The following is a 57,671-nucleotide window of genomic DNA, read 5'->3' on the forward strand; positions in this document are numbered from 1 at the left end:
TCCCCCTACTGTGGCCCAGGGAGGCGCGGCGCGGAGGGGGGGGACGGAGCCGGGGGGGGGGGGGGGGCCGCCCCCCCCGCCAGGGGGTCCGGGGTCCGGGGGCTCCGCCCCCGGGAAACCCACCTCCACCCCCACCCACCCCCGGAGGGTTTAGGCGAAGGGGCGGGGTGGGGCAAAACCCCTTACCCCCGAGCCCGCGCGGCCCGAGCCACAGCCACAACCGCCTTCTCCAGGGCGTACTCGGGATCGTCCCCCCCGCCCTTCACCCCCGCATCCGCCTCAGCCACAGCCCGCAGGGCGAAAGCGACACCGTCCGGCGTCCACCCCCGCATCTGCTGCCGCACCCGGTCGATCTTCCACGGCGGCATCCCCAGCTCCCGAGCGAGATCGGCGGGCCGCCCGCCCCGGGCCGACGACAGCTTCCCGATCGCCCGTACCCCCTGAGCCAGCGCACTCGTGATCAGCACCGGCGCCACCCCGGTCGACAGCGACCACCGCAGCGCCTCCAGCGCCTCCGCCGCCCGGCCCTCCACCGCCCGGTCCGCGACCGTGAAGCTCGACGCCTCCGCCCGCCCGGTGTAGTAGCGCCCGACGACCGCCTCGTCGATCGTCCCCTCCACGTCCGCGCACAGCTGCGACGCCGCAGAGGCGAGCTCCCGCAGATCGCTGCCGATCGAGTCGACCAGCGCCTGGCACGCCTCGGGCGTGGCCGAACGCCCCAGCGCCCGGAACTCCGACCGCACGAACGTCAGCCGCTCCGCCGGCTTCGTCGTCTTGGGGCACGCCACCTCCCGCGCCCCCGCCTTGCGCGCCGCGTCGAGCAGCCCCTTGCCCTTGGCGCCGCCCGCGTGCAGCAGTACGAGCGTGATCTCCTCGGCGGGCGCATCGAGATACGCCTTCACGTCCTTGATCGTGTCCGCCGACAGATCCTGCGCGTTCCGTACGACCACGACCTTGCGCTCGGCGAACAGCGAAGGGCTGGTCAGCTCGGCCAGCGTGCCGGGCTGGAGCTGGTCGGAGGCGAGGTCGCGCACATCGGTGTCGGCGTCGGCGGCCCGTGCGGCCGCCACCACCTGCTGCACGGCGCGGTCGAGCAGCAGGTCCTCCTGGCCCACGGCGAGCGTGAGGGGAGCGAGCGGATCGTCGGTGGAATTCTTCCTGGTGGCCATCGCCATCCAGCATCCCACGCGCCACTGACAGCGCCCCCACGGAAAGCATCCCCGGCAGCCCCCGGCGGCCGTTCCCCTTCACCCCTCCCCGTACCGGAGAATGTCCAGGTGAGCGATGTGACCCGACACGTACTGGTACTGCCCGACCGCGACGCCGCCGACGAGGTGGCCGAGGAACTCCCCGCCCGCTTCGGCCTTGCCGAAGAGCCCCAGCTCGTACGCGACGCCCTGGCCGGCGAGGACGACGCCGAGGACGCCCAGTGGCTGGTCGTGATCGAGGACCCGCGCCACCGCCTCGACCCGGCGGCGCTGCACGAACTCGCGGAGGAGTACGAGGGCTGGCTGGAGGCGCCGTAGCCCGGGCCGGAGCGCTGTGCTCCGCGTCCCGCGAGCACGACCGGGCCTCACCCGGCTTGGGCGCGCCGCCCCACAGCTCACCCGGCCTTCGGCACGACCCCCGGCTGTCGGCTGTCGGCTGTCGGCTGTCGGCTGTCGGCTGTCGGCTGTCGGCTGTCGGCTGTCGGCTGTCGGCTGTCGGCGGAACGGTAACCGCCGCGAGAGGGCCGCTCCGGCCCGTACGGGCCGTACGGGAAGAGTCGGTCGAACAACTGCCGGTCCAGAGGCTGAGCACGGTGCGCACACCCCCGTGCGAGAAGGAACTTCCGGACCACGCACGGCCAGGACAGTCTCGTCACGGCAGCACTAGCGGCCCTTGACGAAGATACATTCGATCACTATTGGCCGTTCGCGACAAACAGTGCCCATGTGATGTGTTGGGCAACATTGTCCGGAGAGGCCCGAATTGCTACCCCCAGTTACATCGGACGGGCGACCACGGGGGCATCAAGATCCGAGGGGCGCCAAGGACTGCCATGCGATGGGGCTGCCCGCGCCGGGTTACGTGGGCCGGGTTGCGCGAGTCGGGTTACGCGTGCCGACTTACGCCCCGCCGCGTTGCTCCCGGGCCTCCCGCCGCGTGGCCCGGGGCCCCGCCCGCCCTCATGGGCTACGCCCCAGCGGCACCGCCGTCAGCCCACTCCCCGCCCCGCTCCCCCTCCCGGTCACCGCGATCGCGCCGTCCGTGTCCGTACGCAGCACCCGCGCCCCGGAGTCGGCGAGCAGGGACACCGTGGCGGGCGCCGGGTGGCCGTACGGGTTGCCCCTCCCCGCCGAGATCAGCGCCAGACGGGGCCGGATCGCGCGCAGCAGGGCCGGGGCCTGGTGGGCCGAGCCGTGGTGGGCGACCTTGAGGACGTCCACCGGCGGCAGCTCGGGGTGCGCCCGCAACAGGGCCTGCTGGGCGGGTGGTTCGAGGTCGCCGGGGAGGAGCAGGGTCAGCCCTCCGGCCCGGACGAGCAGCGTGACGCTGGCGTCGTTCGGCCCGTCCGGCGTGACCGTCGGCGGAGGCAGCGGCCACAGCGCCTCCCAGGTGAGGCCGCCCACCGCACGCCGCTCCCCCGGCTCCACCGGGACGACCGGCACCCCCGCCTCGGCGGCGGTCCTTCGCACGAACCGGGCCTGGTCCGGCGGCTCTTCGAACGTCGCCGTCTCGATCACCCCCACGGCCCGGCCGCGCAACACCCCGGCAAGACCGGCCACGTGGTCGGCGTGGAAGTGGGTGAGCAGGAGCAGCGGAATCCTGGTGACGCCCAGGGCTCTGAGGCACCGGTCGGCCGGAACGGGGTCGGGCCCCGCGTCGACCACCACCGCCGTGCCCTCCCCCGCCGCCAGCACGGTGGCGTCGCCCTGCCCGACATCGCACATCGCGAACGCCCAGCCCGGCGGCGGCCACCCGGTGACGATCCTGGTGAGCGGGGCGGGCCGCACCACGGCGAGCAGCAGGAGCAGCGCGCACCCGGCGGCCACCCACGGATGGCGGGGCAGCCGTCTGCCCAGGAACACCGCGCCGACGGTGACCCCGGCGAGCAGGGCCCCACCGCCCCAGCCGCCCGGCCACCCCGTCTGCGCCCCTGGCAGCGCCGCCCCGGTCCGGGCGATGTCGGCGATCCACCCCGTCGGCCAGCCCGCGCACCGGGCCAGCAGCTCGGCGGCCGGCATCGCGACCGGCGCCACGGCCAGGGCCGCGAACCCCAGCACCGTGGCAGGGGCCACCGCCAGTTCCGCCAGCAGGTTGCACGGGACGGCCACCAGACTCACCCGCGCCGCGAACACCGCCACCACCGGCGCGCACACCGCCTGCGCCGCACCCGCCGCCGCCAGCACCTCCGCGAGCCTGCCCGGCACCCCGCGCCGCCGCAGCGCCTCGCTCCACCCCGGGGCGATCGTGAGCAGCGCCCCCGTGGCCAGGACGGAGAGGAGGAACCCGTAACTCCCCGCCAGCTCTGGGGCGTACAGCACCAGGACCAGTACGGCGGCGGCCAGCGCCGGGATCAACGATCGGCGGCGGCCCGTGGCGATGGCGAGCAGCGTGACGAGTCCGCAGGCCGCCGCGCGCAGCACGCTCGGCTCCGGCCGGCACACCACCACGAACGCCACGGTGATCACCCCGCCGAGCAGCGCCGTCGCCCGCAGCGAGATGCCGAGGCGCGGGGCCAGACCGCCCCGCTCGGCCAGCGAGGCCCGGCCGGGCGGTCCGATCAGCAGCACGAGAACGATCACCAGGTTGCTGCCCGACACCGCCATCAGATGCGTGAGGTCGGTCGCCTCGAAGGCGTCCCGCAGCTCGGGCGTGACCCGAGAGGTGTCCCCGACGACCAGCCCCGGCAGCAGCGCCCGGGCATCCGGGCTCAGCCCGTCGGCCGCCTCCCGCAACCCGGCCCGCAGCCCACCCGCCGTACGCTGCAATGCGGTTGGCTCCCCCACGACCTGCGGCGCCGCCCGCTCGGGCACCCGCACCACGGCGGCCACCCACTTGTCACCCGGCCTCGGTGGCGCGAGCCGGGCGGACACGCGCACCCGCGTCGAGGGCAGCAGCCGCTGCCACGGCTCCGGGGCGGTCACCAGGACCGGCGTCCGTACCCGGCTGCCGCCGCCGTCCGGCCCGACGATCCGGGTGACCAGCGCCTGGATCACCACCGACCGCCCGCCCCACGCCGCCCGCGCCCGGACCGGCCTCGGGTCGGAGGTCAGGGTCAACTCGACGGTGGCGTGCGCGTATTGCCGCGCAAGCTCGGGAACCGGACCCCGCCGGTCCTCGGCCACGTGCAGCGCGCTCGCGGTCGCCCCGGCGGCCGCGCACAGAAGTACGGCGGCGACGGCAACCCGGTTCGCCCACCAGGGCCCGGCCCGCTGCGCCGTCGGGACGGGCGGTGCGGGGCCGGCCCCGCCCCATAGGCCAGCCCTGCCTCCCACCCTCCCTCCCCAGCCCCGAATCGTCGGCCCCAGCAGCACCGCCGCCACCACCAGGAACGCCACGATCCCCCAAGTCACCCATCCCACCGGGGCATTGAGCGCCACTGCGGCAGCCACCCAGGCGCCGACCGCCGGCGGGACCAGGCGGAGGTCCGGCGGGCCCTCTCGGTGGGGGTTCGCGGCCCCGAGCGGGTTGCCGGACTCGATGTGGATCACAGGGCGGTTCATGGCCGCACCAGGGGCCGGAGGTCCTCGAACCGGCGGTCACCGATCCCATTGACCTCCCGTAACTCGTCGACGGACCGGAAACCGCCGTGCTGGGCGCGGTAGTCGACGATGTGCTGGGCGAGCACGGGACCCACCCCCGGCAGGGCGTCGAGCTGATCCACCGTGGCGGAGCTCAGACTGACCGGCGCCCCCGCCGCACCCGCCCCGGCGCTCCCCCCACCGCCCGCCACCGGTGCGACCCCGCCCGGTACCGCGCCGGGCACGCCCACGACCACCTGCTCACCGTCCATGAGCACCCGCGCCCGGTTGAGTCCGGTGACATCCACCCCGTCCCGTACCCCGCCCGCCGCAGCCAGCGCGTCCGCGACCCGGGACCCCGGAGGCAGTCGGCGAATCCCCGGTCGCCGCACCTTGCCGCTGACGTCGACCACGATGCCCCCGCCCGGAGACGGCCCGGGTGCCCCACTCACCCCGGTCGCCGTCAGCGGGCTCGGCGTGGGGGCCGGGCCGGTGCCCACCGTCCGAACGGGAGGCGCCGGTCCCCTCACCCTTTCCGGGGCGCGCACGGGCTCGGGCCGCCCCGCCCAGAAGTGCTGCACGGCGAACCCCACGGCCACGATCAGCACCACGCTCAGCGCGGCCAGACTCCTCGGCGTGAGCCCGCACCGCACCTGCACCCACACCGGCAACCGCTCCCGCAGCGCCGCCCAGGCCCGCTCCCGTACGCCTGGAAAGCCAGCTCCAGCGGCCGCAGTTGGCGGCGTCGGGGCAGGGGCGAGGTCAGGAGCAGAGGCAGGGGCAGCGCCAGGAGCAGGAGCAGCAGCAGGTGCAGCAGTGGGGATCGAACCGGAGAACGGGCGCCCGGGCGGTGCCGCCGAGGGCGCGACCGGCGACGATGGGTTGGTCGACGAGGGCGCGACCGGCGACGATGGGGCAGTCGGCGAGGGTGCCGGGAGCAGTGCCTCCGCCCGCCGCCGCGCGGCCGTTCCGGCGGAAGCCCGGGCCTGGGCGCCGTGTGTGCGACGACCGTGACCATGGCGGGCACGGCCGTCCGAACCCGGAGCGCGGCCCGGGCCGCTCGTTGCGATGCGTGGTGATCGGATAGCCATGCCACGACGGTAGGCAGCTCCGGCCGACCCCGCTGAGCAGGACCAATTCCCGTGGATATCCCAGTGGTTGTGGATATCTCCGTCACCCGTACGGGTAACACGCGCCGGTCCGCCGACCCCGACGAGCGGCCCGTCCGGCGGACCACGCGTCCGGCCATCGGCCTCAGCGCGGCGAAACCACCGCCCCCAGCAGCCCGGGCCCCGTGTGCGCCCCGATCACCGCGCCGACCTCGCTGACGTGCAGATCCGCAAGCCCCGGCACCCGCTCCCGCAGCCGGTCCGCGAGCGTCGCCGCGCGCTCGGGCGCGGCGAGGTGGTGCACGGCGATGTCCACCCGGCTCGTACCGGCCCGGTCGACGACGATCTCCTCCAGCCGGGCAATCGCCTTCGAGGCGGTGCGTACCTTCTCCAGCATCTCGATGCGGCCGCCCTCCAGCTGGAGCAGCGGCTTGACCGCGAGCGCCGAGCCGAGGAGTGCCTGCGCCGCCCCGATCCGGCCGCCCCGGCGCAGATAGTCGAGCGTGTCCACGTAGAAGAAGGCGGAGGTGCCCGCCGCGCGCTTCTCGGCCGCGGCCACCGCCTCGTCGAGCGTGCCGGCCGCCTCGGCCACCTCCGCTGCCGCCAGCGCGCAGAAGCCCAGGGCCATCGCGACCATCCCGGTGTCCACCACCCGTACCGGCACCGGCGCACTCTTCGCCGCCAGCACGGCGGCGTCGTAGGTACCCGAGAACTCGGCCGACAGGTGCAGCGAGATGATCCCGGTGGCGCCGGCTTCGGCCGCGGCCCGATAGGCGGCGGCGAACACATCGGGGCTGGGCCGCGAGGTGGTCACGGAGCGGCGTTTCTGCAAGGCCAGAGCGAGGGAGCGGGCCGAGATCTCGGTCCCCTCCTCCAGCGCCTGGTTGCCGAGGACGACGGTCAGCGGCACCGCGGTGATGCCGTGCCGCTCCATCGTCTGCGGCGGCAGGTAGGCCGTTGAATCGGTGACGATCGCGACATGGCGGGACATGAGCGGGAGGTTACCCGCCGGGGCCGCTGCACGGCAGCCCGGCCCCGGTCCAATGATCGGTTCGGACCTGCCTTGACCGGTTCGGACGTGTGTCGACACCCGGGCCGTGCGCCCTCGCCCGGGCGGCAGCGGGCCGCCAGGGAACCCAGGCCCCGTTCCTACGCTTCAGTTCGTCGTCTCCGGCTTGGCCGTCTTCTGCCACGGGTACACGGGCGCGGGCTTCGCCGCACCGATCGCCTGTGGGGCGTCGGACGCCGTCCCGGCCGCCGCGTCGACGACCGTGGCCGACTCGGGCCGGCTCTGCGCCGAGGCCTGCTCTCCGGACGTCTGCGGCCACGAGGCGCGCGCCGCGCCACCCGCCACAGGGGCCGACGAGGCGGAGGCCGGGGCAGTGGGGGCCGATCCGGGTATCCCTCCCGGCACACCCGTGGTCGCCCCCGTGGTCGGCCCCTTCGTCGCCCAGTCCCGCAGCGCCCCCGACTCGACCTCGATCTCCGCGCTCAGTGCCGCCAGGTCGTCGTCGGCGAACTGCTGGGCCCGGTCGCGGGCCGCCCAGCGCAGCGAGTCCGCCGCGTGCGTGATCCGCTCCGTACGCTCGCGCAGCTCCGGCATCCGCTCGCCCACGCGCCGCTTGTCGGGCTCGCGCTCCAGGCGCTTGAGCTCGTCGTCCAGCTCGTGTCCATGGCCGCTCAGCCGCTCGAAGAGACTCAGCGACTCCTTCAGGGACTCGTCCTGCTCCACGCGTGCGTGCAGCGAGTCCCGGGTGGCCCGCATCGAGGTGCGCAGCGAGAGCCGCAGCTGTGCGAGCTCCCCGGCCACACCGACCTGGCCCATGCTCTTGGCCCGGAGCGTCGTGTCCTCGACGGCCTTGCGGGCCTGCGTGACCGTGCGCTCCACTCCTCGCTTGGCGGCGCCGACCGCCTTCACCGCCAGGTACACGCCCAGCACGACGAAGGCGACGAACGTCAGCGCCAGGATCGCGATCGCGGCTTCCATGAACGTCCCCTCGGTGTCGGTCGGCTTCCCTCCACCGTAAACGGAAAGGGCAGGCTGGCGGTTCCCGTGGAACCCCCAACCTGCCCGTAGGGGAAACCCCCATTACCGCTCGCCCGTCACGCGGGAGCTGTCACGCAGGAGCTGTCACCCGTGAACTGTCACGCGGGAACGATGTTCACCAGCTTCGGCGCCCGCACGATGACCTTGCGGATCCCGGCGCCGCCCAGCGCCGCGACGACCGCCTCGTCGGCCAGGGCCAGCTTCTCCAGCTCCTCGTCGGAGATGGTGGGCGGGATCTCCAGGCGCGCCTTGACCTTGCCCTTGATCTGGACGACGCAGGTCACGGTCTCGTCCACGACGTACGCGGGGTCGGCGACCGGGAAGTCCTGGTGGACGATCGAGTCCTGGTGGCCCAGCTTGCGCCACAGTTCCTCGGCGATGTGCGGGGCCAGCGGCGCCACCAGCAGCACCAGCGGCTCCGCGACCGAGCGCGGCAGCGCGCCGCCCGCCTTGGTCAGGTGGTTGTTCAGCTCGGTGATCTTGGCGATGGCGGTGTTGAAGCGCATCTCCGCCAGGTCGCCGCCGGCGCCGTCGATCGCCTTGTGCAGGGCGCGCAGGGTCGCCTCGTCCGGCTCGGCGTCGGTGACGGTGACCTCGCCGGTCGTCTCGTCGACGATGTTGCGCCACAGCCGCTGCAGCAGGCGGTACTGCCCGACCACCGCGCGCGTGTCCCACGGCCGCGACACGTCCAGCGGGCCCATCGCCATCTCGTACAGGCGCAGGGTGTCCGCGCCGTACTCGGCGCAGATCTCGTCCGGAGTGACCGCGTTCTTCAGGGACTTGCCCATCTTGCCCAGCTCGCGCTTGACGGGCTCGCCCTCGAAGAAGAACTTGCCGTCGCGCTCCTCGACCTCGGCGGCCGCGACCGGGAAGCCTCGGCTGTCCCGGTAGACGTACGCCTGGATCATGCCCTGGTTGTACAGCTTGTGGAACGGCTCGACCGACGAGACGTGCCCCAGGTCGAACAGGACCTTGGACCAGAAGCGCGCGTACAGCAGGTGCAGCACGGCGTGCTCGGCGCCGCCGACGTACAGGTCGACACCGCCGTGCGGCTGCCCCTCGCGCGGTCCCATCCAGTACTGCTCGATGGCCGGGTCGACCAGCTTCTCGCTGTTGTGCGGGTCCAGGTAGCGCAGCTCGTACCAGCAGGAACCGGCCCAGTTGGGCATGGTGTTGGTCTCGCGGCGGTACTCCTTGGGGCCGTCGCCCAGGTCCAGGGTGACGTGGACCCAGTCCTCGTTGCGCGACAGCGGCGTCTCCGGCGAGGTGTCCGCGTCGTCCGGGTCGAACGTGCGCGGCGAGTAGTCCTCGACCTCGGGCAGCTCCAGAGGCAGCATCGACTCGGGCAGCGAGTGGGCGACGCCGTCCTCGTCGTAGACGATCGGGAAGGGCTCGCCCCAGTAGCGCTGGCGGCTGAACAGCCAGTCGCGCAGGCGGAAGTTGACGGTGCCCTCGCCGATGCCGCGCTCGGCCAGCCAGTCGGTGATCTTCGCCTTGGCGTCGACGACGCCCAGGCCGTCCAGGGAGATCTCGGCGCCCGTCGAGTTGACCAGCTTGGCGTCGTACGAGGCGAACGCGTCGTCCCAGGTCGAGGCGTCGGTACCGCGGTCGTCCGACGGCTCGACGACACAGCGCATCGGCAGCTCGAAGGCGCGCGCGAAAGCGAAGTCACGGGTGTCGTGCGCCGGGACGGCCATGATCGCGCCGGTGCCGTAGCCCATCAGGACGTAGTCCGCGATGAAGACGGGGACCTGGTCGCCGCTGACTGGGTTGACCGCGTACGCGCCGGTGAAGACGCCGGTCTTCTCCTTGGCGTCGGCCTGGCGCTCCACGTCGGACTTGGAGGCGGCGAAGGCGCGGTACTTGGCGACGGCCTCGGCGGGGGTGGCGTGTCCGCCGGTCCACACCTCGTGGGTGCCCTCGGGCCAGGCGGCCGGGACGATCGCGTCGACCAGCTCGTGCTCGGGCGCCAGCACCATGTAAGTGGCGCCGAACAGGGTGTCCTGGCGGGTGGTGAAGACGGTGATCGCGTCGCCCTCGGAGCCCACCGGGAAGGCCACGCGCGCGCCCTCGGAGCGGCCGATCCAGTTGCGCTGCTGCAGCTTGATGGCGTCCGGCCAGTCCAGCGCGTCCAGGTCGTCCAGCAGGCGGTCCGCGTAGGCGGTGATGCGCATGTTCCACTGGCGCAGCTTCGCCTTGAAGACGGGGAAGTTGCCGCGCTCGGAGCGGCCGTCGGAGGTGACCTCCTCGTTGGCCAGTACGGTGCCCAGGCCCGGGCACCAGTTGACCGGCGCGTCCGAGGCGTACGCCAGGCGGTAGCCGCCCAGGACCTCGGCGCGCTCGGCGGCGCTCAGCTCGCTCCACGCACGCGTAGTGGGAGCCTGACGCTCACCGCTCTCGAACTGGGCGACCAGCTCGGAGATCGGACGGGCCTTCTGGGCTTCGGTGTCGTACCAGGAGTTGAAGATCTGGACGAAGATCCACTGGGTCCACTTGTAGTACTCCGGGTCGATCGTGGCGATCGACCGGCGCTTGTCGTGGCCCAGCCCCAGCCGGCGCAGCTGGCGCTTCATGTTGTCCATGGCGGCCTCGGTCGACACCCGGGGGTGCGTGCCGGTGGCGACCGCGTGCTGCTCGGCCGGCAGGCCGAAGGCGTCGAAGCCCAGCGTGTGCAGCACGTTGTGGCCGGTCATGCGCTGGTGGCGGGCGAAGACGTCCGTGGCGATGTAGCCCAGCGGGTGGCCGACGTGCAGTCCCGCGCCCGAGGGGTAAGGGAACATGTCCATGATGAACTTCTTGGGCCGTGCGACGACGGCCGGGTCCCCGGCCAGGTCACCGCTGGGGTTCGGCGCCGCGTAGGTGCCGTCGGCGTCCCAGAAGTCCTGCCAGCGTGCCTCGATGTCGGCGGCCATGGCGGCCGTGTAGCGGTGCGGCGCTACCGGCTCTGCGGCAGCGGGGTTCGTCTCGCTCATGATCCTTAAAGCTCCATCGATCGTCTCTGCCAGCGGCTGCGATTCACCAAACGAAAAAGCCCCTCGCACAGGAGGGGACGCCGCGCCGATTCCGACCGGCTCTTTCATCGGTCGGGACTGATCAGCGCGGCTCGCTAAGCAGAAGGCGTACGGCACGCATGGCGTCAGGGTACCGCAGGCCCCACACGGCCCGCACTGAGCGTTCACAAGGGCGCACACCGAGCGTTCAGGAGGCGCCCCAACGAGCCCAGCCGACAGAGGTTACTCCGCGTACCGACCTCTTCCGACCTCTTCTGGGGCAACCAATCAAACGCCGTACCGCTTGGTAAGAGGCGACCTAGCATGCGGCCACGGGACCACTTTGCTGAACGTTTCGGAGTTGCCCCATGAACCCTCACAGTCCCCGCTCCACCCCGACACTGAAAATCCCGTCCCTCAAGGGACGGGTGAAGGGAGGATCGTCCGGCGCGCTCCTGGTCGCCTCGACGGTGCTCATACCGGTGCTGGCCGCCACGACCGGCGGCGGTTTCCGTGCCGCGCTGGACTTCACCACCGGTGTCCTCTCGCTGGTCTGCCTGACGTCCTCGGTCGTCTGGGGCCTGCTCGCCACCGACCGGCTGCTGATGACGACGCGCCACCGGCTCGTCGCCCAGGCCGTGCACCGCACAACCGCCGTGTCCTCGATCGGCTTCCTCCTGGTGCACGTCACCGTCAAGATCGCGGTCGGCCATGTGGGCCTGCTCGGCGCCCTGGTGCCCTTCGGGCTCGGCGTCACCGGCTCGGACGGCCTGATCGGCCTCGGCTCGCTCGCCGCCGTCCTCATGGTCGTCACGGCCGCCACCGGCGCTCTGCGCAGCGCCTTCGCCAACCCCGACCGCGTCGCGGGCTACTGGCGCTCGGTGCACATGCTGGCCTACCCGGCCTGGTGCTTCGCGCTGGTCCACGGCCTGTACGCGGGCCGTCAGGCGGCCGGCTGGGTCGTCACGCTCTACAGCCTCTCGCTGGCCGGTGTGGCCGGCGCCCTGGTCGTCCGCTCGCTGCCGCGCCCGGTGCGCCGCCGCATAACCCGGCGGCTGGCGCCGCTCCTCGCGCGCGTGGAGGCAGCCCAGGCGGTCGCCCCGGACGCCTCGACCCCCCAGTCGCACCCGGCGGACCCCACCTCGCCGCGCTATGAGGCGCCCGCGCCGCATCCGTACCCGACGGACGCGTTCGCGACCGACCGCTTCACCGCCGAGCGCGAACCGGCCGACCCGCTCTCGGCCGACCCGTACGAGCCGCAGGAGCTCTACGGGACCGAGCAGCCGCGTTCCGTGCCCGGGCCGGCCCCGGCGCCCGGCATCTCGGCCGCCTACCGTGCGGTCTCCCTGGCCCCCGCACCGCCCCAGTACGCCCCGAGCTGGCCGACGCCCACCCCGCGTCCGCCGGAGAACATGCCGCTCCAGGAGAGCGGCTTCGCGGACCTCGGCGGCACCGACCTCGGCGGCGCGGCCTACAACAGCACGGGCTACAGCGGCACCGACTACAGCGCCGACTTCGGCGGCGCAGGCCTCGGCGGCGCGGACTTCGGCGGCTTCGACGAGACCGCACCACTGCCCACCGTCCCCTACGGGGACAACGGCGCCGCCTTCGAGACCCCGGGACCGCTCCCCGGGACCGGCGCGCCGCAGCCCGAACCCTCCCCCCAGCCCAGCCCGTTCCACCAGCCCGTCGCCGGTGAGCCCTGGCAAACCCCCGCAGGAGACCGCCCGTGAACGCGCCACTGCCCGACGTCCCCGAAGTGCGGGTCGTCGGACTCCCGCAACTGACGGCGGGGTTCGACCTCGTCGAGCGCCTCGGCCTCGACATGCACCTGAAGGTGCACGGGCCGCTGGAGCCGGTGCCCGGCGAGCAGCTGGCCCAGCTCGCCGAGGACATCTCGCTCAACGGGCGCGGCGGCGCCGGGTTCCCGTTCGCCCGCAAACTGCGGGCGGTCGCCAAGTCCGCGATACGCCGGGGGGTGCGCCCGGTCGTCGTGGTCAACGCGAGCGAGGGAGAGCCCGCCTGCCGCAAGGACACGGTCCTGGTGAACCGCGCCCCCCATCTGGTCCTGGACGGCGCTCTGCTGGCCGCTGAGGCCCTCGGCGCCCGCACCCTGGTCGTCGCCGTCACCCGGGACTCCACGGAGGCCTCGATCCGCGCGGCCCTCGCCGAGCGGGGTCTGGCGGACCGGCGCGGGACCGCGCTCCGCGCGCGCGTGGTGCGCACTCCGGAGCGGATGATCTCCGGCGAGGCCTCGTCCGTGATCCGGGCGGCGGGCGGCGGGCCCGCGATGCCGCCGGGGCGCAAGGTGCGCGCCTCGGACACCGGCATCGGGGGCGCGCCGACGCTGCTGTCCAACGCGGAGACGTACGCGCAGCTCGCCTTGGCCGCCCGGGTCGGCCCGCGCAGATACAGCCACTCCGGGCTGCCCACCGAGCCCGGGACGGTCCTGCTGACGCTCTCCGGGGCGGTCGCCCGCCCGATGGTGGTGGAGGTGCCGACGGGCGTACCGCTGCGGTACGTGCTCCAGCTGGCCGGGGCGCCGCCCGTGCCGCAGGGCGTGCTGACCGGCGGCTACCACGGGAGCTGGCTGGACGCGGCCGCCGCGCACGACGCGGTCATCTCGCGGGAGTCGCTCGCCGCGTTCGGCGGCGCGCTCGGCGCGGGCGCGATCCTGCCCATCGGGCCGGAGACCTGTCCGCTGGGCGAGGCGCTGCGGATCGCCAACTGGCTGGCGGCCGAGACGTCGGGCCAGTGCGGCCCGTGCCGGCTCGGTCTGCCGGCCGCCGCGGGCGGCCTCGCGGACGTCATGAACGGCGGTGGCCCGGCCGCCCTGGAGGCGCTGCGCGAGGTGACGGGCGCGGTCAAGGGGCGCGGTGCCTGCAAGCACCCGGACGGCTCGGCCCGCTTCCTGGCGTCCACCATCAACGCGTTCACCGACGATCTGGCGGCGCACGTCCTGGGCGGCGGCTGCGGTCGCCCCACGCTGGGCCTGCTGCCGCTGCCGGGCGACGGCTACCAGGAGGAGGGCATCCCCAGCGGCGAGAAGGTGCTGGTCGACTGGACGCTGTGCGAGGGGCACGGGCTGTGCGCGGATCTCATCCCGGAGCTGATCCGGCTGGGCGCCGACGGCTACCCGGCGGTGGCCGACGCGACCGTCCCGATGCATCTGCAGGGGCGCTCGCAGCGTGCGGTGCGCCGGTGCCCCGCGCTGGCACTGCGGATCGAGGGGGCGCCCGCCGAACTGCCCTCGCTGACCGCCCCGGCCCGCAAGGCCCTGGGAAGCGGCCGCAGTTGACCCGCTGAGCCGTAACGGCAAGAAGGCGGCCACCCGGATCGGGTGGCCGCCTTCTTTATTGTGGAGCTAAGGAGAATTGAACTCCTGACCTCCTGCATGCCATGCAGGCGCTCTACCAACTGAGCTATAGCCCCTTGTTCTGTTTTCCGCCCGGTTTCCCCTGGCGACATCGAGAACATTACACGGTCCCCCCGGCACTCCACCAAATCGGTTGCCGTTCTGTACGGACAGGGCCGGTAACGTCCCCTTTCGTGACCGTGAACGTGCTCGCGCACACCGCCGCCCGTCTCACCCCCGTCCGCCGCCCCGTGGCGCTCGCCGGCGCGGCCTGTCTGCTCTCTTTCGTCACCTTTTGGGTCGCCCAGCGGGCTGCCGGGGTCTCGATGATCGACCTGATGGTCTACCGGGCGGAGGGAGGGGCCGTACGGGCCGGGGCGGACCTGTACGCGATGCGCGCCACGCGCGCGCGGCTGCCCACCACGTACCCGCCGTTCGCCGCGCTGCTGTTCACGCCGCTGACGCTGCTGGGCGTGCCCGAGATGCGTACGCTCGCCACGGCTGCGAACCTCGCCCTCCTTGTCGCGCTCGCCCACCTTTCGCTGCGGCTCGCGGGGCGGGAGCGGCCGGGGGCCGCGCTGTGGGTGGCGGCGCTCACGGTGTGGTGCGAGCCGGTGTGGACGACCCTGCGCTACGGCCAGATCAATCTGCTGCTCGCGGTCGCCGTCCTGTGGGATCTGACCCGGCGGGCCGGCCACCGGGGGGCGGGCGCGGGCATCGGCCTCGCGGCCGCGGTGAAGCTCACACCCGCGCTGTTCGCGCTGTTCCTGCTGCTCACCGGTCTCGTACGCGCGCGTGGAGCGGGCTGGAACCAGTGGCTGCGGCAGGCGGCGACGGCGTTGGCGGTGTTCGCCGGGGCGACCCTGGCGGCCGCCCTCGTGCTGCCCGCCGACTCGCGCCGCTTCTGGACGTCGACGGTGTTCGAGACGAGCCGGGTCGGCCTCGCCGAGGACACCGCCAACCAGTCCCTGCGCGGGGTGCTGGCGCGGCTGCTGCACACCGGCGACTCGGGGTCCTGGTGGACGGCCGCCGCTGCCCTCACGGCGGCGCTGGGGCTTTATGTGACGGTACGGGCCGAGCTGCGCGGGGAGCGGGCCCGGGCGGTGCTGTGCTGCGCGGTCACGGCGCTCCTGGTGAGCCCGGTCTCCTGGTCGCACCACTGGGTGTGGTGCGTGCCGGGGCTCGTGCTGCTCGGGGCCCACCGGATCCGCGTGGCCGTCGCCGCCCTGGTCTTCGGCTCGTACGCCCTGTGGTGGGTGCCCCACGGTGCGGGCCGCCCCGAACTGGCCCAGAACGAGCTGCAGATGGCGCTCTCGGCGCTCTACCCGCTGGCCGGGGCCGCCTTCGTGGCGGCGGTGGCGCTCGGGGCGCGGCGCGGGGCGCCGCTCAGGCCGTGGCGAACGAGTAGAACCTCTTGAGGGTGCAGTGCGCCTCCAGGAGGCGGCCGTAGATCGGCTCCCCCTCCAGCTCCCGGTAGGTCTCGATGGGGTCGCCTTTTATGATCAGCGCCCGCGCGCATTCCTCGCACCAGTACTGGTAGTCGGCGTTGACCGGTTCCATGTCCCGGACGATCGGCGTACCGCTGCCGCACCAGTCGCACTTCCGCCTGTGTGCACCCATCTCAGCTCCAGCTGTGGCCGCAGGCCGTGCACACGTAGGAGACGTCCCCGCTGTCGCCGAGCATCTGGGCGACACGGGAAGAGCCGCAGGAAGGGCAGCTGATCCGGGTCGCTGTCCGCGGCGCACCGGACAGGGCCGGGACGTCTTCGCGGCTCGCAGGCATCGCGGTCTCCCTCCCGTTCGGTCCGTCGTCCCCCTCCGGCCGTCCCGATTCTGCCATGGTCGCGCAAGAGGGTCAGCGGCGTCGTGGTAGGAGACCCGTCAGCGCTCCCACGAGGGCCGCTCCAGCCAGCGCCAGAGAGCACACCCACAGCGCGCCGCCGGAGGTGTGCGCCCCCGCCGTGAGCCGGTTCAGGAAGAGCGTGCCGAAGGCGGCGACCCCGATCAGCTGGCCCAGCTGGTTCACGGTGGCGAGCAGACCGCTGGCGTCCGCCGCGTCCTCGGGCCGTACGCCCGCGAGCGCGCCCGCGAAGGTGGGGCTGAAGGCCAGCGCCAGACCGGCGCCGACACCGGCGTACGTCACGTAGACGGTGAGCCCGCCCGTGCCGCCGCTGCGCTGCAGCAGGCCGGTGGCCAGGGCGGACACCGCGGTCAGCGCGAACCCGCCCGGCACCAGCGCCCGTTGCCAGCGCGCGGGCCAGCGCCGCCAGGTCAGCCCGACCGTGCCGAAGACCACGGCGGTCGGCGCGAAGGTCAGTCCCGCGCGCAGCGCGCTGTAGCCGAGGCCGCCCTGGATGTGCAGGGTGAGGGTGAACAGGAAGCCCGCGTTGATGGCCATCACCACGGCGATCCGGACGACCGCGAGGCCCATGCCGGGCAGACGCAGCACCCTGGGCGCGATCAGCGGGGTGCCCCCGCGCCGGGCGAGGCGCGACTCGTACGCCCAGAACGCGGCGAACAGCAGCGCGCTCGACCCCAGCGACAGCCAGGCCCACAGCGGCCAGTCCTCCTCCTGGCCGAGCACCAGGGGCACCGTGAGCAGCGAGACCGAGGCGCCGAGCAGCACCAGGCCGGGCAGGTCGAGGTCGCGCGCCCAGCGGGCCGCGCCGCGGTGCTCGTGCCGCTCCCCGGGCAGATGGCGCACGCCGAGCGCCAGCAGGACGAGCCCGATGGGCACGTTGACCAGGAACACCGGCCGCCAGCTGGTGCCGAAGAGGTCGGCGCTGACCAGGATGCCGCCCAGGACCTGCCCGGCGGCGGCGCCGGTGGCGAGCACGGCGGAGTAGACCCCGAGGGCACGCACGCGTGCCTCTCCGGTGAAGTTGCGCTGGATGAGGCTGAGCACCTGCGGGATCATCAGCGCCGATCCGGCGCCCTGCACCAGCCGGAAGGCGATCAGCTGGCCGGCCGTCCCGGCCAGGCCGCAGGCAAGGGAGGCGGCCGTGAAGACGGCGAGGCCGGCCAGGTAGAGCCGGCGGTGCCCGAGCAGGTCGCCCAGGCGCGCCCCGGTGATGAGCAGCACGGCGTACGCGATGGTGTAACCGGCGACGACCAGCTGCAACGCGGCGCCGGAGGCGTTCAGTTCGGTACGGATGGTGGGGGCGGCGACGTTGACGATGAAGACGTCGAGGAGCGCCATGAACTGCGCCGCGAGCACGATCGCGAGCAGCAGCGGGGGCCGGTTGTCAGTGGCACGGTCTTTACTGAGCAAGGGACTTGGGCCCGTGGGAAGCGCGGTGGTCATGGCAGCCAGCCTGACCCCGCTCGGATACGGGTAACGAGAGCCCGCTGATGCTGGTACTGACAGCACCTGGCAGCGGCGGGCGACGGGACCGACGATGGGGGACGTGACAACTGTGGCCGCACCGAACGGACGGCGGAGACCGGAACTCGCCGCATTCCTGCGCAGCAGACGCGCGCGGGTCACGCCGGCCGACGTCGGCATGCCGCCCGGCTTGCGGCGGCGCACGCCCGGGCTGCGCAGGGAGGAGGTCGCCCAGCTCTCCGGAGTCGGCGTGACCTGGTACACCTGGCTGGAGCAGGGCCGCCCCATCAACGCCTCCCCGCAGGTCCTGGACGCGGTGGCGCGCACCCTGCGCCTGGACGAGCCCGAGCGCGAGCACCTCTACCACCTGGCGGACGTGCCCTGCGAGCTGGACCGGGAGGCCCTGCCTGCGGAGGTGGGCCCGGAGATCCAGGGCATCATCGACGCCCTGGACCCGCATCCGGCGGTGGTCTACAACGGGCGCTACGACATCCTGGCGACCAACCCCGCCTACCGGGACCTGTTCGACATCCCGGAGATACGGGCGACGGGTGTGCGCAACGTGCTGTGGACGCTGTTCACCGTGCCGGAACCCGCCTGTCCGGTCCTGTTCCGGGAGAAGGAGCTGCCGGTGATGGTGGCGACCCTGCGCTCGGAGTACGGCCGCCATGCCGGGGAGCCCGCCTGGGAGTCGTTCATCGCGAAGCTCTCCGAGGCGAGCCCCTACTTCGCACGGCTGTGGAAGACCGGCGACGTGGTGCCGCCGGGACCGCGCGTGAAGACCTTCCGGCACCCGGCGGTCGGCGAGATACGGATGACCTCGGTGTCGCTGTCCATCAACGGGATGCCGGAGTGCCGGATCGTCACGTACACGCCGAACGATGAGGAGAGCGGCGCGCGCACGGCGACGCTGAGGGAGATGCGGGAGAAGATCTGGGCGTGAGGCGGCCGCGCGGGCACGGGGCTGGGCGGCCGCCTCACACCCGCGCCCACCGGGTCGGGCGGCGGGGGTGCGGGAAGCGGGCGTGCGGTGCCCCGGAAACGCGAAATCCCGCCCGGTCGAACCGACCGGACGGGATCCCGTACCTGTGGAGCTAAGGAGAATTGAACTCCTGACCTCCTGCATGCCATGCAGGCGCTCTACCAACTGAGCTATAGCCCCGCTGTTCGCTGTGTTTCCCGCGCTCCTGCGCCGCGAACAAGAAGAACTTTAGCCTGTGACCTGCCGGAAAGTGAAATCCGGTGGTCGCACCGCCCGGGCGGGCGCCCGGCGCGCCCCGGCGGCCGCACCGGGGGCGACCCGGCGGCTGCCTCAGTCGTCGTCGCCAAGGACCGGCTCGGGGAGCGTCCCGGCGTTGTGCTCCAGCAGGCGCCAGCCGCGCGCGCCCTCACCGAGGACGGACCAGCAGCAGTTGGAGAGCCCGCCCAGGCCCTCCCAGTGGTGCGCCTCAAGACCCAGGAGGCGGCCGATGGTCGTACGGATCGTCCCGCCGTGGCTGACCACGACCAGAGTGCCGTCGTCGGGCAGCTTGTCGGCGTGGGCGAGCACCACCGGGGCGGCCCGGTCGGCCACCTCGGTCTCCAGCTCTCCGCCGCCCCGGCGCACCGGCTCGCCGCGCTTCCACGCCGCGTACTGCTCGCCGTAGCGCCCCACGATCTCCTCGTGGGTCAGGCCCTGCCAGGCGCCCGCGTACGTCTCCCGAAGAGCCGAGTCATGGGTCACCGGCAGCCCGGAGACCGCGGCCAGCTCACCGGCGGTCGCCGCGGCCCGCTGGAGGTCGGAGGCGATGATCGCGTCCGGCTTCAGGGCCGCCAGCAGGCGCGCCGCACGGCGCGCCTGGCCGAGACCGGCCTCGGTCAGCTCGATGTCCGTGGAGCCCTGGAAGCGGCGCTCCAGGTTCCATGCGGTCTGGCCGTGCCGCCACAGGACTACCCGGCGGCCCCGGCCCGGCTTCGCGTCGCTGCTGTTCAGCTCAGCTCACCGTCCTCCGTCCCACCGTGCAGCTGGGCGTGCTCGGCGGCCTTGCCGCGGGTCTTCTTCGCGTCCTCGGGAAGCGGCAGCTCGGGGCAGTCCTTCCAGAGCCGCTCCAGGGCGTAGAAGACACGCTCCTCGCTGTGCTGGACGTGCACGACGATGTCGACGTAGTCGAGCAGGATCCAGCGGGCGTCGCGGTCGCCCTCACGGCGCACCGGCTTGGCGCCGAGCTCCTTGTTCAGGCGCTCCTCGACCTCCTCCGCGATGGACTTGACCTGGCGGTCGTTGGGTGCGGAGGCGAGCAGGAAGGCGTCGGTGATCGACAGCACGTCGCTGACGTCGTACGCGATGATGTCGTGCGCGAGCCGGTCGGCGGCCGCCTGAGCGGCGGCGGTGATGAGCTCGATGGAACGGTCCGTGGCGGTCACATGCTGGCTTTCGTCGGCGGTCAGATCGATTCAGATCGTTCTCCAGGATCTCACGGACCGCCGACAGCCCCGAAAGGATTACTTGATCTTGTAGTCCTTGCCGAGCACCACGGTGACATCCGCGTTCGCCGCGGCCTTGCCCTGCTTGACCGCACCGGCCGGAAGACCCAGCGTCTTGGCGACCTCTTCGGCCTTCGCCTTCTGCGCCGCGTCACCGTAGGTGACGGAGGACGACGCCGCCGTACTCGCGCCGCCCGCGTCGATGAAGGCGTAGCCGCCGTTGACCAGGTCGACCCGGGCCTTGTCGGCCGCCTTCGGGTTGCCGCTGGCGTTGCTGACACCGACGCGGACCGCCGCGCCCTTGTCGGGGGCCGTGACCGAGCCGCCCAGGATGTCCTTGACCACGCTGTCACTGGCCTTCGCGCTGAGCGTGCCGTCCTGCTGGACCGGCAGCACCGCCGTCTTGTAGGCGCCGACCTTGGCGTGCTCGGCGAGCTTGGCCAGCGAGGCGCCGAGGTCGGACTCGGGCAGCGAGGGGTCGAGGATCTGCGCCAGCGTCTGCACGGTGATCGTCGCGGCCTTGGGGTCGTCCGAGATCTTGCGCAGCACCCCGTACATCACCTGCCCGAACCGCTGCAGCTGCTTGGCCTCGGCCTCGCCGGGCCCCTTGTACGTGGCGTACGCCACAGCCATCTGCCCGGTCAGCGTCTGGTCGTCGCCCTTCTTCACCACGGGGGGCGCGCCCGCCTTGGTGCCCGGCACATCGGCATCCGTACTGATGTCGATGTTGCCGACCAGGTCGACCAGGTTCTCCAGGAAAGGCGTGTCCAGACGCCAGGTGCCGGTGATCTTGGTGCCGAGCAGGGTGCCGAGCGCCTCGCGGGTGCCCTGCGAACCGTCGCCGTCGACGGACTTGCCGAGCGTGGTGCGGGTGCCGTCGTCGTTGGAGACGGCGAGGGAGTTGGGCAGCAGGACGGTGGTGCCCTGCTTGGTGGTCGCGTTGTTGACGAGCAGCGCCGTGGAGGTACCGCCCTTCGCGGTGTTGTGCAGATGGACGACGATCACGTCCCGCTTCTGCGCCCCGGCCGCGACCGCCGGCTTCTTGGAGTCCGAGGACGAGGAGACGCCGGGCAGCTTGCCGGCCGACCAGAGGTAGCCGACGCCGCCGATCGCCGCGAGGGCGAGAACGACGACGAGCGCGACCACCCGGTTGCGGCCGCGGCGCCGTGCCTCCTCGCGCCGCTCGGTGCGGCTCTCGGTGAACTTCAGCCAGTCGATGACGTCTTCGGAGTCCTCGTCGGGCTCCTCGATGAACGAGAACTGCTCGGTGCGGTAGTCGCGTTCGTCCTTGCGTTGCTGCGGCAGCACCGGGATCTGCTCGGCCACCGGCTCGGGCTCGGCTTCCCGTACGGGGGCCTGCGCCTGGCCGGACGTCTGGGCGGCCTGCTGGGCCGGGGGCTGTTCGCGGTTCCACTGCTGCGTGGTGTCGTAGCCGTACCCCTGGTTCTGCTGGGGCACGGACGGCTGCGCGGACTGGCCGTACGCGTCATAGCCGTATTCGTACGAGGGCTGCTGCTGGGCGTACGGGTCGTACCCGTAACCACCCTGCTGCTGACCCTGCTGGCCCCGCTGCCCTTGGTGATCCTGCTGGGAGGGCTGGGCCTGGTGGGTCTGCTGCGGCTGGGCCTGGGCGTACGGGTCGTACGAGCCCTGCTGGGGCACCTGTTGGTACACCGGCTGGCCGTACTCGTCATAACCGACAAGTTGCACCTGCGGCGCATAGGGGTCGTACGGGTCCTGTCGGTCGTTCACCGGGTGCCCTTCTCTCACTCGCCGCGGTAGAGCTGGCGCTTGTCGATGTAGCGCACCACGCCGTCCGGAACCAGATACCAGACCGGGTCGCCCTGCGCGACCCTCGCCCGGCAGTCCGTCGACGAGATCGCCAGGGCGGGCACCTCCACCAGCGACACCCCGCCCTCGGGCAGACCGTCGTCCGTCAGTATGTGGCCGGGCCGGGTCACCCCGATGAAGTGGGCGAGCGAGAACAGCTCGTCCACGTCACGCCAGGTGGTGAGGATCTGCGAGAGCGCGTCGGCGCCGGTGATGAAGAACAGGTCCGCGTCGCTGTTGAGGGCGCGCAGGTCCCGCAGCGTGTCCACGGTGTACGTCGCGCCGCCGCGGTCGATGTCGATCCGGCTCACCGAGAACTGCGGGTTGGAAGCGGTCGCGATGACCGTCATCAGATACCGGTCCTCGGGCGCGGAGACGTTTTTGTGGCTCTTCTGCCACGGCTGCCCCGTCGGTACGAACACGACCTCGTCCAGATGGAACTGAGAGGCCACTTCGCTGGCGGCCACCAGGTGTCCGTGGTGGATCGGGTCGAACGTTCCACCCATCACGCCGATGCGCCGCTTGACCGGACCGGTAGGCACTTCCTGCTCTCCCATGCGTGCAGAGCCTACTGGCCCGGTGGAAACGCCCCGACTCAGCGGTCGCGGTTGAAGCGCGTGGTGATCCACAGCAGGAGCAGCAGCGCGAACAGGGCGCCGCCACCGGTGACGTACGGGCTGAGGCTTTCGTGGTTGCCGCCGTGCTCGGTGCCCTCGGCGAGGGTGACCAGGTTGGCGGCGGTGCTGGTGAGGCTCATCGTCAGCAGGACCTATCCGGGAGTCGGAGCGGAGACTTCGGGCTCATCGTATGCGGGCCGCCCGGGCACTCTCACGCCGACTCAGCCGTTCAGTCCTTGACGGCGCTCTCCGCGTCGGGGCTCGCGCCCCGGCTCGCCTCGCCGTCGGGCCCGGCCGCGGCCGCGTCGCCACCGTCGTTCGAGCGGTAGCCGCGCAGCAACAGCCAGGCCAGGCCGCCCGCACCGAGGATCGACACCAGCAGCAGGATCCGCAGTACATTGCCGGGTCCCTGCTGGTCCGAGGCGGCGGCGAGAAGCGTGACGGCATCCGTCATGGCAGGTGTCTCCTTGGTTATCCACAGGCCCCCGCCCCACGGTAGCCCCACCGCCTAGGGTGGATGTCGTCAGGGGGACGAGCCGAGACTCTCAGACAGGGGGACACCATGACCGATGACATCCAGGACAGCGTGCCGAGCAGGCAGCGCCGACGCTTCCCCGGGATCTCCTCCCGGGCCTACGAACACCCCGCGGACCGGTCGGCGCTGGTGGCGCTGCGCAAGCTCAGCGGCTTCGACACGGTCTTCAAGGCGCTCAGCGGGCTGCTGCCGGAGCGCAGCCTGCGCCTGCTGTTCCTCTCCGACTCCGTGCGCGTGAGCGACGCCCAGTTCGCGCACCTCAACGCCATGCTGCGGGACGCCTGTTACATCCTGGACCTGGAGAAGGTCCCCCCGATGTACGTGACACAGGACCCCCGGCCGAACGCGATGTGCATCGGTCTCGACGAGCCGATCATCGTCGTGACCACCGGCCTCGTGGAGCTGCTCGACGAGGAGGAGATGCGCGCGGTCGTCGGCCACGAGGTGGGACACGCCCTGTCCGGCCACTCCGTCTACCGCACGATCCTGCTCTTCCTCACCAACCTGGCGCTGAAGATCGCCTGGATCCCGCTGGGCAATGTGGCGGTGATGGCGATCGTGACGGCGCTGCGGGAGTGGTTCCGCAAGTCGGAGCTCTCCGCCGACCGGGCCGGGCTGCTCGTCGGCCAGGACTTGCAGGCCTCGATGCGGGGCCTGATGAAGATAGCCGGCGGCAACCACCTCCATGAGATGAACGTGGACGCGTTCCTGGAGCAGGCCGAGGAGTACGAGGCGGGCGGCGACCTGCGCGACTCGGTCCTGAAGATCCTCAACGTGCTGCCCCGCTCGCACCCGTTCACCACCGTGCGCGCGGCCGAGCTGAAGAAGTGGGCCGCGAGCCGCGACTACCAGCGGCTCATGGACGGCCACTACCCCCGTCGTGAGGAGGACAAGGACACCTCGGTCTCCGACTCGTTCCGCGAGTCCGCCGCCTCGTACGCCGAGACGGTACGGACGAGCAAGGACCCGCTGATGAAGCTGGTCGGCGACATAGCCGGCGGCACGGCGGACCTGAGCGGCAAGCTGTACGGCAAGTTCACGGGCGCGGGCTCCGCCTCGCGCACCTCGGACCGGCCGGCGGGCGGCACCGCTGCGGACGGGGCTGACGGCGCACCGCAGGCCGGACCGCAGGACCGGCCTTCCGGTCCTGCGGCGGACGGCGATGGGCCGCAGGACGAACCGGGCGGCAAGGCGTAGGGGAGTCCGGACGGTCCGGACACCTGCCTGACCCCGCCTGGGTCGTGGGAAGTCCGGACGCCCTGCCTACGGCGTCGGCTGGGCGCTGGTGGAGAGGGTGCCGCAGAGGGCCGCGGTGGCGGGGCCGGTCGCGTACGGATCGGTGCCCGCCGGGCCGGTCGCGCTGGTCCGCTCGCCCGCGAGCAGCGGCCGCAGCTGTGCGGAGACATCGGCCGAGCAGGCCTGCGGTCCGGCCTCCACATAGCTGAACTGCAGCTCGACCCGGTGCAGCCGCAGGTCGTCGCGGTCGAAGCGGAAGTGCAGCTCACGGCGGACGGTGAAGAGCGAGGCCACCTTGTCCGGGCCGGTCGCCGCCGGGCGCAGGGCGTACGTGAAGGTGTGGTCGGACGTCACGTCGAGGGTGTCCCGGCCGGACTCGGCGTAGTGGAAAGTGCCCTGCACCCGCACCTGGGAGTCGGCCAGCGTCACTTTGGCCGGATCGAAGCGCACCAGCCAGCCGGTGGCGGCGTGGCGGCCGTCGTCGGCCGGGTTGTCGATGCTCTGGTCGAACTGGGCGATCAGCTCCGGATCGAGCAGTGCCCGCACCTGGTGCACGGACTTGCCGGTGAGGACCTGGGGGTCGAGGGACGACTGGACCAGATACTCCTTGGCGGTGGTCACACCGGCGATGATCTGGCTCTCGGAGAAGTGGGCGGTCCTGCGGACGGCGGGAAGGTTGATGCCATCGGCGCCGGTGCGGAACTGGGCGGCCGGGCTGTGGTCGAACAGGCGGGCGACGTCGATGCCGGGGACGACGCTCTGCGGGGCCAGGGGTATCACGGTCATCCGCAGGGGCTCGGCGGCGACGCTGCCGCCACCGGGCTGGTAAGGGTGGCGCAGGCCCATGTACACGGCGGTACCGAAGGCGATGAAGAGGAGGACCACCAGCGCGACTATCTGCTTGGTGAAAGGCCGGAAGGACCAGCTGGGACGGCTGCGCACCGCACGCGCGTGCTCACGCATCCGTTCCTGGGCGGAGAACTCCTGCAGGCGGGCAGCACGAACGAACGACTCGTCGAATACGACGGATCGGTACTCGTCCTCACCTCCGCCGGGGAGGCCCTCCGGTGTCCCCTCGGGTGGCTCTCCACGCCCTGCCATACCTTCAGGGTAGGTCGCCGGAGGGGCCGGTAAACGCGCTGCTACGCGACAAGTTCTGACGAGTTCCCACGCGGTTGTGCAGGGTGGGGCCGGAGGGCGGTCAGAAGGTCGCCAGGACGTGGAAAAGCGGTGGTCAGGGGTGGGGCGGGCGGGGGGCGTGGGGTGGGTGGGGAGGGGGCGGGGGGGGGAGGCCCCCTCCCCCTCAAGGCCTCCGAGGCACAGCCGATACCGCCGGCGCCGAGTAGTCGGCCGAGGCGGTCGGGCCGACGCTGGCCGGAATGGGTAGCCCGGACTTGTCCACGTTGCTGGTGGCCGGGGGCGGGGCGGGCTCGTCGCGGCTGCCGGAGGCGCCCCGGTAGACGGCCGCGAAGGCCAGGGCGACCATGCCGATGCCCATGATCAGGGCGAGCAGCCAGGCGACGGGGCGGTGCCAGCGGGCCCGGCCGCGGTAGGGGCGCAGCGCGCCGCCGTGCGGGCCGTAGGGGCCGGCTTCGGCGCCGCCGGGGAAGGTGGAGCCGTAGGCGTCGGGGTCGCGGGCGGTGTAGGTGAAGTCGTCGTCGGCTCCGGCGCCCGCGCGGGCTCTGGCCGCTTCGGCTTCGGCGCGGGCCTGGGCTGCGGCCAACAGCCGTTCCACGGCGCTTGGTTCGTGGATCTCGGCGGCCCGTACGAAGTCCTCGTCGAAGACCACGGAGGCGAATGCGTCGTCCGCGCCCCCGCGGTCGTCGTCGGGCTCCCAGCCGTCCGGGAACGGCCTGCCCCCCACGTCGTCCGGCACGGGTTCAGCGTAGCCCCGGCGCGGTCGTTTTGGGCAGGGAGTGTCCGAACTCTCCCCCTCGGGCGTCCCTCGGGGAAGGTTCGGAGCCCCGTTCCCGCTACCGCACGTGGCCGTCGCCGGTGACGATGTACTTGGTGGAGGTGAGCTCCGGCAGGCCCATGGGGCCGCGGGCGTGGAGCTTCTGGGTGGAGATGCCGATCTCGGCGCCGAAGCCGAACTGGCCGCCGTCGGTGAAGCGGGTGGAGGCGTTCACGGCGACGGTGGTGGAGTCGACCAGTTGGGTGAAGCGGCGGGCGGCGGCCTGGGAGGTGGTGACGATCGCCTCGGTGTGGCCGGAGGTCCAGAGCCGGATGTGGGCGACGGCCGCGTCCAGGGAGTCGACGACGGCGGCCGCGATGTCGTACGAGAGGTACTCGGTCTCCCAGTCCTCGGCGGTGGCCGGGACGACGGTCGCCTTGGTGGCGTCGGCGTAGGACTGGACGCGTTCGTCGGCGTGGACGGTGACGCCGGCCTCGGCGAGTGCGTCGAGGGCGCGGGGCAGGAAGGCGGCGGCGATGTCCTGGTGGACGAGGAGCGTCTCGGCGGCGTTGCAGACCGAGGGGCGCGAGGCCTTGGAGTTGATGAGGATGTCGACGGCCATGTCGAGGTCGGCCTGGGCGTCCACGTAGACGTGGCAGTTGCCGGTGCCGGTCTCGATGACGGGGACGGTGGACTCCTCGACGACGGTGCGGATGAGGGAGGCGCCGCCGCGCGGGATGAGGACGTCGACGAGGCCGCGGGCGCGCATCAACTCGCGTACGGAGTCGCGGGATTCGCCGGGGACGAGCTGGACGGCGTCGGCGGGCAGCCCGGCGCCGCCGACGGCGTCGCGCAGCACTCGTACGAGCGCGGTGTTGGACTCGTACGCGGAGGACGAGCCGCGCAGCAGGACGGCGTTGCCGGACTTGAGGCAGAGGGCGGCGGCGTCGACGGTCACATTCGGCCGGGCCTCGTAGATGATGCCGACGACGCCGAGGGGCACCCTGACCTGGCGCAGGTCGATGCCGTTGGGGAGGGTGGAGCCGCGGACGACTTCGCCGACGGGGTCGGGCAGCGCGGCGACGTCGCGTACGTCGGCGGCGATGGCGCGGACCCGTTCGGGGGTGAGGGTGAGGCGGTCGATGACCGTCTCGCTGGTCCCGGCCTCGCGGGCCTTGGCGATGTCGAGGGCGTTGGCCTCGACGATCTCCTTGGTCCGCACTTCGAGCGCGTCGGCGATCGCCAGGAGCGCGTCGTCCTTGGCCGAGCGCGGCAATGGCGCGATATCGGCGGCGGCCGTGCGGGCCCGGTAGGCGGCCTGGGTGACCGGGGACATGTTCTCGTACGGGGAAAACGCGCTCATGTCCGCAGGGTAGTGCTCCGGGCGGGCGCGTTCCGCACGGATTCCACTCCCCGAGACGGCGCTCTCATGGTCCGGTCACCGTCGGGTCCGGGTGGCTGGCGCCGCAAGAGCCTGGGCGGCACGAGCCGGGGCCTCAAGAGCCCGGGCGTCAGGAGCGGCCGGGGCGTCACGGGCAGCCCGGGCGTCAAAAGGGGTGGACGCCGACGGGTGCGGCCGGTGGTGGCCCGTAGCCCTCGGCCAGGCGCTGGTGGTAGGTCTCGCGGTCGATGACTTCCAGGCCGACGATCTCCCAGGGCGGGAGTTTGGCGGTGGAGCGGTGCTCGCCCCAGAGCCGGAGGGCGACGGCGGCCGCGTCGTGCAGGTCGCGGGCCTCTTCCCAGTAGCGGATCTCGGCGTGGTCGTTGGCGTATCTGCTGGTCAGTAGGAAGGGGTGGTCGTGGGCGAGCTGTTCGAGGCCGCGCCGGACCTCTTTGAGCGGGGCCTCGGCGCCGGAGACGCTGAGGGTGATGTGCCAGAGCCTGGGGGTGTCCCCGGGCTGCTCCCGCTCCTCGGTCTCCGCTATGTCGGCCCCCGTGCCGACGCTGGTCAGGGTCGGCCCGTCCTCCCCCACGGCCCTGCGGGCGTGGGTTCCCCCGACTCGGGGCGCCGCCCCCGGGCGCGCTCGTCTCACCGGCGGCCTCCTGTGATGCTGTGATGCGATGCAGTACCCCTCGCGGGTCACCCCCGCGAGTACCCCGCAACAAAGTTGACCAGTCCGGGCCGGGTCGCGGGGCGGTTTTCGTGAAGGTGTCTGCCCGAAGGCTGGACTTTCAGCCGTTTCAGGGGTGGAGAACGACCAGATCGTCCCTGTGTACGACTTCGCGCTCGTACTCCGGGCCGAGTTCGCGCGCGAGTTCGCGGGTGGAGCGGCCGAGGAGCTGCGGGATCTCCTTGGCGTCGAAGTTGACGAGTCCGCGGGCGACGGCGCGGCCCGCGGTGTCGCGGAGTTCGACGGGGTCGCCGGCGCTGAACTCGCCCTCGACGGAGGCGATTCCGGCGGGCAGCAGGGAGGAGTGGCGTTCGACGACGGCGCGTACGGCTCCGTCGTCGAGGACGAGGTGGCCCTGCGGGGTGGAGGCGTGGGCGAGCCACAGGAGGCGGTCGGCGGAGCGGCGGCCGGTGCGGTGGAAGTAGGTGCCGGTGTCGCGTCCGGCGAGGGCGTCGGCGGCGTGGCTGGCGGAGGTGAGGACGACGGGGACGCCGGCCGCGGCGGCGATGCGGGCGGCCTCGACCTTGGTGACCATGCCGCCGGTGCCGACGCCTGCTTTGCCCGCGCTGCCGATCTGTACGTGGGCGATGTCGTCGGGGCCGTGGACTTCGCCGATGCGGGTGGTGCCGGGTTTGCTGGGGTCGCCGTCGTAGAGCCCGTCGACGTCGGAGAGCAGGACGAGCAGGTCGGCGCGGACGAGGTGGGCGACGAGGGCGGCGAGCCGGTCGTTGTCGCCGAAGCGGATCTCGTCGGTGGCGACGGTGTCGTTCTCGTTGACGACGGGCAGGGCGCCCATGGCGAGGAGCTGGTCGAGGGTGCGGTAGGCGTTGCGGTAGTGGGCGCGGCGGCTGGTGTCGTCGCTGGTGAGGAGGACCTGTCCGACGCGTACGCCGTAGCGGGCGAAGGAGGCGGTGTAGCGGGCGACGAGGAGGCCCTGGCCGACGCTGGCGGCGGCCTGCTGGCGGGCGAGGTCGGTGGGGCGGCGGCGCAGGCCCAGGGGGGCGAGTCCGGCGGCGATGGCGCCGGAGGAGACCAGCACTATTTCCTTCTCGCCGCCGCTGCGGGCCTTGGCGAGGACGTCGACGAGGGCGTCGACGCGGTCGGCGTCGAGGCCGCCGGAGGCGGTGGTGAGGGAGGACGAGCCCACCTTGACGACGATCCTGCGGGCCTGGGTCACGTACTGCCTTGCCACTGTCACACCGGGGAATCTATGCCAGGCCGGGGCCTGGGCGCACGGCCGTTTCGAGCGTTGGACGGGCCCCCGCCGGGCGGGGCGGGGGCCTGTGGGGTCCGGGAGCCGGTTCCCGGGTGGCTCAGTCGCGCGGGTGGCGCAGCAGCCAGCCTTCCCAGGCGGAGGTGACCATGGCGCGGATGTCGTGGCGGGCGCTCCAGTCGAGTTCCTTGGTGATGAGCTCGGCGGAGGCGACGACGCGGGCCGGGTCGCCGGGGCGGCGCGGGGCGACCTCGGGGGCGGGCTCGGTGATGCCGCTGACTTCGCGGATGATGTCGACCATCTCGGCTACTGAGGCGCCTTCGCCGCGGCCGATGTTGAGGATGAGGGCGGCGCTGGGGTCGGCGGTGAGCCGGCGGGCGGCGGCGACGTGCGCGGTGGCGATGTCCTCGACGTGGATGTAGTCGCGCACGCAGGTGCCGTCGGGCGTGGCGTAGTCGTCGCCGAAGATCAGGGGTGCCTTGCCCTCGGTGAGGCGCTCGAAGACCATCGGGACGAGGTTGAAGATCCCGGGGTCGCCGAGTTCGGGGGAGGCGGCGCCGGCCACGTTGAAGTAGCGCAGCGAGGCGGTGGCCATGCCGTGGGCCTTGCCGACGGCGCTGACGAGCCATTCGCCCGCGAGCTTGGTCTCGCCGTAGGGGCTCATCGGCAGGCATTCGGTCTGCTCGGTGACGAGGTCGACGTCGGGCATGCCGTAGACGGCGGCGGAGGAGGAGAACAGGAAGCGGCGCACGCCGGCTTCGGCTGCGGCCTCCAGGACCGTGCGCAGGCCTTCGACGTTCTCGCGGTAGTAGTGGAGCGGGCGTTCGACGGATTCGCCGACCTGCTTCTTGGCGGCGATGTGGATGACGCCGTCCACGTCGTTCTCGCGCAGCACGCGGTCGAGGACGTCGCGGTCGAGGACGGTGCCGCGCTCCAGGCGGACGCCTTCGGGCAGCCGGGCCGGGTCTCCGGTGCTGAGGTCGTCGAGGACGACGACCTGCTCCCCGCCGTCGACGAGGGCCTTCACCACGTGAGATCCGATGTAGCCGGCACCGCCTGTGATCATCCAAGTCATGCGGACAGTCTAGGAGGCCGGACCCGCCGGCCCGGCCTGCTGTGACTTTTCGTACGAAGGTGAAGGCGGCGTAAGCACGACCGCGGGGAAGCCCGCGCGGAGGTCTGCCCGGAAGCCCGCTCGGGCGTGCGGAAGTGGCGTGCGGAAGTGGCGTGCGGAAGAGGCGTACGGGATGGTCCCGTACGCCCCTGTTCGCTCCCGGTCCGCCCGGCTTTGTCCGCCGGTGCGGTGTGTCGGTCAGACGGTGCCCGCGCGCGGCGGGACCCTGGTGACGGCGGGGGTGGTGTTCAGGCCGAGCGTGACCAGGGCGACGCCTTCGCTGGCGCCTTGGACGACGGCGGGGGCGCCGATCATGAAGCCGGAGGACGCGTCACCTTGGAGGGTGACCTGCTTGCCGCTGTCGACCATCTCGATGGAGCCGGTGCCGCTGCGCGAGCTGAGTATGACGCCGCCGGTGGCGAGGTCCTGGCCGTCGACGAGGGCGACGGGTCCGTAGCCGGTGACCTTCTGGTCGGGCAGTTCGGTCCAGCGGCCGGCCTGGCCGCCGCGCAGCTGGGCGACGTTGATCTGGTCGCTGGAGGGCTTGTGGTAGGCGAGCAGGACGGAGCCGTCGTTGGCGGTGACCGCGTCGGGTGCGTCGCCGGGCCGGGTCTTCAGTCCCCGGGCGCCGCGGACCATGGCGCCGCCGGCGTCCTTCTGGGTCCAGTGTTCGACCCAGCCGAAGGCGGAGCCGAAGACGTGGACGCGGCCGTCGCCGTCGACCGCTGCGGCCAGGCCTTCCTGGATCTGTCCGCCGCCGGGCAGCTTCTGCCACGGCGACCAGGTGCCCTGCTTGTCGCGCACGCGGGTGCTGATGCCCTTGGCGGCGTTGCGCACGAAGACGTGGATGGTGCCGTCGGGGGCGGTGACGGCGGTGGGCGGCCCGGTGAGGCGGCTGCGGCGGGGGTCGGTCTCGGGGTTGCCGAGGCTGGTCCACCGCTCCTCGAAGTCGCCGTCGGCGCTCTTCTGCTGCAGGACGACTATCTCGCGGGTGTCGTCCTTGTCGTTGGCGCCCAGGTTGGTGAAGCGCAGGCCGAACACGAGGTGGCGTCCGTCGGGGGCGGCGATCGCGCTGAGGGCGGGGGCGAGGGGGCCGCCGCCGAGGTCCTCGGCCGCACCCCAGCCGCCGCTGAAGGGGCCGGACTCGCGCCAGCGGGCGGCGCGGGTGCCGAGCACGGCGTACGCGCTCATCCGGCCGTCCTTGTCGACGACGACCTTGGGGCCCGCGGTCGGGTAGCGGCGGTGGGTGGAGCGGACCCAGCCCTTCTTGGACTTGAGGACGCCGTTGAGGCCGACCGAGTAGTCGCCGCAGCCGGAGGCGTTGCCGCACTGCCAGCTGGAGGCGCCGCCGTAGGCGTTGAGGTACTCCGTCTTCTGGTGGACGGTGTCGTTGGGCAGGTTGTAGGGCCAGCGCTGGTTGTAGTAGCCGCGGAACGCCTCGGTCAGGAAGCCCGGGGTGCGCGAGCCCTGCGAGGTGCCCTGGCCCCACTGGGCGAGGGCCCGCCAGGTGAACAGGGCGACGGCCGTGTGGTCGGGGTGGTCGGAGTAGCCGACCTGGTCGCTGCCGCGCGGGTGCAGCTTGTCGTGGACCTGGGCGTCGGGGTCCGGGTCCAGGGTGCGCACCAGCGTGGGCCGGTACTTGCGCATCAGGAACAGCAGCGCGTCGGTGAGCTCGTCGCGGCTGTAGGTGTACTTCTCGCGGACCGGGGACTCCGGGGTGGGCTGGGTGCGCAGCACCACGCCGGGGGTGTTCCACAGCTGGGTCATGCCGACCCAGCCCCGGCCGGTCTTCTCGTGCATCCGCACACCGAGGAAGATCAGTTCGGCGCGGCGGCCGTTGTACTCCAGGACGTTCAGCTCGGCCTCGCGCCCGCCCGGCAGCTTCAGGGCGGTACGGGTCCACGGCGTGAACAGGGTCGCGCCGAGCATCCGGGCGTACGCCTGGCGCAGGCCCTGCTGGCGCGCGGAGACGTACGCGGGCACGTCCGGGCGGGCCTTGGGCTCGCCGGGTGCCTGGTTGACGCCGAAGGAGCCGCCGCCGGTGACGTACACGGAGACGACCGGGACGCCCCGCTCGATGGTGTGGAGCGTGTCCGGGTTCATGAAGAACAAGTCGTCGTCCGGATGCGCCACGATCGCCATGGCGAGCGGCCGGCCCGGGGTGTCGAAGCTGCTGCGGCGGTCGACCGGCAGCAGCGAGACAGGCTTCGGTGGTTCACTTGTGACAGCAGCGCCTCTGGCCGACGGGTGCTTGCTGTCGCACCCGGCGATCGCACCGGCTGCCACTACCCCCGCCATCGAAGCCAGCACGGCACGCCGGGAGGCCACTTGGCGTCCCATCTTCGGCCAGCGTCCCATGTCCTTTTCCCACTCCCCGCTTCACGTTCATCTGCGATCAAGCAGACCGCCACCCGAGGAGAGGGCGGAAACTTCATTTGGGTTCCACTCGATGAAGCAATCGTGATGCATCGATAGAATTACGAAGCAACTTGCCGATCTTACGCATTATTGGCAGCATGCAACGCTGACCATCGGCCCAGACGAGAGCTAGGTTCACCGTGAGTGACTCACTGCTGCCCTATGCGGTGGGCGCCGCCAAGCGGGCGCGCCGCGCGGCAGTACGTATGCGCCGACGCGTCGAGCAGATGCATACCGTACCGGCCATCGACGGAGTCAAGCCGCGGCCGCTGCTCAAGGCCGTGCACTTCTCGGTCTCCGGTGGACGCACGCTCAACTTCGCGGTGACGTTCCCGCGCCGCCCGGAGGCCGTCAGCGCGGCTCATCTGGAGATGTCGCGCGGGCGCAAGGTCGTCCATGTGGAGCTGGAGCAGGAGCCGCAGAGTGACGGAAGTCTCCTTCTGACGGCCACCGCGCCGCTGCGCCATGACGATCCGTCGGAGACCGGCACCCGCGGTCCGGTGCTCTCGTCCGGTATGTGGCGCATGGAAGTCGTGGTCACCGAGAGTGATGGCCATGAGCTGCGGGCGAAGATCGCGTCGGCTCCCGTGGAGTCGTCCGACGGTCCCACCCTGTCCTCTTCGCCGTCACCCACCAGCGGCGCCGTCTTCCGTCCGGTGCGCTCGGTCGACGGCCGCTCGATGCTGAACGTGCGCGGTCCGCGCCACCAGGCCGAGCTGTCCTCGTTCGAGCTGCGCTGGGACCGGATCGTGGTGCACGGCCGGCTCATCGCGCCCAAGGCCCCCGTCGAGGAGTACGTCGCGGAGGCGGTGCTGCGACGCAGCAGCAAGGCGGCCGCGGCCACCGTGGCGTGGGACGGCGACCGCTTCACCTTCGACGTACCGCTCGCCGAGATGGCGGTCGGACGCACCACCCGCACCTGGGACATGCATCTGAAGACCGGTGGAAACCGGATCAAGATCGCCCGGCGGCTGACCGATGTGCGTCACCCCAAGCAGGTCTACCGGACACCGTTCCGTATCGTCGCTCTCGACAACGGCGCGCTCGCGCGGGTGCACGCCTATGTCACCCCGGCCGGCGTGCTCGCCGTGTCCTGTACCGGATTCGGAACCGCCCCCCGTGGCGCAGAGGAAGTTGCATGAAGATCACGTTTCTGCTCACCTGGGGCGACGAGATGGGCGGCACCGAGATGGCCGCCTACACCCAGGCGATCCATCTCGCTCCCCGGCACGACGTCGAGGTGCTGAGCGTCTTCAAGACCCGCCCCGAGCCGTTCTTCTCGGCCGCCCAGCAGGTCGAGCGGCGCTACCTGGTGGACAGGACCGGATCCTACGGACGCCCGGTGCGCGCCAGCGCCCTGGACGAGAACGCCTGCCGGACGCTGGAGTCGCTGCCGAGCGAACTCATCAAGCCGTCCTGGGAGTCCACCTTCGACCGGCTGTCCGACATCGAGATGACGGCCGCCCTCGGCTCCCTCGACTCCGACGTGCTGGTCACCACCACCCCGGCGCTGCTCGCGGCGGCCGCCGAGCTCGCTCCGTCCCGGGTCGTCACCGTGCACCAGGAGCACCGCGCCTCCCAGCTGCGCGGCGTCTCCGGTGAGCCGCTCCTTGTCTACGGCCCGCGCGTCGACGCGCTGGTGTCGCTGACCGAGCGCACCAACGACTGGTTCTCCGACTCGCTGCGCGAGGCCGCCCCGGAGCTCGCCGCGATCCCCAACGCGGTGCCCGACGGCTACCGTCCGCGCGCCGACCTGGAGTCCAAGACGATCGTTCTGGCTGCCCGGATGACCCCGGAGAAGCAGCTGGACCACGCCATCCACGCCTTCCAGCGGATCTCCGCGGACTTCCCCGACTGGCAGCTGCGGATCTTCGGCGACGGCCCGCAGGAGGTGCGTCTGCGCCGCCTCGTCGAGGGCCTGGGCATGCACTCGCGCATCGAACTGGTCGGCCGCTCCTCGCAGATGGAGCAGGAGTGGGCCAAGGCCAGCGTCTGTCTGCTGCCCTCGCGCAACGAGGCCTTCCCGCTGGTGCTCCTGGAGATGTTCGCGGCCGGTGTGCCGGTCATCGCGTACGACATCGTCACCGGGCCCGCCGAGATCATCCGCCACGACGTGGACGGTCTGCTCGTGCCGCCCGGCGACATCGACTCGCTGGCCGCCGCGATGTCCCGCCTGATGGGCGAGGACGACACCCGGCACGCGTTCGGCAAGGCCGCCCGCAAGGGCGTGTACGAGCGGTTCGGCGGCGAGGACATCACCGCCCGCTGGGAGCAGCTCTTCACCAAGCTGGTCGCCCGTCGCGACACCCCCGAGCGCCTGGCCCAGCGCGCCGACCGCACCGCGCTGCGCATCGCGGCCGGCGGCACCCGCAGCTTCAGCGTCGCCGCCCCCGTCTCGGCCCTGTCGAACTCGGCGGACGAGCAGAAGGCCCGCGAGGTGATGATCCAGGCGCAGGACCGCACCGGGACGCTGATCCGGTCGGCCGGCCGCCTCGCCGAGCAGCGCGACGACATCAACGGCCCGCGCATGGCGCAGATCAACCTGGAGATCACCGCCAAGGTCCTGGAGGACGCGGGGATCCCGTACATCCTGCTGCGCCACGACGCCGGCGTCGCCCACCGCGTCGCCGTCCCCGTCGAGCAGCGCCGCCGGGTGATCGAGGCCATGTCCACCGCCCTGCACGGCAAGCCGGTCTACGCCGAGCTGGTCACCCCGCGCGGTGCCGCGCCCGGCGCGGTCCTCGCCGAGCGCCTCGGCGACGTGGGCGAGGTCGCGGGTCTGCGCGTGTTCAAGCCGATCACCTCCGAGAGCCGCACCCTGCGGTACGGACCGGCCTACGGCTGCAGCCTGGAGTTCTGGGCCGAGTCGGAGGAGGACGGCTGGCGCGAGACGCCCCGGCTGACCACCCTGCTCGGACGCCGCCTGCCGAACCTGGAGGCGACGGCCAAGCTGCGGGTCGGCGAGCGCGACTACCCGACGCTCGCGCAGTTCACCAAGCAGCTGATGTGGGACGTCGACTACCCGATCGACGTCGTCTACACCTGGGTCGACGACACCGACCCGGCCTGGCAGCAGCGCCGCGACTCGGTGCGCCGCAGCCGGGACATGCCGACCAACGACGCCGACAGCGGCGACGTGCGCTTCCGCAACCGCGACGAGCTGCGCTACTCGCTGCGGTCCCTGGAGATGTTCGCGCCCTGGGTGCGCACCATCTACCTGGTCACCGACGACCAGACGCCGGACTGGCTGGACACCGAGCAGCACGGCATCAAGGTCGTCAGCCACCGCGAGATCTTCAAGGACCAGGCCTGGCTGCCGACGTTCAACTCGCACGCCATCGAGAGCCAGCTGTACCGGATCGAGGGCCTGGCCGAGCACTTCCTCTACCTCAACGACGATGTGTTCATCGGCCGTCCCCTCAACCCGTCGTCGTTCTTCCTGAGCAACGGCGTGGCCAAGTTCTTCCGCTCGCCCACGGCCGTCCCGCCGACCGAGCCGTCCCCGGACGACGAGGGCTACTTCGCGGCCGCGAAGAACAACCGGGCTCTCCTGGAGGAGGCGTTCGGGCGGACCACGACGACCAGCTTCCTGCACGCGCCGCACCCGCTGCGACGCAGTGTGCTGACCGAGATCGCCGACAAGTTCCCGGCCGAGGTGGGCCGTACCGCGGCCAACCCGTTCCGCGCCAACTCGGACCTGTCGATCACGTCCTCGCTGCACCACCACTACGGCTACCTGATCGGCAGCTCGGTGCCGAGCGCCATCTCGTGCAGCTACATCAACGTGGGCAACTACGACCACCACACGGTGCTGACCCGGCTGCTCGCCGAGCGCGCCCACGACGTGTTCTGCATCGGCGAGTCCGCCGACGCGGAGGTGTCGGTGGAGGAGCAGGACCGCGTGCTGCGGGCGTTCCTGAGCGCCTACTTCCCGGTGAAGTCCCGCTTCGAGCGCGACTGACGCGCCTGACGCGTCGGATACGGGAAAAGGGGCTCGCCCCGGGCCTTCTGGTCCGGGGCGAGCCCCTTTCTTCAGCGGCGCGGGGAACTGCGCGACAAGCCCCCACCGGCCGGCAGCCGCGCGGCCACGGCTCCCACCGCCTCAGTGGCGCTACCCCTTCTCGAACGGGCTCCGCACCGGGAAGTACGCGTCGAGGAACGGCGTGATCAGATCCTTCTGCTCGTGCACGTCCTGCTCGGTGGAGACCGTGTCGTTGACGCAGAACACCGTCTTGTCCCGGTTGGCGAGCAGCCGGCCGAGCCGGGTCTCCGTCCACGGGTGCGTCAAGTCGAGGTAGGTGTACGGGAGTTCCGAGGGCACCGCACGCTGGGTGTGGTACGCGTAGTAGTGGTGCAGCGACGACGAGATGGAGATGTCGTCCTCGGAGCGGAACCGGCTCGCCTCGGTGTAGCGGTACTCCGGCTCGAACTCCGTCTCGATCTCGGTGAGCAGGCTGCGGCGCAGCGGGTGCGGCATGTGCTTCATCTTCTGCACGACCACCGCCCCGTACCGCTCCTCGATCAGCCGGCGGTTGTTCTTGCCCGCGGCGGCCACCGGCGGGTCCTCGGGGGTGCGCGAGCCCAGCGGTACGAGGGCGGGCGACGGGAAGAACTTGGTGAGGCCGCTGGAGAGGAAGAAGTCCTGCGGGGTGACCTCGTTGCCGAGCATCACGTCGTCGTTGAAGTACAGGAAGTGCTCGGCCAGGCCGTCGATGTGGTGGAGCTGGCTCTCGATGGCGTGCGAGTTGAAGGTGGGCAGCAGGCCCGGGTCGCGGAAGATCTCCTTGTGGCTGACGACCTTGATGCCGGGCTGGGTGGTGTCCAGCCAGTCGGGGGTCTGGTCGTCGGTCACCAGGTAGACGTTGCGCACCCACGGCGCGTACATGTGCAGCGAGCGCAGCGAGTAGCGCAGCTCGTCGCGGCTCAGATAGCGCGCGGCGTTGGCGGACTCGGCGTGGTAGGTCTCGCCCGCGAACTGGGCGCGGCGGCGCAGCCAGGCCGGGTCGGCGCCGTTCACCCAGGTGTAGACGACGTCGATCGGGAAGGTGATCTCGTCGGTGGGGTGGATGGCGAACTCGGCGCGGGTGCGCACCTGGGCGGCGTCGGGGGCCTTGCGGGGGGCGAGGTGGGTGAAGTACGCCTCGGAGACCTGCGCCGTGGGGCCTTCGAGGGGGAGCGTCTCGGCGAGCTTGCCGACGCGCGGCGGCACCAGCTGGCCGTCCTCCTCGCGCCAGAACTCGACGTCGCAGCCGTAGCGGTTGCCGAGGGTGAGGCGGTGCGTGGCGTCCGTGCGGTACCAGGTGACCCTGACGGTCCCGGCGGTCTTGAACCGGCGCCAGGTGGCGTCCTCGTACCCCGGCAGGGAGGTCTCGGGGACCGGGTTGTTGCCCTTGACGTGGGTGACGTAGCCGGGCTGGTCGCCGCAGAGCGACTCCAGCACCTTCAGCACGGCGGTGCGGTCGCCCTCGCGGACGGCGACGGCGGCGGCGGTCTCCGATCGGCCGCGCACACAGAAGTGGTCGAGGCCGGCCGCGTGCAGGGCGCGCAGCACTATGTCGAGGTTGGCGCGGCGGGCCTGGAGCGGGGTCACGCCGGGGGTGACGAGGGCGACCTTGGGGTCCTTGCCGACGTGCACGACCGTGCGGTCGGCACCGGAGGCGAGGGTCTGGTAGCGCTTGGTGACGCGGGCGGCGCGCATCTTCTCGGCGACGGCCGCGCCGCCCGCGATACGCATCTTGACGCGGCGCCGCATGTCGGCGTCGACCTGCGAGACGATCGCACGCCGCACACTCTCGGGCACGGCCCGCCGGTAGACCCCCAGCAGTCGCGGTGCCTCGGGATTACGCACGGGGGGCTACTCCTTGACGTTCGGCGGACGTCCTCGTGGACACCCGGTGTTCTGATGTCCTCAAGTATGCCAATCCCCCGCGCCCCAAAGGGGCGCGGGGAAGTGACGCTGTGCGGCTCCGCCGCGATGGGGGTCCCGGCCCCCCTGTTCGAGCGGAGCCGAGAACTTGGGGGAGAGACCAGCCACGGACGACCGCAGCCGACCATCGACAGCCAAAACCCCTAGAACGGGTTGAAGTCGTCGAACTCCTGCTGCGCGTCGTCCCGCTCCGCATCGCGGTCACGACGCCGCTGAGCGGCAGGACGGGGCGCCTCCAGACGGTGGTCCTCGCCACGGCGGCCCAGCATCTCCGCGCCCGCCATCATCGTCGGCTCCCAGTCGAAGACGACCGCGTTCTCCTCGGGGCCGATGGCCACGGCGTCGCCCGCGCGGGCGCCCGCCTTCATCAGCTTGTCCTCGACGCCGAGGCGGCTGAGGCGGTCCGCGAGGTAGCCGACGGCCTCGTCGTTGTTGAAGTCGGTCTGGCGGATCCAGCGCTCCGGCTTCTCGCCGCGCACCCGGTAGACCTCGGCCGCCTCGTCGTAGGTGACGGTGAAGCCCGCGTCGTCGACCGCCTTGGGGCGGATCACGATCCGGGTGGCCTCCTCGACGGGCTTGGCGGCACGCGCCTCGGACACGATCTTCGCGAGCGCGAAGGAGAGCTCCTTGAGACCGGTGCGGGCGACCGCGGAGACTTCGAAGACCTGGTAGCCGCGCTCCTCCAGGTCGCCGCGGATCATGTCCGCGAGGTCCTGGCCGTCCGGGATGTCGATCTTGTTGAGGACGACGACGCGGGGCCGGTCGTCGAGGCCGCCGTACTGCGTCAGCTCGGCCTCGATGACGTCGAGGTCGGAGACCGGGTCGCGCTCGGACTCCAGGGTGGCGGTGTCCAGGACGTGGACGAGCACCGAGCAGCGCTCGACGTGCCGCAGGAACTCCAGGCCCAGGCCCTTGCCCTGGCTGGCGCCGGGGATGAGGCCGGGGACGTCGGCGATGGTGTAGACGGTCGAGCCCGCGGTGACCACGCCCAGGTTCGGGACGAGCGTGGTGAACGGGTAGTCCGCGATCTTCGGCTTGGCGGCGGACAGGACGGAGATCAGGGAGGACTTGCCCGCGCTCGGGTAGCCCACCAGCGCCACGTCGGCGACGGTCTTGAGCTCCATGACCACGTCACGGGCCTCGCCGGGCTCGCCGAGCAGCGCGAAGCCGGGGGCCTTGCGCCGGGCGGAGGCGAGCGCCGCGTTGCCGAGGCCGCCGCGGCCGCCCTGGCCGGCGATGAAGGTGGTGCCCTGGCCGACGAGGTCGGCGAGCACGTTGCCGTCCTTGTCGAGGACGACCGTGCCGTCCGGGACGGGCAGGACCAGGTCCTGGCCTTCCTTGCCGGTGCGGTTGTCGCCGGCGCCGGGCTGGCCGTTGGTGGCCTTGCGGTGCGGGCTGTGGTGGTAGTCGAGGAGCGTGGTCACCGACTGGTCGACGACCAGGATGACATCGCCGCCACGGCCGCCGTTGCCGCCGTCGGGGCCGCCGAGCGGCTTGAACTTCTCCCGGTGTACGGAGGCGCAGCCGTGGCCTCCGTTACCCGCGGCGACATGCAGCTCGACGCGGTCCACGAAGGTGGTCATGGGCTTGCCTCCAGTACGTACGGAATGTCTGTGTAATACCGTGTTTCATTAGAAACACGCGAAAGGCGGACCTGCTTCCCGTACGGGCTCCGTACGGGAAGTGAGGTCCGCCTCACGAGAGAACCGGTCAGACGACCGGAACGATGTTCACGACCTTGCGGCCACGGTGGGTGCCGAACTGCACCGCGCCGGCCTGCAGGGCGAACAGCGTGTCGTCGCCACCGCGGCCGACACCGGCGCCCGGGTGGAAGTGGGTGCCACGCTGGCGGACCAGGATCTCACCGGCGTTGACGGTCTGACCGCCGAAGCGCTTCACACCGAGCCGCTGAGCATTGGAGTCGCGACCGTTCCGGGTGGACGATGCGCCCTTCTTGTGTGCCATGTCTCCTCAGTCCCTTACTTCGCAGCCGCGGGGATGCCGGTGACCTTGATCGCCGTGTACTGCTGGCGGTGGCCCTGGCGACGGCGGTAACCGGTCTTGTTCTTGTACCGAAGGATGTCGATCTTGGCACCCTTGTGGTGGTCCACGACCTCGGCCGTGACCTTGATGCCGGCCAGCACCCACGGGTCGCTGGTAACAGCGTCGCCGTCGACAACGAGCAGGGTCGAGAGCTCGACCGTGTCGCCAACCTTGGCAGTGGAAATCTTGTCAACCTCAACGATGTCGCCGACAGCAACCTTGTGCTGGCGACCACCGCTGCGCACGATGGCGTACACGCGGGTCTCTCTCTCGCTCGGAACGGAAACCCCTGAAGCCAGCCGCGTCACACAGGTGAACCCGTGGTGATCCGGAATGGACGAGCGGCCTCTCCCCGCTACCGCGAACGGTCGCCGGGAGGGAGGTGCTCAGGGGCGGACGCATGGAAACACGCCGAGGGTCAAGGTTACGGGCCGCTTTCCCACGGGTCAAACCGGCCGATCGTCACCGGGCCCCGCACCCCGCACAGCCGCCCCGGGGCCCGCGTGTCGGAGGTCACTGATTCAATAATCACTCGTGCACCTGCGTTCGCTCCTCTCCATGCCCCGCATGCTCCGCCACGGCTCGTCCGTGGGCGCGGACCTGCCTCCCGACGAGGCCGTCACCCTCGACGCCCCGGACGGCCCGATGGGCGACGCGCTGGCCGCCGTGCACGCGGGCGACCGCGCCCCGGCCGCCGCCCTGCTCGCCGGCACCCGCGAGCGGGCCGAGTGGGAGCGCCGCAGCACCTACGTCACCCAGCTCGCCGCGGCCGCCCTGCACAGCCCCGGCTGGCTGGACGACTGGCTCGCCGAGTCGCCCGAGGACCCCGACGCCGTCCTCGTCAAGGCCGAGCTCTGCGTCCACCAGGCGTGGGAGATACGCAGCGCGGCGCGCGCCAGGGACGTGGCGGCCGAGCAGTTCCAGGCGTTCTTCGCGCTGCTCGGGGACGCCGTCCCGGTGGCGTCCGCGGCCGCCCGGCTCAACCCCACCGACCCGGTGCCCTGGCAGATCGCGCTCACCCACGCCCGCGGCAGCCAGGCATCGCGCGAGGTGTTCGACGCGTACTGGGCGGAGGCCGTCGCCCGCTCCCCGCACCACTACGGATGCCACGCGGCGGCCTTGCAGTACCTCTCCGAGAAGTGGTACGGCTCGCACGGCGAGATGTTCGCCTTCGCCGAGCGGGCCGCCGAGAGCGCACTGCCCGGCTCCAAGCTGCACGCGCTGCCGCTGCTCGCGGCCGTCGAGTACGTGGTGGTCTCCGACGACCCGCGCCAGAGCCCCGTCGAGCGGGCCAGGATCGACGCCGCCGTCGAGCGCGGCCTGGAGCTCTCCACCTGGTACGAGCCGGGCGACCCGGACGCGGCGGACTTCCGCAACCACCTCGTCCTGATGCTGATCCTGCACGAGCGGTGGGCCGAGGCGCTGGACGTGTTCCGGGCGATCGGGGTGCGGGCGCGCACGTATCCGTGGGCGTATCTGGGCGAGCCGCGCACCGAGTTCGTGGAGCTGCGCTCGGGGGTGCGGATGCAACTGGCGTCGCGGACACCGCTGTTCTCCCGGCCCGGACGCCCCGGCGGCCCGGACGCGTCCCCGGGCCCCGCGGGATCCGCCGCCGCGTCCGGGGACGCGAGCGCCCTCGGACCCCGCTCGCTCGCGATAGCCGCCGCGCCGCCGCACGAGGTCGCCGAGGCCGCGCTGATGTGCGGCGTCTCGCTGCGGATCGCGCCCGCGCGGACCGGCATGAGTTACGTGGAGCTCGTCCCGGACCCCTCGCCCGGGCGGCGCGCGGCGCTGGCCCGCGACGACCGGCTGACAGCTGCGGCCGACAGCTTCACCACCGGCGAGAAGTGGGCCGCGCTCGTCCTGCGCCGCACCGGGCCCCGGTACGGGCTCACGCTCCTCCAGAAGGGCAAGGAGACCGCGGCCCACCAGTGGGACCCCGCGGCCCCGGTCACCGACCACGCGGTGGCGTCCGCGACCGCGCAGGCCCTGGCGGCGGCGTTCTCGGTCCGCGACGCCCGGCCGCTGGTGACGCTGCTGCGGGGCGCGGACTCCCCCGCCCGCCGCCAGGCCGACCTGGTGGCGGCGCTCGGCCTGCCGCCCCTGCCGCCGGGCTTCGGTGAGCACGACGAGGTCCTGCTCACCGTCCCCGGCGCCCAACTCCTGGCCCGCCGGGGCGTGTTGCGCGGCATCCGCGACTCCCTGTCCACGGACCTGGGCACCCCGGCGATCCCGGTGCCGCGCAGCCGCCGCTGGTGGCGCCTGCGCATCGCGGGGCTCGCGCTCCTGGTCCCGGCGTCCGCGTACGCCTGGACGACCCCGGACTGCTACCGCGCGACCATCCCGACCCTGGCGAGCCTGTTCCTGGGCAGCCAGCTGCGCACGGCTTGGCGGAGCAGGGGCTGAGGCCGGGCGCGGGGGGCTCCGCTGGAGGTGCGGTGCCTTCGACTGCGGGCCGTCTGTGGCGGGTCGCTCCCCCCAAGTTCTCGGCTCCGCTCGAACAGGGGGGACCCCCATCGCGGCGGAGCCGCACGATGTCACAGCCCCGCGGCCCCTTGAATGCCGCTGCGCGGCAGTCCCCTGGGCGCCTCGAAGGGGCGCATCCATGGGTGCGGGGAACTGCGCGACCGGCCCAGCACGGCCCGCACACGAACACGAGCCCCCACCCGACCGCAGGCAAGACCGAAGGCCCGGCCCCGGAATCCCGGGGCCGGGCCTTCGGTGTCGCGTCAGACCGGCAACGGTCAGCTCTCCGACGACGTCGACGCCGGCTCGGCCGCCGCCTTCTTCGTCGTCTTCTTCGCCGTCGTCTTCTTCGCCGCGGTCTTCTTGGCCGCCGTCTTCTTGGCGACCGCCTTCTTCGCGGTGGTGGCCTTCTTGACCGTCTTGCGGGCCGTCTTCTTGGCCGGGGCCGCCTCCTCCTCCGCGAGGGGCTCGGCCTGGGCCGGCTCGGCCGCCGTGGTGCTCTCCACCACGACCACCGCGGCCTCATCCGCGCCCGACGGCGAACCGGCGGGAGCGGTGGCCTTGCGGGTCACCCGGCGACGGGCCCGCGGCGGGGCGGCGGCGGGCGCCTCCTCGACGACGGGCTCGGCCACGACCGGCTCGGCCACGACGGGCTCGGCCACGACCGACTCGGGCTCGACAGCCGCCACGACCGGCGTCTCCATGACGACCGGCTCCACCACGACCGGCTCGGCCGCGGCGGGCGGGCCCGCCGGGGCGGACGCCTTGCGGGTGGCCCGGCGACGGGAGCGGCCGCGCGGCGCGTCGTCCTCGATGAAGGACGCGACCGTCACCGGCTTCGACTCGGCCTCGGGCTCCGCCACCACCGGCTCGGCCTCGGTGACCGGCTCGGCGCCCCGCTTGGGCGCACCGGCCGGAGCCGACGCCTTGCGGGTCGCACGGCGACGGGAGCGGCCGCCACGGGCCGCGGCCTCCGCCTCGGCGGCGCTGCTGTAGAGCTCCTCGTCCGGCACGAACTCCGGCTCGGCGAGCGCGACGGGGGCCGCGACCTCGGCCGCCACCTCCGCCTCGGTCTCGACGGCTTCGGTGTCGAGCGCCTCGTGCTCGTGCACCTCGTGCTCGTGCTCGGCGCCGCCCCGGCCGCGCTTCTTGGAGCGCTTGCCGTTGCCGCCGCCACCGGCACCGGTCGGCTGCTCCATGTGCACGATCACACCGCGCCCGTTGCAGTGGACACAGGTCTCGGAGAACGACTCCAACAGGCCCTGGCCGACCCGCTTGCGGGTCATCTGGACCAGGCCCAGCGAGGTGACCTCGGCGACCTGGTGCTTCGTACGGTCGCGGCCCAGGCATTCGAGCAGACGCCGCAGCACCAGGTCCCGGTTGGACTCCAGGACCATGTCGATGAAGTCGATGACGACGATGCCGCCCAGGTCGCGCAGCCGCAGCTGGCGCACGATCTCCTCGGCCGCTTCGAGGTTGTTCCTCGTCACGGTCTCTTCGAGGTTGCCGCCCTGGCCGGTGAACTTGCCGGTGTTCACGTCGACGACGATCATCGCCTCGGTCTTGTCGATCACCAGCGAGCCGCCGGACGGCAGCCAGACCTTGCGGTCCAGCGCCTTCATCAGCTGCTCGTCGATCCGGTACGTCGCGAAGACGTCGACCTCGGAGGTCCACCGGGAGAGGCGGTCCGCCAGGTCGGGCGCCACGTGCGCGACGTAGCCGTGGATGGTCTCCCAGGCCTCGTCACCGCTGACGATGACCTTGGTGAAGTCCTCGTTGAAGATGTCGCGCACGACGCGGACGGTCATGTCCGGCTCGCCGTACAGCAGGCTCGGCGAGCTCGTCGAGATCTGCTTGGCCTTCTTGGAGATCTCCTCCCACTGGGCCTGCAGACGCTCGACGTCACGGCGCAGCTCGTCCTCGCTCGCGCCCTCGGCGGCGGTGCGCACGATGACGCCCGCGTCCTCGGGGACGATCTTCTTGAGGATGGTCTTGAGCCGGGCCCGCTCGGTGTCCGGGAGCTTGCGGCTGATGCCGGTCATCGAGCCCTCGGGCACGTACACGAGGTAGCGGCCGGGCAGCGAGACCTGGCTGGTCAGGCGGGCGCCCTTGTGGCCGATCGGGTCCTTGGTGACCTGCACCAGGACCGACTGGCCGGACTTGAGGGCGGCCTCGATGCGGCGCGGCCCGTTGGCCATGCCCAGCGCCTCGAAGTTGACCTCACCGGCGTACAGGACGGCGTTGCGGCCCTTGCCGATGTCGACGAACGCGGCCTCCATCGACGGCAGCACGTTCTGGACCTTGCCCAGGTAGACGTTGCCGACGTACGAGGTGGCCTCCTCCTTGTTGACGTAGTGCTCGACCAGCACGTTGTCTTCCAGGACGGCGATCTGGGTGCGCTCGCCGCTCTGGCGGACGACCATCACGCGCTCGACGGCCTCGCGGCGCGCCAGGAACTCCGCCTCGGTGATGATCGGCACCCGGCGGCGGCCCTGCTCGCGGCCCTCGCGGCGGCGCTGCTTCTTCGCCTCCAGACGGGTCGAGCCCTTGATGGACTGCACCTCGTCGGACGGCTCGGCCTTCTCACGCGCCGGACGCGGCTCGCGGACCTTGACGACCGTGCGCTCCGGGTCGTCCTGAACCGACTCGTGGTCGCCCCCGTCACCGCTGCGGCGACGGCGCCGGCGACGACGGCGGCTGCTGGCGGTGCCGGCGGCGGAGGGGGTGTCCTCGGACTCGTCCTCCTCGTCCTCGAACGCCTCGGTCTCGCCCTCGGCGGACTCCTCCGGCTCCGACTCCTCGGAATCGGCGGACTCGCCGCGGCGACGGCGGCGGCCACCGCGGCGGCGACGGCGCGAGGGACGGTCGTCCTCGTGCTCCTCGGCCTCGGCGCCCTCCGGCTCCTCCTCGGCGGACTCGGCCTCGTCGGCCTCCTCGGCCACGGGGGCCTGCGGCTCGGGCGTGGCCTCGGCGGGCTCGCCACGACGGCGGCGGCGACGGCGCGAACCGCCCTGCGGCTCGGCCTGCTCGACGACCGGCTCGGCCGCGGTCTCCTCCGGCTCCTCCTCGTCCGTCACCTCGGTGGCGGCCTGGGCGGCGGCCGCGGCGGCGGTCTCCGGGGTCTGGAACATCGGCTCGTGGAAGACCGGCGCCTGGAAGACGGCGACGGCGGGGCGGGTGGCGCGGCGGCGCGATCGGCCGGTCTCCGGCTTCGGCTCGGCCTCCGTCTTCGGCTCGGCCTCGGGCGCCGCCTTCACGGGCTCCTCGGCGGCGGCCGGAGTGAACTGAGGCGCGGTGGCCTTACGGGTGGCGCGGCGACGGGTGCGCCCACGGGGCGCCTCGTCCTCGGCGGCGGGCTCGGCGGCCTCTTCGGCCACAGCGGTCTCGACGACCGCGGCCGCGACCGGCTCGGCCTCGATCTCGGTCTCCTCGGCGGCCTTGGGCGCACCGGCCGGAGCCGTGGCCTTACGGGTCGCACGGCGACGGGTGCGCGCCGGGGCGGCGGGCTCCTCGGCGGCGGCCACGACGGCGGCCTCCTCGGCCGGGGAGGCGACCGGGTCCTCGGCGGCGACGGCCGGCGGCGCGCCGATGGCGGCCGGGGTCTCCTCGACGGCGGGGGCACCGGCGGGCGCGGTGGCCTTGCGGGTGGCACGGCGACGGGTCCGCGCCGGGGCGGCGGGCTCCTCGACGGCCTCGGGCTCGACAGGCTCCTCGGCCACGGCGGCCTCGGGGGCCACGACGGCCTCGGTCTCCTCGGCGGCCCTGGGCGCACCGGCGGGGGCCGTGGCCTTACGGGTCGCACGGCGACGGGTCCGCGCCGGAGCGGCGGGCTCCTCGGCCTCGACGGTCTCGGGCTCGACGGCGGCCGGGGCCTCGACGGCCTCGGGCGTCTCGTCGGCGGCCTTGGGCGCACCGGCCGGAGCGGCCACCTTGCGGGTGGCGCGGCGGCGCGTGGGGGTACCTCCCTGGCCCTTAAGGCCTTGGGGGCGCTCCGGAGCGGCCTCGTCGGTGGCGGCGGGGGTTTCCGCCGCCTCGGTGACGGCCGGGGTCTCCTCGGCGGCAGCGGCGGGCGCACCCGCCGGAGCGGTCGCCTTACGGGTGGCTCGGCGGCGCGGGCGCGCCGGAGCGGCCTCGTCGGTGGCGGCGGGTGCCTCGGCCGGGGTCTCGGTGGCCGCGGCGGCCGTCTCGGGCGCGTCGGCGCCGGCGGCTCCCGGCGGACCGGCGGGCCGCGACGCCGCGCGGCGCCTGCGGCGCGGCGGCAGCGTGTCGCTGGGGCTGTTGTTGTCGTCCCCGGTCACACCGGGTTCGTTCTTCTCGTTCTCAAGCATGCGGGCGTAGCTCCCGTCACGCTCCCGGGCGCCGCGCCTGGTTCCGGTCCGGCGGCACGTCCGCGTGATGTGCGCGGGTGACGTCGTCCGGGGCGCGGTCGCCGCACGGGAGCTGATATGTCCGGCTCGCCGGTTCCGTACGCGATGTACGCACGGCCTGGCGAAAGTCTCCTGGTCTGTGCGCTGCCCGACCCAGGTGGCTCCCGAGTACCAGGGCTGCGCTACAACGACTGCCCCTTGCGGCGGGACCGCCCCCAAGGCCTAAAGGGCCAGGGGGGTACCCCCAGGCGCCGTCGCAGAAGCGGTCCCGGCGGCCTTGGGTGGAGCGGCCGGGGCTGCCTCGCGGTCGGGCGCGAGCGGGTCGGTCACCGTGCCGGACTCCTCGTCGAAGAGCCCCTGCGCCAGCCTGGTCACCGCTGCGGGGACCGGCGGCGCCAGGTCGGCCACAGCTCGGAGACCGGACAGGACGTCGTCGGGTCGCACGGCAGGTGTCAGGTGCCGTACCACCAGGCGCAGTATCGCACAGGGCTTGTCCACCGGCCTATTGATGGGCGCGGCGGGAGCCGCTCCAGCGGAGCCGACGAAGTCGGACTGTGGAGGAAGCGCCTGGAGCCCGGCGACCGCGCCGCGCGTGTCGAAGGTGCGCACGCCGTTCTTGGTCTTGCGCTGGACCTCGACGGTCTCGGCGGCGAGGAAGGCCTCGACGGCCTTCTCGGCGTCCTCGACGGTCACTCCGTCGAGGCGCATCTCCCAGATGGAGGCGGTCAGCCGGTCGGCGAGGCCCGAGGTGCGGGCCTCCACGGCGTCGGTGATGTCGAGCCCGGTGGGCAGCGACTCGTCGAGCAGCGTGAGCAGCTTCGCCGGGTCGCGGTACTCGGTGAGCGCGATCTCCAGGTACTCGGCCTCGGAGCCGGTGCCGGTGGGGGCGGCGTTCGCGTACGAGACCTTGGGGTGCGGGGTGAAGCCCGCCGAGTACGCCATGGGCACCTCGGCGCGGCGCAGCGCGCGTTCGAAGGCGCGCTGGAAGTCGCGGTGGCTGGTGAACCGGAGGCGGCCGCGCTTGGTGTAGCGCAGTCGGATGCGCTGCACCGCAGGTGCGGGCGGCGGGCCTTCGGGCTGTCGCTTGCCCAGTGGTTCTTCTCCTCGTGCGGGGCGGGCGCGGTGGGCGCCGCCCACCTGTCCTGTGGGGGCCCTCCGGTCACAGCCCGCGCGCCGCCCGGCTCATCCCTCCGACTTGCGGAGGGAGATCTCGGGGGCGGGCACCGCGCCGGAGGCAGTAGTTGTACTACCCAGAGTACGCGCAGGATGCGGTGCCGGTTCCCGGGGCGGGCCGCCCACTAGCGCCCGCCAGGTGTCGGCGCGCGCCTGCCGGACGGTGTCGCGGGCCGCGGCGAGGGCTTCGCGCGCGGTGCGTCCGGCGGCGCCGAGCGCGGCGCCCGCGACCCTTCCGGCCTCGACGGCGGCCCGCTTCACCGGGGCCCACACCGTGTCCCGGACCCAGTGCAGGACGGGCGCGCACACCGTCCGCCACACCCACCGCACCGGCCGTCCGACCAGTTGCCACCCGAGCCACTTCAGCCCGCGCCCGACGGCCCGGGAGAGGTGTCCGGCGATCCGCCAGGCGTGCCCGAACGCGGCGGCGACCTCGCGGGCGACGACCGCGACGGCGTGCCCGATCGGCGTCAGCACACGCCGGTAGAACCACCCGACGGGTACCACAAACAGGATAAAACCCACTCGAACGAGGGCAGTTCCGATCGCGGAGACGACCATCCCGATCCCGCGGGCGACCCAGGCAAGCCCCACCCCGAGCCCGGCGCCGACCCAGGACAGCCCGACCCACGCTCCGGTCGCGACCCAGGCCAGCCCCGCCCCCACCCCGGCGGCGACCCACGCGATGCCATGGCCCACCGGAGTGAGCACATACCGGTACAGCCACACCACCGGGGCGACCACCCCGTACCGCCACACCGGCACGACCAGCCACCGCCACAGCCATGCCGGCGGGGTCACCACCAGCGTGCGGAGCAGCCAGGACAGGCAGTGGCCGAGGAAGACGAGGGGGACCACGACCAGCGTGTGGCCCAGCCACTTCAGCGCGCGGCCCGCCGGGCACAGGACCGTGCGGTGGAGGGCACGGGCGGCTGCGGCCAGGACGTCCCAGATCATGCGGACCGGCACGACCAGGACCAGGACGACGATCCGCACGGGGATGCGGATCGCGACGGTCAGACAGCCCTCGGGCTGCCCCGGCGGCGGTTGCTGCGGGAGTTCCATGAACGTCAGGACGCGGCGCAGGCCCCGCATCGTTGCGATGCGGGGCCTGCCGTGATCAACCGGTGATCGAGTGGTTACTTGACGACCGTCAGCGGGAGCAGTTTCTTGCCCGTCGGGCCGATCTGGATGTGCGTGTCCATCTGCGGGCACACACCGCAGTCGAAGCACGGCGTCCAGCGGCAGTCCTCGACCTCGGTCTCGTCCAGCGCGTCCTGCCAGTCCTCCCAGAGCCAGTCCTTGTCGAGACCGGAGTCCAGGTGGTCCCAGGGCAGGACCTCCTCGTACGTACGCTCGCGCGTGGTGTACCAGTCGACGTCCACGCCGTACGACGGCAGCGTCTTCTCGGCGCAGGCCATCCAGCGGTCGTACGAGAAGTGCTCGCGCCAGCCGTCGAAGCGGCCGCCGTCCTCGTAGACGGCCCGGATGACCGAGCCGACGCGGCGGTCGCCGCGCGAGAGCAGGCCCTCGACGATGCCCGGCTTGCCGTCGTGGTAGCGGAAGCCGATGGAGCGGCCGTACTTCTTGTCGCCGCGGATCTTGTCGCGGAGCTTGCCCAGGCGCTCGTCCGTCTGCTCGGCGGAGAGCTGCGGCGCCCACTGGAACGGGGTGTGGGGCTTGGGGACGAAGCCGCCGATCGACACCGTGCAGCGGATGTCGTTCTGGCCCGACACCTCGCGGCCCTTGGCGATCACGTTGACCGCCATGTCGCCGATCTGCAGGACGTCGTCGTCGGTCTCGGTGGGCAGGCCGCACATGAAGTACAGCTTCACCTGGCGCCAGCCGTTGCCGTACGCGGTCGCGACGGTACGGATCAGGTCCTCTTCGGAGACCATCTTGTTGATGACCTTGCGCATGCGCTCGCTGCCGCCCTCGGGGGCGAAGGTCAGACCGGAGCGACGGCCGTTCCTGGTCAGCTCGTTGGCGAGGTCGACGTTGAAGGCGTCCACGCGGGTGGAGGGGAGGGACAGGCCGATCTTGTCCTCCGTGTACCGGTCCGCGAGGCCCTTGGCGATCTCACCGATCTCGGTGTGGTCGGCGCTCGACAGGGACAGCAGGCCGACTTCCTCGAAACCGGTCGCCTTGAGACCCTTCTCCACCATCTCGCCGATGCCGGTGATGCTTCGCTCCCGCACGGGGCGCGTGATCATGCCGGCCTGGCAGAAACGGCAGCCGCGGGTGCAGCCGCGGAAGATCTCGACGGACATGCGCTCGTGGACGGTCTCCGCGAGCGGCACGAGCGGCTGCTTCGGGTACGGCCACTCGTCGAGGTCCATGACGGTGTGCTTGCTGACCCGCCACGGCACGCCCGACTTGTTCGGGACGACACGGCCGATGCGGCCGTCCGGCAGGTACTCGACGTCGTAGAACGCCGGGACGTAGATGTTGCCGGTCTTGGCGAGGCGGAACAGGACCTCCTCGCGGCCGCCGGGGCGCCCCTCGGCCTTCCACCCGCGGATGATCTCGGTCATGTCGAGCACGGCCTGCTCGCCGTCGCCGATGACCGCGCAGTCGATGAAGTCCGCGACCGGCTCGGGATTGAAGGCCGCGTGGCCGCCCGCGAGGACGATCGGGTCGTCCATGGTGCGGTCCTTGGACTCCAGCGGGATGCCCGCGAGGTCCAGGGCCGTGAGCATGTTGGTGTAGCCGAGCTCGGTGGAGAAGCTGAGGCCGAAGACGTCGAAGGCGCCGACGGGCCGGTGGCTGTCCACGGTGAACTGCGGAAGCTTGTGCTCGCGCATCAGCGCTTCCATGTCCGGCCACACGCTGTACGTGCGCTCGGCGAGGACGCCCTCGCGCTCGTTCAGCACCTCGTAGAGGATCATGACGCCCTGGTTGGGCAACCCGACCTCGTACGCGTCCGGGTACATGAGCGCCCAGCGGACATCGCAGCTCCCCCAGTCCTTGACGGTGGAGTTGAGCTCGCCGCCGACGTACTGGATCGGCTTCTGCACGTGCGGGAGCAGAGCTTCGAGCTGCGGGAAAACAGACTCGGCAGCAGACATCTGGAACCTTCGTGAGCTGGCTGGGGGGGCGACTCTCAAGCGTAACCCGAGTCGAGCCGCCCCCGGCACGGCGATCTTGAACGGCCCCGCAGCGGTGGGGAGCAGAGCGCCCAGCGCACCTCGCGGCTTCCCAGGTGGATCACCTCCGCCTGCACGGAGAAGCCGTGCACCGATAAAACGATCGCGAGCCCGTTCGGTTACGCCCCGAGCGCCGCCCGCAGCTTCGGCCGCGACGCCCTGTGCCACACCTCGGGCAGCTCCCGCTCGCGGTCGGCCGCCGCCGCCACCTCCTGGCCGTACAGGAGTCCCCAGGTGAACGCGGACTCGCCGGCCAGGTGGGCCTGGATCGCCAGGCCGCGCAGGGCCTCGCGGGCCACCACGCTGTCCTGGTGGTCGCCCAGGACCGTCTGCACCGCCTTCATCCGCTTGGCGAACCTCTTCGCGGGGGCGCCGAGCGCGGGCTTGGCGGCCTCGGCGGCGTACCGGGCGCGCTTGGCCGCCTTGCGGGCGTCGTGCATGGCCAGGTCGCGCGGCTCGCCGGGACCGAGCTCCAGGGCGTGCGCTATCCGGCCCGCCAGCCGCTCGTAGTCCTTGATCACCGTCTTGGGCAGCACCTCCGCGACCGGCCGCCGGGCCGCCGGGCGCAGCGGCGGGGCGGCGAGCAGCGCGTCCAGGGTGTCGAGCAGGGCGAGGTAGCGCTTGCTGCCCAGGACCGCGATGGTCTTGCGGCGCGAGCCGGAGCGGCGGGCGACGCTCCAGATGCGCAGCCGTCCCCGGACCGGTCCCAGCAGGAGGGTGCGGGGCAGGGCGGCGATGCGGTTCTGGAGGCGTTCGGTGAGCACTTCCTGGTCGCGGTCGACGCCGAGCTCGGCCGCGAGCCACTTCAGCTCTTCGCCGACGGGGTCGGTGACGGTCCGGTCGAGGACCTTCCCGTACGACTTGAAGGCGCTGCGCAGCCGGCGCGTGGCGACGCGCATCTGGTGGACGGAGTCGGGCAGGTCGCGCCGGACGGCGGGGTCGAAGCCGATCAGGGCGTCGCGCTGCGCGCGGAGATAGCCGAGGACGTGGTCGCCGGCGGTGGCCTTGTCCCCGGCGGAAGCCCTGTCCGCAGCCGGGGGCTTGTGGAGGGCCGGTGCGGCCGGGGCCGTCTCCGCCAGCGCCCGCGCCAGTTTCGACGCGCTGTGCGACGGGCGCAGGCCCGCCTTGCGCAGGCGCTTCTCGACGTGGTCGAGGAGGGCGGGGTCCACCTCGTCGGCGAGTTCCACCTCGATCTCGGTCCAGGCGGCCGTGGCGACCTGCCCCGGGCTCAGCCGCTGCGCCCGCACCGCGTCGACGCTCACCTCGGCGAGCAGCGCGCCGTCCCCGTCGAGCAGATGGCGTACGTGGCGGGAGGAGAGCAGTCGTACGACGGGGGCCAGTGGCGTGTGGCGGACGCGGGAGCGCAGGAGTGCGGCCAGGGTGCGGGGGACGTCCGGGGACAGGGGTGCGCGGATCTCGTCGCGGATGCCGGTGGCGACCGGGAACTTCAGGTGCCAGCCCGCGTCGTCTCCGCCCGTTCGGCGGCGCAGGGTGAGGGAGTCCGCGGCCAGGCGCAGGTCCTGGGTGTCGTAGTAGACGGCGTCCAGCTCCGCCACGCCCTTGTCGACGACGCTGGCGACGCCCGCGGCCTTCGTGAGGTCGGGGAGCCGGACGTCGTCGCCGGTGGCTTCGTACTTCCGCTCGATCTCGCGCTTCGTCTCCGCCATGAATTGAATCTAGACGCGAAATCGGGCCCTAAACAGAGCGCCGGACCGGCCATCGCGGCCGGTCCTGCATTCCTCGTGACCCAGGGGGCGCGCAGCAGCCATGTCACCGCGCCCCCAGCGGAGCGCTCACGCCGTTATCGGGCGCTGCACTCTGATCGACTGGAGGAGTCCGATCGCCACCCAGACGGCGAACATCGACGATCCTCCGTACGAGACGAACGGCAGGGGCAGGCCCGCCACCGGCATGATGCCGAGTGTCATCCCGATGTTCTCGAAGGACTGGAACCCGAACCAGGCGATGATCCCGGCCGCCACGACCGTGCCGTACAGCTCGGTCGTCTCGCGGGCGATGCGGCAGGCGCGCCACAGGACCACGCCGAGCAGCACGAGGATCAGGCCCGCGCCGACGAAGCCGAGCTCCTCCCCCGCGACCGTGAAGACGAAGTCCGTCTGCTGTTCGGGGACGAACTGGCCGGTGGTCTGGCTGCCCTTGAACAGTCCGGTGCCGGTCAGTCCGCCGGAGCCGATGGCGATACGGGCCTGGTTGGTGTTGTAGCCGACGCCCGCCGGGTCGAGGTTGGGGTTGGCGAAGGCCGCGAAGCGGTTGATCTGGTACTCGTCGAGCAGCCCGAGCGCCGCCACCGCGACCGCGCCCGCCACGCCCGCTCCTATCAGGCCGAGCACCCACCGGTTGGAGGCTCCACAGGCGAGCAGCACGCCCAGGATTATGATCACGATGACCATGACCGAGCCGAGGTCCGGCATCATCATGATGATCAGGATCGGGAGCGCGGCCAGGCCCAGCGACTTCATCACCGTGCGGTGGTCGGGGTGGGCCTGGTCCCCGGCGTCGACGCGCGACGCCAGTATCATCGCCATCCCCAGGATGATCGTGATCTTGGTGAACTCGGAGGGCTGGAGCGAGAAGCCGCCGCCGATGATGATCCAGGCGTGCGCGCCGTTGACGGTCGCGCCCAGCGGGGTCAGCACGGCGAGGATCAGCACCACCGACAGCCCGTAGAGCACCGGCACCGCGCCCCGCAGGGTGCGGTGGCCCAGCCAGATCGTGCCGATCATCAGGCCGAAGCCGATGCCGGTGTTCATGGCGTGCCGGATCAGGAAGTAGTACGGGTCGCCCTGGTTGAGCTGGGTGCGGTTGCGGGTCGCGGACCACACGAGCAGCGAGCCGATGAGGGACAGCGCGAGCGCCGCGAGCAGCAGCGGCCAGTCGAGCCGGCGCATCACCGAGTCGCGCGCGGTCAGCCTGGCGAAGGTGGAGCGCTCCGGCGCGTAGCGCTGGACGGAGAAGCCGGCCATGGTGCTCAGTCCCTCCGTCCGTGGCGCGCGCCGTTGCGGTTGTCGGTGTTGGCCGCGGCGAGCTGCTGCTCACCGGTCTTCTTCTCGGGGACCTTCTGCGAGTCCGGGTCGTACGGCTCGATCTTCGGCGCGTCGATGGAGCCGTCGGCCTGGATCCTGGGCAGGGCCTGCTGAGGCTCGGGCAGCAGGGCGCGCCCCAGGTCCTGGGTGCCCGCGTCGTCGAGCCCGTAGAGCGCGTCGTAGATGTTGCGCACGGCGGGGCCGGAGGCGCCGGAGCCCGTACCACCCTGGGAGATCGTCATGACGATCGAGTAGTCCTTGGTGTACGTGGCGAACCACGAGGTCGTCTGCTTGCCGTAGACCTCGGCGGTGCCGGTCTTGGCGTGCATCGGGATCTGCTTCTGCGGCCAGCCGCCGAACCGCCAGGCGGCCGTACCGCGGGTGGCGACTCCCGCGAGGGCTTTGTCTATGTCGTCGCGGGTGGCCCGGGTCATCGGCAGCTTGCCGTGCGCCTTGGGCTTGATCTCGTTGACCGACTTGCCGTCGGCGCTGATGACGGCCTTGCCGACGGTCGGGTCGTAGAGGGTGCCGCCGTTGGAGATCGCCGAGTAGATCGTCGCCATCTGGATGGGGGTGACGAGGGTGTCGCCCTGGCCGATTGAGTAGTTGACCGAGTCACCCGCGCGCATGAGGTTTCCCTCCAGGCAGTTCTCGTACTCGATCTTCTCGACGTAGTCGCCGTCCTTCTTGCCGTGCTTGCACCAGGCGTCCTTGTTGGCCGCCCAGAACCGCTGCTTCCACTGGCGGTCGGGGACCCGGCCGGGGACCTCGCTGGGCAGGTCGACTCCGGTCTTGGAGCCGAGCCCGAAGTCGTGGGCGGTCTTGTAGAACCAGTCGGCGGCGTCCTTCTTCGGCTTCATGCCGCCGTCCTTGAGCCACTGGTCGTGCGCGAGCCCGTAGTACACGGTGTCGCAGGAGACCTCCAGGGCCTGGCCGATGCTGATGTTGCCGTGGCCCTGCGACTCGAAGTTCTTGAAGACCTGTCCGCCCACCGAGTACGAACTGGGGCAGGGGTAGCTGCCGTTGAAGGCGTATCCGGCGCGGACCGCGGCCGCCGAGGAGACCACCTTGAAGATCGAGCCGGGGGCCGCCTGGCCCTGGATGGCCCGGTTCAGCAGCGGGTAGTTGGAGCCCTTGCCGGTGAGGGCCTGGTAGTCCTTGGCGGAGATGCCGCCGACCCAGGCGTTCGGGTCGTAGTTGGGCAGCGACGCCATGGCGACGACCCGGCCGGTCTTGGCCTCCATCACCACGACCGCGCCCGCGTCCGCCTTGTAGTTCTCGTTGGTGTTCTTGTCGAACTCCTTGCGGGCCTCTTCCATCGCGTGGTTGAGCTCGTACTCGGCGACGGCCTGCACCCGTGCGTCTATCGACGTGACGATGTTCGAGCCCGGCTCGGCCTTGTCGCTCTGCGCCTGCCCGATGACCCGGCCGAGGTTGTCCACCTCGTAGCGGGTCACCCCCGCCTTGCCCCGCAGCTGCTTGTCGTACGTGCGCTCAAGGCCCGAGCGTCCCACCATGTCCGAGCGCAGATACGGCGAGTCGGTGTTCTTCGCCTTGGTGATCTCCTCGTCGGTGACCGGCGAGAGGTAGCCGAGGACCTGGGCCGTGTTGGCCTTGCCCGGCGAGGTGTAGCGGCGCACCGCGGTGGGGTCGGCGGTGATGCCGGGGAAGTCCTCGGAGCGCTCGCGGATCTGGAGGGCCTGCTGGGTGGTGGCCTTGTCGGTGACCGGGATCGGCTGGTACGGCGAGCCGTTCCAGCACGGCTTGGGCGTCTTGGCGTCGCAGAGCCGGACCTTTTCCATGACGTCCTGCGGCTTCATGCCGAGGACGGTCGCGAGCCGGGTCAGCACGGCCTTGCCCTGGTCGGGCATCTTCGTCAGATCGGTACGGGACGCGGAGACCACGAGCCGGGTCTCGTTGTCGGCGAGCGGCACACCGCGCGCGTCCAGGATCGCGCCGCGCACGGCGGGCTGGACGACCTGCTGCACATGGTTGTTCTTGGCCTCGTCCTCGTACTCCTGCCCGTTGCGGATCTGGAGGTACCAGAGGCGCCCGCCCAGGGTGAGGAGCAGGGAGAAGACGAGGACCTGGATGATGATGAGCCGGATCTGCACCCGGGGGGTGCGTCCCGTCTCGGGGATGTTGCTCACGCCGTGGCCCCCTCGTTCACAGTCGCTTGACGCCCTTGATGCGGCCGGCCCGGGCCGCGCGGTTGCGGACGGCCTTCATACGCAGGCCGCCCTTCTGGTTGCCGATGCGCAGACCGGTGCCGCCGGAGAGCCAGCCGGAGGCGATGCCGGTGCCGTTCTTGGCCGAGCCGCCGCCCCCGGACGTCTCGCCGAGCGGGTCGTTCTCGGCCCGTCTGGCCAGCGCCATGATCAGCGGCACCGTGAACGGGGCGAGGAGCAGGTCGTAGACGGCGGCCGTGAACAGCAGGTTCATCAGGCCGACGTGGCGGGCCGCGGTGTCGCCGACGAGGGCGCCCACGCTCGCGTAGAGCAGCGTGGAGCCGACGGCCGCGC

The 57,671-nt window shown here is 72.2% G+C and carries 43 protein-coding genes and 2 tRNA genes (1 of these 45 cut by a window edge); 9 read left to right on the forward strand and 36 right to left on the reverse strand.

The window, feature by feature from the left end:
• Positions 1-182: 182 nt before the first annotated feature.
• Positions 183-1,169, reverse strand: coding sequence for a DNA polymerase III subunit delta (holA, locus tag ACZ499_RS32335; RefSeq protein ID WP_468679747.1), 987 nt, complete (start codon positions 1,167-1,169; stop codon positions 183-185).
• Between the two features lie 108 nt (positions 1,170-1,277).
• On the opposite strand from holA, the gene ACZ499_RS32340 reads away from it, so the two are divergent.
• Complete coding sequence (locus ACZ499_RS32340) at positions 1,278-1,526, forward strand: hypothetical protein (RefSeq protein ID WP_468679749.1); 249 nt, start codon at positions 1,278-1,280, stop codon at positions 1,524-1,526.
• Between the two features lie 642 nt (positions 1,527-2,168).
• On the opposite strand, the gene ACZ499_RS32345 is transcribed toward ACZ499_RS32340, so the two are convergent.
• The 5 genes from ACZ499_RS32345 to leuS form a co-directional block, all read right to left on the reverse strand.
• Positions 2,169-4,709 (reverse strand): ComEC/Rec2 family competence protein, encoded by a 2,541-nt coding sequence (locus ACZ499_RS32345; RefSeq protein ID WP_468679751.1) that lies wholly within the window; start codon positions 4,707-4,709, stop codon positions 2,169-2,171.
• Positions 4,706-5,392 (reverse strand): ComEA family DNA-binding protein, encoded by a 687-nt coding sequence (locus ACZ499_RS32350; RefSeq protein WP_468679753.1) that lies wholly within the window; start codon positions 5,390-5,392, stop codon positions 4,706-4,708. Before ACZ499_RS32350 ends, ACZ499_RS32345 begins: the two co-directional genes overlap by 4 nt.
• Positions 5,393-5,981: 589 nt before the next feature.
• Positions 5,982-6,827, reverse strand: a complete 846-nt coding sequence (locus ACZ499_RS32355; protein ID WP_468679756.1) for a DegV family protein — start codon at positions 6,825-6,827, stop codon at positions 5,982-5,984.
• A gap of 165 nt (positions 6,828-6,992) precedes the next feature.
• Positions 6,993-7,823: a hypothetical protein gene (locus tag ACZ499_RS32360; RefSeq protein ID WP_468679758.1), complete on the reverse strand. Its 831-nt coding sequence runs from the start codon at positions 7,821-7,823 to the stop codon at positions 6,993-6,995.
• A 158-nt stretch (positions 7,824-7,981) separates the two neighbouring features.
• Positions 7,982-10,855 carry a leucine--tRNA ligase gene (gene leuS / locus ACZ499_RS32365; RefSeq protein WP_468679760.1) on the reverse strand — a complete coding sequence of 958 codons (2,874 nt, stop codon included), beginning with the start codon at positions 10,853-10,855 and terminating at the stop codon, positions 7,982-7,984.
• Positions 10,856-11,241: 386 nt separating this feature from the next.
• Between leuS and ACZ499_RS32370 the strand changes: the two genes are divergently transcribed.
• The gene (locus tag ACZ499_RS32370) at positions 11,242-12,606 is read left to right on the forward strand and encodes a hypothetical protein (protein ID WP_468679762.1); all 1,365 of its coding nucleotides are present in this window, start codon (positions 11,242-11,244) and stop codon (positions 12,604-12,606) included.
• A complete protein-coding gene (locus ACZ499_RS32375) occupies positions 12,603-14,171 on the forward strand; it encodes an NADH-ubiquinone oxidoreductase-F iron-sulfur binding region domain-containing protein (RefSeq protein ID WP_468679764.1) in 1,569 nt (522 codons plus the stop codon). Before ACZ499_RS32370 ends, ACZ499_RS32375 begins: the two co-directional genes overlap by 4 nt.
• A 61-nt stretch (positions 14,172-14,232) precedes the next feature.
• Here ACZ499_RS32375 and ACZ499_RS32380 read toward each other — a convergent pair.
• Positions 14,233-14,305, reverse strand: a tRNA-Ala gene (locus ACZ499_RS32380).
• 117 nt (positions 14,306-14,422) lie between these two features.
• On the opposite strand from ACZ499_RS32380, the gene ACZ499_RS32385 reads away from it, so the two are divergent.
• Positions 14,423-15,646 carry a glycosyltransferase 87 family protein gene (locus ACZ499_RS32385; protein ID WP_468679766.1) on the forward strand — a complete coding sequence of 408 codons (1,224 nt, stop codon included), beginning with the start codon at positions 14,423-14,425 and terminating at the stop codon, positions 15,644-15,646.
• On the opposite strand, the gene ACZ499_RS32390 is transcribed toward ACZ499_RS32385, so the two are convergent.
• The 3 genes from ACZ499_RS32390 to ACZ499_RS32400 form a co-directional block, all read right to left on the reverse strand.
• Positions 15,615-15,848 carry a hypothetical protein gene (locus ACZ499_RS32390; protein WP_067158879.1) on the reverse strand — a complete coding sequence of 78 codons (234 nt, stop codon included), beginning with the start codon at positions 15,846-15,848 and terminating at the stop codon, positions 15,615-15,617. The two genes, ACZ499_RS32385 and ACZ499_RS32390, sit on opposite strands and share 32 nt — an antisense overlap.
• A 1-nt stretch (position 15,849) precedes the next feature.
• Complete coding sequence (locus tag ACZ499_RS32395) at positions 15,850-16,011, reverse strand: zinc ribbon domain-containing protein (protein ID WP_468679768.1); 162 nt, start codon at positions 16,009-16,011, stop codon at positions 15,850-15,852.
• 72 nt (positions 16,012-16,083) lie between these two features.
• Positions 16,084-17,445 (reverse strand): MFS transporter, encoded by a 1,362-nt coding sequence (locus tag ACZ499_RS32400; RefSeq protein WP_468679833.1) that lies wholly within the window; start codon positions 17,443-17,445, stop codon positions 16,084-16,086.
• A 181-nt stretch (positions 17,446-17,626) separates the two neighbouring features.
• Here ACZ499_RS32400 and ACZ499_RS32405 point away from each other — a divergent pair, with 181 nt between their 5' ends.
• Positions 17,627-18,496, forward strand: coding sequence for a helix-turn-helix transcriptional regulator (locus ACZ499_RS32405; RefSeq protein ID WP_385547135.1), 870 nt, complete (start codon positions 17,627-17,629; stop codon positions 18,494-18,496).
• A gap of 146 nt (positions 18,497-18,642) precedes the next feature.
• On the opposite strand, the gene ACZ499_RS32410 is transcribed toward ACZ499_RS32405, so the two are convergent.
• The 7 genes from ACZ499_RS32410 to ACZ499_RS32440 all read right to left on the reverse strand — a co-directional run bounded on the left by ACZ499_RS32410 (position 18,643) and on the right by ACZ499_RS32440 (position 22,917).
• A tRNA-Ala gene (locus tag ACZ499_RS32410) sits at positions 18,643-18,715 on the reverse strand.
• A 150-nt stretch (positions 18,716-18,865) separates the two neighbouring features.
• Complete coding sequence (locus tag ACZ499_RS32415) at positions 18,866-19,525, reverse strand: histidine phosphatase family protein (protein WP_468407095.1); 660 nt, start codon at positions 19,523-19,525, stop codon at positions 18,866-18,868.
• Positions 19,522-19,956 (reverse strand): ribosome silencing factor, encoded by a 435-nt coding sequence (gene rsfS, locus ACZ499_RS32420; RefSeq protein WP_371652683.1) that lies wholly within the window; start codon positions 19,954-19,956, stop codon positions 19,522-19,524. The genes ACZ499_RS32415 and rsfS overlap by 4 nt, the downstream gene beginning before the upstream one ends.
• Positions 19,957-20,034: 78 nt before the next feature.
• Positions 20,035-21,768, reverse strand: a complete 1,734-nt coding sequence (locus ACZ499_RS32425; RefSeq protein ID WP_468679770.1) for an LCP family protein — start codon at positions 21,766-21,768, stop codon at positions 20,035-20,037.
• A gap of 14 nt (positions 21,769-21,782) precedes the next feature.
• Positions 21,783-22,403: a nicotinate-nucleotide adenylyltransferase gene (gene nadD, locus ACZ499_RS32430; RefSeq protein ID WP_101388280.1), complete on the reverse strand. Its 621-nt coding sequence runs from the start codon at positions 22,401-22,403 to the stop codon at positions 21,783-21,785.
• 38 nt (positions 22,404-22,441) lie between these two features.
• Positions 22,442-22,603, reverse strand: coding sequence for a hypothetical protein (locus ACZ499_RS32435; RefSeq protein ID WP_385547129.1), 162 nt, complete (start codon positions 22,601-22,603; stop codon positions 22,442-22,444).
• Positions 22,604-22,692: 89 nt separating this feature from the next.
• On the reverse strand, positions 22,693-22,917 hold the full coding sequence (locus ACZ499_RS32440; RefSeq protein WP_468406606.1) for a hypothetical protein: 225 nt from the start codon (positions 22,915-22,917) through the stop codon (positions 22,693-22,695).
• A gap of 108 nt (positions 22,918-23,025) precedes the next feature.
• On the opposite strand from ACZ499_RS32440, the gene ACZ499_RS32445 reads away from it, so the two are divergent.
• Positions 23,026-24,195, forward strand: coding sequence for a M48 family metallopeptidase (locus tag ACZ499_RS32445; RefSeq protein WP_468679773.1), 1,170 nt, complete (start codon positions 23,026-23,028; stop codon positions 24,193-24,195).
• A gap of 66 nt (positions 24,196-24,261) precedes the next feature.
• Here the strand turns inward: ACZ499_RS32445 and ACZ499_RS32450 are convergent, their stop codons facing one another.
• The 7 genes from ACZ499_RS32450 to ACZ499_RS32480 all read right to left on the reverse strand — a co-directional run bounded on the left by ACZ499_RS32450 (position 24,262) and on the right by ACZ499_RS32480 (position 32,924).
• Positions 24,262-25,335, reverse strand: coding sequence for an SCO2583 family membrane protein (locus ACZ499_RS32450; RefSeq protein WP_468406610.1), 1,074 nt, complete (start codon positions 25,333-25,335; stop codon positions 24,262-24,264).
• A gap of 202 nt (positions 25,336-25,537) precedes the next feature.
• On the reverse strand, positions 25,538-26,110 hold the full coding sequence (locus ACZ499_RS32455) for an SCO2584 family spore wall biosynthesis protein (RefSeq protein ID WP_468679775.1): 573 nt from the start codon (positions 26,108-26,110) through the stop codon (positions 25,538-25,540).
• A 97-nt stretch (positions 26,111-26,207) separates the two neighbouring features.
• Positions 26,208-27,491: a glutamate-5-semialdehyde dehydrogenase gene (locus ACZ499_RS32460; RefSeq protein ID WP_468406614.1), complete on the reverse strand. Its 1,284-nt coding sequence runs from the start codon at positions 27,489-27,491 to the stop codon at positions 26,208-26,210.
• 184 nt (positions 27,492-27,675) lie between these two features.
• A complete protein-coding gene (locus ACZ499_RS32465) occupies positions 27,676-28,161 on the reverse strand; it encodes a hypothetical protein (protein WP_371652692.1) in 486 nt (161 codons plus the stop codon).
• Between the two features lie 148 nt (positions 28,162-28,309).
• Positions 28,310-29,437, reverse strand: a complete 1,128-nt coding sequence (gene proB / locus ACZ499_RS32470) for a glutamate 5-kinase (protein ID WP_468406618.1) — start codon at positions 29,435-29,437, stop codon at positions 28,310-28,312.
• A 115-nt stretch (positions 29,438-29,552) separates the two neighbouring features.
• A complete protein-coding gene (gene galE, locus ACZ499_RS32475; RefSeq protein ID WP_385547105.1) occupies positions 29,553-30,527 on the reverse strand; it encodes a UDP-glucose 4-epimerase GalE in 975 nt (324 codons plus the stop codon).
• 237 nt (positions 30,528-30,764) lie between these two features.
• Positions 30,765-32,924 carry a PIG-L family deacetylase gene (locus tag ACZ499_RS32480; RefSeq protein WP_468679778.1) on the reverse strand — a complete coding sequence of 720 codons (2,160 nt, stop codon included), beginning with the start codon at positions 32,922-32,924 and terminating at the stop codon, positions 30,765-30,767.
• Between the two features lie 200 nt (positions 32,925-33,124).
• Here ACZ499_RS32480 and ACZ499_RS32485 point away from each other — a divergent pair, with 200 nt between their 5' ends.
• Positions 33,125-34,126 carry a hypothetical protein gene (locus ACZ499_RS32485; protein ID WP_468679779.1) on the forward strand — a complete coding sequence of 334 codons (1,002 nt, stop codon included), beginning with the start codon at positions 33,125-33,127 and terminating at the stop codon, positions 34,124-34,126.
• The gene (locus ACZ499_RS32490; protein ID WP_468679781.1) at positions 34,123-36,945 is read left to right on the forward strand and encodes a stealth conserved region 3 domain-containing protein; all 2,823 of its coding nucleotides are present in this window, start codon (positions 34,123-34,125) and stop codon (positions 36,943-36,945) included. The genes ACZ499_RS32485 and ACZ499_RS32490 overlap by 4 nt, the downstream gene beginning before the upstream one ends.
• A gap of 150 nt (positions 36,946-37,095) precedes the next feature.
• Here ACZ499_RS32490 and ACZ499_RS32495 read toward each other — a convergent pair whose 3' ends face one another.
• The 4 genes from ACZ499_RS32495 to rplU form a co-directional block, all read right to left on the reverse strand.
• Positions 37,096-38,832, reverse strand: a complete 1,737-nt coding sequence (locus ACZ499_RS32495) for a stealth family protein (protein WP_468679783.1) — start codon at positions 38,830-38,832, stop codon at positions 37,096-37,098.
• 221 nt (positions 38,833-39,053) lie between these two features.
• Entirely contained in the window at positions 39,054-40,493 is a 1,440-nt protein-coding gene (gene obgE, locus ACZ499_RS32500; protein WP_468679784.1) for a GTPase ObgE, read from the reverse strand.
• A 127-nt stretch (positions 40,494-40,620) separates the two neighbouring features.
• Positions 40,621-40,875, reverse strand: a complete 255-nt coding sequence (gene rpmA, locus ACZ499_RS32505) for a 50S ribosomal protein L27 (RefSeq protein ID WP_371652700.1) — start codon at positions 40,873-40,875, stop codon at positions 40,621-40,623.
• Between the two features lie 14 nt (positions 40,876-40,889).
• Positions 40,890-41,210 (reverse strand): 50S ribosomal protein L21, encoded by a 321-nt coding sequence (gene rplU / locus ACZ499_RS32510; RefSeq protein WP_015033583.1) that lies wholly within the window; start codon positions 41,208-41,210, stop codon positions 40,890-40,892.
• 301 nt (positions 41,211-41,511) lie between these two features.
• Here rplU and ACZ499_RS32515 point away from each other — a divergent pair, with 301 nt between their 5' ends.
• Positions 41,512-43,359 (forward strand): hypothetical protein, encoded by a 1,848-nt coding sequence (locus ACZ499_RS32515; protein WP_468679787.1) that lies wholly within the window; start codon positions 41,512-41,514, stop codon positions 43,357-43,359.
• Between the two features lie 338 nt (positions 43,360-43,697).
• On the opposite strand, the gene ACZ499_RS32520 is transcribed toward ACZ499_RS32515, so the two are convergent.
• The 8 genes from ACZ499_RS32520 to mreD form a co-directional block, all read right to left on the reverse strand.
• Entirely contained in the window at positions 43,698-47,747 is a 4,050-nt protein-coding gene (locus tag ACZ499_RS32520; protein WP_468679788.1) for an Rne/Rng family ribonuclease, read from the reverse strand.
• 261 nt (positions 47,748-48,008) lie between these two features.
• Positions 48,009-48,836 (reverse strand): TIGR03936 family radical SAM-associated protein, encoded by an 828-nt coding sequence (locus ACZ499_RS32525; protein WP_468679790.1) that lies wholly within the window; start codon positions 48,834-48,836, stop codon positions 48,009-48,011.
• A 132-nt stretch (positions 48,837-48,968) separates the two neighbouring features.
• Entirely contained in the window at positions 48,969-50,024 is a 1,056-nt protein-coding gene (locus tag ACZ499_RS32530) for a hypothetical protein (RefSeq protein ID WP_468679792.1), read from the reverse strand.
• Positions 50,025-50,098: 74 nt separating this feature from the next.
• Positions 50,099-52,027: a TIGR03960 family B12-binding radical SAM protein gene (locus ACZ499_RS32535; protein WP_385547391.1), complete on the reverse strand. Its 1,929-nt coding sequence runs from the start codon at positions 52,025-52,027 to the stop codon at positions 50,099-50,101.
• A gap of 197 nt (positions 52,028-52,224) precedes the next feature.
• The gene (locus tag ACZ499_RS32540; protein WP_468679794.1) at positions 52,225-53,772 is read right to left on the reverse strand and encodes a CYTH and CHAD domain-containing protein; all 1,548 of its coding nucleotides are present in this window, start codon (positions 53,770-53,772) and stop codon (positions 52,225-52,227) included.
• 126 nt (positions 53,773-53,898) lie between these two features.
• Positions 53,899-55,089 carry a rod shape-determining protein RodA gene (gene rodA, locus ACZ499_RS32545; RefSeq protein WP_468679796.1) on the reverse strand — a complete coding sequence of 397 codons (1,191 nt, stop codon included), beginning with the start codon at positions 55,087-55,089 and terminating at the stop codon, positions 53,899-53,901.
• Positions 55,090-55,094: 5 nt separating this feature from the next.
• Positions 55,095-57,299: a penicillin-binding protein 2 gene (gene mrdA, locus ACZ499_RS32550; RefSeq protein ID WP_468679798.1), complete on the reverse strand. Its 2,205-nt coding sequence runs from the start codon at positions 57,297-57,299 to the stop codon at positions 55,095-55,097.
• A gap of 16 nt (positions 57,300-57,315) precedes the next feature.
• Positions 57,316-57,671: the 3' portion of a rod shape-determining protein MreD gene (gene mreD / locus ACZ499_RS32555; RefSeq protein ID WP_468679800.1), read on the reverse strand. It continues 328 nt past the right edge of the window; the window shows 356 of its 684 coding nt (coding positions 329-684); the start codon falls outside the window, past its right edge; its stop codon occupies positions 57,316-57,318.

Source organism: Streptomyces sp. NPDC031265, assembly GCF_055570295.1.

Excerpts from the sequence above, each read along its gene's own strand:
- ACZ499_RS32445 (WP_468679773.1), top strand. The coding sequence starts at position 23,026 with ATGACCGATGACATCCAGGACAGCGTGCCGAGCAGGCAGCGCCGACGC.
- ACZ499_RS32535 (WP_385547391.1), bottom strand. The coding sequence starts at position 52,027 with ATGTCTGCTGCCGAGTCTGTTTTCCCGCAGCTCGAAGCTCTGCTCCCG.
- ACZ499_RS32450 (WP_468406610.1), bottom strand. The coding sequence starts at position 25,335 with ATGGCAGGGCGTGGAGAGCCACCCGAGGGGACACCGGAGGGCCTCCCC.
- ACZ499_RS32360 (WP_468679758.1), bottom strand. The coding sequence starts at position 7,823 with ATGGAAGCCGCGATCGCGATCCTGGCGCTGACGTTCGTCGCCTTCGTC.
- ACZ499_RS32530 (WP_468679792.1), bottom strand. The coding sequence starts at position 50,024 with ATGGAACTCCCGCAGCAACCGCCGCCGGGGCAGCCCGAGGGCTGTCTG.
- ACZ499_RS32390 (WP_067158879.1), bottom strand. The coding sequence starts at position 15,848 with ATGGGTGCACACAGGCGGAAGTGCGACTGGTGCGGCAGCGGTACGCCG.
- ACZ499_RS32520 (WP_468679788.1), bottom strand. The coding sequence starts at position 47,747 with ATGCTTGAGAACGAGAAGAACGAACCCGGTGTGACCGGGGACGACAAC.
- ACZ499_RS32540 (WP_468679794.1), bottom strand. The coding sequence starts at position 53,772 with ATGGCGGAGACGAAGCGCGAGATCGAGCGGAAGTACGAAGCCACCGGC.
- nadD (WP_101388280.1), bottom strand. The coding sequence starts at position 22,403 with ATGGGAGAGCAGGAAGTGCCTACCGGTCCGGTCAAGCGGCGCATCGGC.
- ACZ499_RS32405 (WP_385547135.1), top strand. The coding sequence starts at position 17,627 with ATGGGGGACGTGACAACTGTGGCCGCACCGAACGGACGGCGGAGACCG.
- ACZ499_RS32490 (WP_468679781.1), top strand. The coding sequence starts at position 34,123 with ATGAAGATCACGTTTCTGCTCACCTGGGGCGACGAGATGGGCGGCACC.
- ACZ499_RS32480 (WP_468679778.1), bottom strand. The coding sequence starts at position 32,924 with ATGGGACGCTGGCCGAAGATGGGACGCCAAGTGGCCTCCCGGCGTGCC.
- ACZ499_RS32440 (WP_468406606.1), bottom strand. The coding sequence starts at position 22,917 with ATGACGGATGCCGTCACGCTTCTCGCCGCCGCCTCGGACCAGCAGGGA.
- ACZ499_RS32355 (WP_468679756.1), bottom strand. The coding sequence starts at position 6,827 with ATGTCCCGCCATGTCGCGATCGTCACCGATTCAACGGCCTACCTGCCG.
- rpmA (WP_371652700.1), bottom strand. The coding sequence starts at position 40,875 with ATGGCACACAAGAAGGGCGCATCGTCCACCCGGAACGGTCGCGACTCC.
- galE (WP_385547105.1), bottom strand. The coding sequence starts at position 30,527 with ATGACTTGGATGATCACAGGCGGTGCCGGCTACATCGGATCTCACGTG.
- ACZ499_RS32435 (WP_385547129.1), bottom strand. The coding sequence starts at position 22,603 with ATGAGCCTCACCAGCACCGCCGCCAACCTGGTCACCCTCGCCGAGGGC.
- rodA (WP_468679796.1), bottom strand. The coding sequence starts at position 55,089 with ATGGCCGGCTTCTCCGTCCAGCGCTACGCGCCGGAGCGCTCCACCTTC.
- ACZ499_RS32345 (WP_468679751.1), bottom strand. The coding sequence starts at position 4,709 with ATGAACCGCCCTGTGATCCACATCGAGTCCGGCAACCCGCTCGGGGCC.
- holA (WP_468679747.1), bottom strand. The coding sequence starts at position 1,169 with ATGGCCACCAGGAAGAATTCCACCGACGATCCGCTCGCTCCCCTCACG.
- ACZ499_RS32395 (WP_468679768.1), bottom strand. The coding sequence starts at position 16,011 with ATGCCTGCGAGCCGCGAAGACGTCCCGGCCCTGTCCGGTGCGCCGCGG.
- ACZ499_RS32370 (WP_468679762.1), top strand. The coding sequence starts at position 11,242 with ATGAACCCTCACAGTCCCCGCTCCACCCCGACACTGAAAATCCCGTCC.
- ACZ499_RS32515 (WP_468679787.1), top strand. The coding sequence starts at position 41,512 with ATGCCCCGCATGCTCCGCCACGGCTCGTCCGTGGGCGCGGACCTGCCT.
- ACZ499_RS32460 (WP_468406614.1), bottom strand. The coding sequence starts at position 27,491 with ATGAGCGCGTTTTCCCCGTACGAGAACATGTCCCCGGTCACCCAGGCC.
- leuS (WP_468679760.1), bottom strand. The coding sequence starts at position 10,855 with ATGAGCGAGACGAACCCCGCTGCCGCAGAGCCGGTAGCGCCGCACCGC.
- obgE (WP_468679784.1), bottom strand. The coding sequence starts at position 40,493 with ATGACCACCTTCGTGGACCGCGTCGAGCTGCATGTCGCCGCGGGTAAC.